General features: G+C 68.3%; 51 protein-coding genes and 6 pseudogenes. 29 read left to right on the top strand and 28 right to left on the bottom strand.

All coding sequences use genetic code 11. The features are described from left to right. Positions 1 to 973: 973 nt before the first annotated feature. Positions 974 to 1,376: pseudogene (locus ACGFNV_RS45525) on the bottom strand (transposase); the annotation flags it as partial. A gap of 156 nt (positions 1,377 to 1,532) precedes the next feature. On the opposite strand from ACGFNV_RS45525, the gene ACGFNV_RS45520 reads away from it, so the two are divergent. The 3 genes and pseudogenes from ACGFNV_RS45520 to ACGFNV_RS45510 form a co-directional block, all read left to right on the top strand. After that, complete coding sequence (locus tag ACGFNV_RS45520; protein WP_393631438.1) at positions 1,533 to 2,546, top strand: AraC family transcriptional regulator; 1,014 nt, start codon at positions 1,533 to 1,535, stop codon at positions 2,544 to 2,546. Positions 2,547 to 2,939: 393 nt separating this feature from the next. Then, positions 2,940 to 3,095: a hypothetical protein gene (locus tag ACGFNV_RS45515; protein ID WP_393631436.1), complete on the top strand. Its 156-nt coding sequence runs from the start codon at positions 2,940 to 2,942 to the stop codon at positions 3,093 to 3,095. A 6-nt stretch (positions 3,096 to 3,101) separates the two neighbouring features. Continuing rightward, positions 3,102 to 3,227: pseudogene (locus ACGFNV_RS45510) on the top strand (transposase); the annotation flags it as partial. Positions 3,228 to 3,980: 753 nt separating this feature from the next. Here the strand turns inward: ACGFNV_RS45510 and ACGFNV_RS45505 are convergent. Then, the gene (locus tag ACGFNV_RS45505; protein WP_393631434.1) at positions 3,981 to 4,649 is read right to left on the bottom strand and encodes a DUF402 domain-containing protein; all 669 of its coding nucleotides are present in this window, start codon (positions 4,647 to 4,649) and stop codon (positions 3,981 to 3,983) included. 95 nt (positions 4,650 to 4,744) lie between these two features. On the opposite strand from ACGFNV_RS45505, the gene ACGFNV_RS45500 reads away from it, so the two are divergent. The 5 genes from ACGFNV_RS45500 (at position 4,745) to ACGFNV_RS45480 (ending at position 9,249) form a co-directional block, all read left to right on the top strand. Continuing rightward, complete coding sequence (locus tag ACGFNV_RS45500; RefSeq protein ID WP_393631432.1) at positions 4,745 to 4,927, top strand: hypothetical protein; 183 nt, start codon at positions 4,745 to 4,747, stop codon at positions 4,925 to 4,927. Positions 4,928 to 4,963: 36 nt separating this feature from the next. Next, the gene (locus tag ACGFNV_RS45495) at positions 4,964 to 5,329 is read left to right on the top strand and encodes a hypothetical protein (RefSeq protein WP_393631430.1); all 366 of its coding nucleotides are present in this window, start codon (positions 4,964 to 4,966) and stop codon (positions 5,327 to 5,329) included. A gap of 127 nt (positions 5,330 to 5,456) precedes the next feature. After that, positions 5,457 to 6,620: a tyrosine-type recombinase/integrase gene (locus ACGFNV_RS45490; protein WP_393631429.1), complete on the top strand. Its 1,164-nt coding sequence runs from the start codon at positions 5,457 to 5,459 to the stop codon at positions 6,618 to 6,620. Then, positions 6,617 to 6,952 carry a helix-turn-helix domain-containing protein gene (locus ACGFNV_RS45485; protein WP_393631428.1) on the top strand — a complete coding sequence of 112 codons (336 nt, stop codon included), beginning with the start codon at positions 6,617 to 6,619 and terminating at the stop codon, positions 6,950 to 6,952. The genes ACGFNV_RS45490 and ACGFNV_RS45485 overlap by 4 nt, the downstream gene beginning before the upstream one ends. A 218-nt stretch (positions 6,953 to 7,170) precedes the next feature. Then, positions 7,171 to 9,249, top strand: a complete 2,079-nt coding sequence (locus tag ACGFNV_RS45480; RefSeq protein ID WP_393631426.1) for a hypothetical protein — start codon at positions 7,171 to 7,173, stop codon at positions 9,247 to 9,249. Between the two features lie 123 nt (positions 9,250 to 9,372). Here ACGFNV_RS45480 and ACGFNV_RS45475 read toward each other — a convergent pair whose 3' ends face one another. Then, positions 9,373 to 10,014 (bottom strand): nucleotidyltransferase domain-containing protein, encoded by a 642-nt coding sequence (locus ACGFNV_RS45475; RefSeq protein ID WP_393631424.1) that lies wholly within the window; start codon positions 10,012 to 10,014, stop codon positions 9,373 to 9,375. 47 nt (positions 10,015 to 10,061) lie between these two features. Between ACGFNV_RS45475 and ACGFNV_RS45470 the strand changes: the two are divergent. Together ACGFNV_RS45470 and ACGFNV_RS45465 are read left to right on the top strand one after the other, a co-directional pair. Further along, positions 10,062 to 10,349, top strand: a pseudogene (locus ACGFNV_RS45470) (hypothetical protein); the annotation flags it as partial. Positions 10,350 to 10,422: 73 nt separating this feature from the next. Further along, on the top strand, positions 10,423 to 10,680 hold the full coding sequence (locus ACGFNV_RS45465) for a hypothetical protein (RefSeq protein WP_393631440.1): 258 nt from the start codon (positions 10,423 to 10,425) through the stop codon (positions 10,678 to 10,680). A 31-nt stretch (positions 10,681 to 10,711) separates the two neighbouring features. On the opposite strand, the gene ACGFNV_RS45460 is transcribed toward ACGFNV_RS45465, so the two are convergent. The 4 genes from ACGFNV_RS45460 to ACGFNV_RS45445 all read right to left on the bottom strand — a co-directional run bounded on the left by ACGFNV_RS45460 (position 10,712) and on the right by ACGFNV_RS45445 (position 13,383). Beyond that, the gene (locus ACGFNV_RS45460) at positions 10,712 to 11,194 is read right to left on the bottom strand and encodes a RidA family protein (protein ID WP_393631423.1); all 483 of its coding nucleotides are present in this window, start codon (positions 11,192 to 11,194) and stop codon (positions 10,712 to 10,714) included. Positions 11,195 to 11,273: 79 nt separating this feature from the next. After that, entirely contained in the window at positions 11,274 to 12,254 is a 981-nt protein-coding gene (locus tag ACGFNV_RS45455; protein ID WP_393631421.1) for an NADPH:quinone reductase, read from the bottom strand. 162 nt (positions 12,255 to 12,416) lie between these two features. Then, positions 12,417 to 12,746 (bottom strand): branched-chain amino acid transporter permease, encoded by a 330-nt coding sequence (locus tag ACGFNV_RS45450; RefSeq protein ID WP_393631420.1) that lies wholly within the window; start codon positions 12,744 to 12,746, stop codon positions 12,417 to 12,419. Beyond that, complete coding sequence (locus ACGFNV_RS45445; RefSeq protein WP_393631418.1) at positions 12,739 to 13,383, bottom strand: AzlC family ABC transporter permease; 645 nt, start codon at positions 13,381 to 13,383, stop codon at positions 12,739 to 12,741. The genes ACGFNV_RS45450 and ACGFNV_RS45445 overlap by 8 nt, the downstream gene beginning before the upstream one ends. 167 nt (positions 13,384 to 13,550) lie before the next feature. Between ACGFNV_RS45445 and ACGFNV_RS45440 the strand changes: the two genes are divergently transcribed. Next, positions 13,551 to 14,009, top strand: a complete 459-nt coding sequence (locus ACGFNV_RS45440; RefSeq protein ID WP_393631417.1) for an Lrp/AsnC family transcriptional regulator — start codon at positions 13,551 to 13,553, stop codon at positions 14,007 to 14,009. Positions 14,010 to 14,383: 374 nt separating this feature from the next. On the opposite strand, the gene ACGFNV_RS45435 is transcribed toward ACGFNV_RS45440, so the two are convergent. Beyond that, positions 14,384 to 15,385, bottom strand: a complete 1,002-nt coding sequence (locus ACGFNV_RS45435) for an IS481 family transposase (RefSeq protein ID WP_393631416.1) — start codon at positions 15,383 to 15,385, stop codon at positions 14,384 to 14,386. Beyond that, a complete protein-coding gene (locus ACGFNV_RS45430; RefSeq protein WP_393631414.1) occupies positions 15,382 to 16,632 on the bottom strand; it encodes an MFS transporter in 1,251 nt (416 codons plus the stop codon). The genes ACGFNV_RS45435 and ACGFNV_RS45430 overlap by 4 nt, the downstream gene beginning before the upstream one ends. A gap of 70 nt (positions 16,633 to 16,702) precedes the next feature. On the opposite strand from ACGFNV_RS45430, the gene ACGFNV_RS45425 reads away from it, so the two are divergent. Further along, positions 16,703 to 17,128 (top strand): MerR family transcriptional regulator, encoded by a 426-nt coding sequence (locus tag ACGFNV_RS45425; RefSeq protein ID WP_393631413.1) that lies wholly within the window; start codon positions 16,703 to 16,705, stop codon positions 17,126 to 17,128. Positions 17,129 to 17,138: 10 nt separating this feature from the next. On the opposite strand, the gene ACGFNV_RS45420 is transcribed toward ACGFNV_RS45425, so the two are convergent. Then, the gene (locus ACGFNV_RS45420) at positions 17,139 to 17,825 is read right to left on the bottom strand and encodes a hypothetical protein (RefSeq protein WP_393631412.1); all 687 of its coding nucleotides are present in this window, start codon (positions 17,823 to 17,825) and stop codon (positions 17,139 to 17,141) included. Between the two features lie 232 nt (positions 17,826 to 18,057). On the opposite strand from ACGFNV_RS45420, the gene ACGFNV_RS45415 reads away from it, so the two are divergent. Further along, positions 18,058 to 18,933, top strand: a complete 876-nt coding sequence (locus ACGFNV_RS45415; RefSeq protein WP_393631410.1) for an IS5 family transposase — start codon at positions 18,058 to 18,060, stop codon at positions 18,931 to 18,933. Between the two features lie 21 nt (positions 18,934 to 18,954). On the opposite strand, the gene ACGFNV_RS45410 is transcribed toward ACGFNV_RS45415, so the two are convergent. Together ACGFNV_RS45410 and ACGFNV_RS45405 are read right to left on the bottom strand one after the other, a co-directional pair. Further along, complete coding sequence (locus ACGFNV_RS45410) at positions 18,955 to 19,413, bottom strand: SUKH-3 domain-containing protein (RefSeq protein ID WP_393631408.1); 459 nt, start codon at positions 19,411 to 19,413, stop codon at positions 18,955 to 18,957. Between the two features lie 744 nt (positions 19,414 to 20,157). Then, on the bottom strand, positions 20,158 to 20,811 hold the full coding sequence (locus ACGFNV_RS45405; RefSeq protein ID WP_393631406.1) for a hypothetical protein: 654 nt from the start codon (positions 20,809 to 20,811) through the stop codon (positions 20,158 to 20,160). A gap of 214 nt (positions 20,812 to 21,025) precedes the next feature. On the opposite strand from ACGFNV_RS45405, the gene ACGFNV_RS45400 reads away from it, so the two are divergent. Together ACGFNV_RS45400 and ACGFNV_RS45395 are read left to right on the top strand one after the other, a co-directional pair. Next, complete coding sequence (locus tag ACGFNV_RS45400) at positions 21,026 to 21,238, top strand: TetR/AcrR family transcriptional regulator C-terminal ligand-binding domain-containing protein (protein WP_393631405.1); 213 nt, start codon at positions 21,026 to 21,028, stop codon at positions 21,236 to 21,238. Positions 21,239 to 21,331: 93 nt separating this feature from the next. Beyond that, positions 21,332 to 22,660, top strand: a complete 1,329-nt coding sequence (locus tag ACGFNV_RS45395) for a hypothetical protein (protein WP_393631403.1) — start codon at positions 21,332 to 21,334, stop codon at positions 22,658 to 22,660. Here ACGFNV_RS45395 and ACGFNV_RS45390 read toward each other — a convergent pair. Then, entirely contained in the window at positions 22,637 to 23,146 is a 510-nt protein-coding gene (locus ACGFNV_RS45390) for a hypothetical protein (RefSeq protein WP_393631401.1), read from the bottom strand. The genes ACGFNV_RS45395 and ACGFNV_RS45390 overlap by 24 nt on opposite strands. A 925-nt stretch (positions 23,147 to 24,071) precedes the next feature. Between ACGFNV_RS45390 and ACGFNV_RS45385 the strand changes: the two genes are divergently transcribed. Continuing rightward, positions 24,072 to 26,336 (top strand): M4 family metallopeptidase, encoded by a 2,265-nt coding sequence (locus ACGFNV_RS45385; RefSeq protein ID WP_393631400.1) that lies wholly within the window; start codon positions 24,072 to 24,074, stop codon positions 26,334 to 26,336. 146 nt (positions 26,337 to 26,482) lie between these two features. Next, positions 26,483 to 26,617 (top strand): annotated as a pseudogene (locus ACGFNV_RS45380) (IS6 family transposase); the annotation flags it as partial. Between the two features lie 402 nt (positions 26,618 to 27,019). Here ACGFNV_RS45380 and ACGFNV_RS45375 read toward each other — a convergent pair. Both ACGFNV_RS45375 and ACGFNV_RS45370 read right to left on the bottom strand, forming a co-directional pair. Continuing rightward, positions 27,020 to 27,289: pseudogene (locus ACGFNV_RS45375) on the bottom strand (citramalate synthase); the annotation flags it as partial. A 1,070-nt stretch (positions 27,290 to 28,359) separates the two neighbouring features. Then, positions 28,360 to 29,001 (bottom strand): TetR/AcrR family transcriptional regulator, encoded by a 642-nt coding sequence (locus tag ACGFNV_RS45370; RefSeq protein ID WP_393631399.1) that lies wholly within the window; start codon positions 28,999 to 29,001, stop codon positions 28,360 to 28,362. A gap of 150 nt (positions 29,002 to 29,151) precedes the next feature. On the opposite strand from ACGFNV_RS45370, the gene ACGFNV_RS45365 reads away from it, so the two are divergent. The 5 genes from ACGFNV_RS45365 (at position 29,152) to ACGFNV_RS45345 (ending at position 34,251) form a co-directional block, all read left to right on the top strand. Next, positions 29,152 to 30,063, top strand: a complete 912-nt coding sequence (locus ACGFNV_RS45365; RefSeq protein ID WP_393631398.1) for an SDR family oxidoreductase — start codon at positions 29,152 to 29,154, stop codon at positions 30,061 to 30,063. A gap of 4 nt (positions 30,064 to 30,067) precedes the next feature. Further along, a complete protein-coding gene (locus tag ACGFNV_RS45360) occupies positions 30,068 to 31,204 on the top strand; it encodes a hypothetical protein (protein WP_393631396.1) in 1,137 nt (378 codons plus the stop codon). Next, positions 31,201 to 32,133 carry an alpha/beta fold hydrolase gene (locus tag ACGFNV_RS45355; RefSeq protein WP_393631395.1) on the top strand — a complete coding sequence of 311 codons (933 nt, stop codon included), beginning with the start codon at positions 31,201 to 31,203 and terminating at the stop codon, positions 32,131 to 32,133. Before ACGFNV_RS45360 ends, ACGFNV_RS45355 begins: the two co-directional genes overlap by 4 nt. A gap of 82 nt (positions 32,134 to 32,215) precedes the next feature. After that, on the top strand, positions 32,216 to 33,127 hold the full coding sequence (locus ACGFNV_RS45350) for a metal-dependent hydrolase (RefSeq protein ID WP_393631393.1): 912 nt from the start codon (positions 32,216 to 32,218) through the stop codon (positions 33,125 to 33,127). Positions 33,128 to 33,150: 23 nt separating this feature from the next. After that, a complete protein-coding gene (locus tag ACGFNV_RS45345; RefSeq protein WP_393631391.1) occupies positions 33,151 to 34,251 on the top strand; it encodes a PDR/VanB family oxidoreductase in 1,101 nt (366 codons plus the stop codon). A 410-nt stretch (positions 34,252 to 34,661) separates the two neighbouring features. On the opposite strand, the gene ACGFNV_RS45340 is transcribed toward ACGFNV_RS45345, so the two are convergent. Continuing rightward, a complete protein-coding gene (locus ACGFNV_RS45340; protein ID WP_393631390.1) occupies positions 34,662 to 35,684 on the bottom strand; it encodes an NADP-dependent oxidoreductase in 1,023 nt (340 codons plus the stop codon). A 182-nt stretch (positions 35,685 to 35,866) separates the two neighbouring features. Further along, positions 35,867 to 36,952, bottom strand: coding sequence for an alpha/beta fold hydrolase (locus tag ACGFNV_RS45335; RefSeq protein WP_393631388.1), 1,086 nt, complete (start codon positions 36,950 to 36,952; stop codon positions 35,867 to 35,869). A 221-nt stretch (positions 36,953 to 37,173) separates the two neighbouring features. Between ACGFNV_RS45335 and ACGFNV_RS45330 the strand changes: the two genes are divergently transcribed. Genes ACGFNV_RS45330 through ACGFNV_RS45320 form a run of 3 tightly spaced genes read left to right on the top strand, consistent with a single transcriptional unit; the run spans position 37,174 to position 39,134 of the window. Then, on the top strand, positions 37,174 to 37,644 hold the full coding sequence (locus tag ACGFNV_RS45330) for an Rrf2 family transcriptional regulator (protein ID WP_393631387.1): 471 nt from the start codon (positions 37,174 to 37,176) through the stop codon (positions 37,642 to 37,644). A gap of 44 nt (positions 37,645 to 37,688) precedes the next feature. Further along, the gene (locus ACGFNV_RS45325) at positions 37,689 to 38,156 is read left to right on the top strand and encodes a hypothetical protein (protein ID WP_393631386.1); all 468 of its coding nucleotides are present in this window, start codon (positions 37,689 to 37,691) and stop codon (positions 38,154 to 38,156) included. A 3-nt stretch (positions 38,157 to 38,159) separates the two neighbouring features. Further along, positions 38,160 to 39,134 carry a DUF4238 domain-containing protein gene (locus ACGFNV_RS45320; RefSeq protein ID WP_393631384.1) on the top strand — a complete coding sequence of 325 codons (975 nt, stop codon included), beginning with the start codon at positions 38,160 to 38,162 and terminating at the stop codon, positions 39,132 to 39,134. A 10-nt stretch (positions 39,135 to 39,144) separates the two neighbouring features. Here the strand turns inward: ACGFNV_RS45320 and ACGFNV_RS45315 are convergent, their stop codons facing one another. The 3 genes from ACGFNV_RS45315 to ACGFNV_RS45305 form a co-directional block, all read right to left on the bottom strand. Continuing rightward, positions 39,145 to 39,378 (bottom strand): DUF6207 family protein, encoded by a 234-nt coding sequence (locus ACGFNV_RS45315; protein ID WP_393631382.1) that lies wholly within the window; start codon positions 39,376 to 39,378, stop codon positions 39,145 to 39,147. Then, positions 39,371 to 39,748, bottom strand: coding sequence for a hypothetical protein (locus ACGFNV_RS45310; protein WP_393631381.1), 378 nt, complete (start codon positions 39,746 to 39,748; stop codon positions 39,371 to 39,373). The genes ACGFNV_RS45315 and ACGFNV_RS45310 overlap by 8 nt, the downstream gene beginning before the upstream one ends. A gap of 89 nt (positions 39,749 to 39,837) precedes the next feature. Continuing rightward, positions 39,838 to 40,467: a hypothetical protein gene (locus ACGFNV_RS45305; RefSeq protein WP_393631379.1), complete on the bottom strand. Its 630-nt coding sequence runs from the start codon at positions 40,465 to 40,467 to the stop codon at positions 39,838 to 39,840. A 123-nt stretch (positions 40,468 to 40,590) separates the two neighbouring features. On the opposite strand from ACGFNV_RS45305, the pseudogene ACGFNV_RS45300 reads away from it, so the two are divergent. Further along, positions 40,591 to 40,746: pseudogene (locus tag ACGFNV_RS45300) on the top strand (ATP-binding protein); the annotation flags it as partial. A gap of 8 nt (positions 40,747 to 40,754) precedes the next feature. Here ACGFNV_RS45300 and ACGFNV_RS45295 read toward each other — a convergent pair. The 3 genes from ACGFNV_RS45295 to ACGFNV_RS45285 form a co-directional block, all read right to left on the bottom strand. After that, complete coding sequence (locus ACGFNV_RS45295; protein ID WP_393631377.1) at positions 40,755 to 41,369, bottom strand: maleylpyruvate isomerase N-terminal domain-containing protein; 615 nt, start codon at positions 41,367 to 41,369, stop codon at positions 40,755 to 40,757. Between the two features lie 326 nt (positions 41,370 to 41,695). Next, entirely contained in the window at positions 41,696 to 42,499 is an 804-nt protein-coding gene (locus tag ACGFNV_RS45290; protein ID WP_393631375.1) for a hypothetical protein, read from the bottom strand. Positions 42,500 to 42,543: 44 nt separating this feature from the next. After that, entirely contained in the window at positions 42,544 to 44,142 is a 1,599-nt protein-coding gene (locus tag ACGFNV_RS45285; RefSeq protein WP_393631373.1) for an ISL3 family transposase, read from the bottom strand. A gap of 160 nt (positions 44,143 to 44,302) precedes the next feature. Here ACGFNV_RS45285 and ACGFNV_RS45280 point away from each other — a divergent pair, with 160 nt between their 5' ends. Further along, complete coding sequence (locus ACGFNV_RS45280) at positions 44,303 to 45,292, top strand: hypothetical protein (RefSeq protein WP_393631371.1); 990 nt, start codon at positions 44,303 to 44,305, stop codon at positions 45,290 to 45,292. Between the two features lie 917 nt (positions 45,293 to 46,209). On the opposite strand, the gene ACGFNV_RS45275 is transcribed toward ACGFNV_RS45280, so the two are convergent. Together ACGFNV_RS45275 and ACGFNV_RS45270 are read right to left on the bottom strand one after the other, a co-directional pair. Continuing rightward, on the bottom strand, positions 46,210 to 46,464 hold the full coding sequence (locus tag ACGFNV_RS45275; RefSeq protein ID WP_393631369.1) for a hypothetical protein: 255 nt from the start codon (positions 46,462 to 46,464) through the stop codon (positions 46,210 to 46,212). A gap of 29 nt (positions 46,465 to 46,493) precedes the next feature. Next, positions 46,494 to 47,453, bottom strand: a complete 960-nt coding sequence (locus ACGFNV_RS45270; RefSeq protein WP_393631368.1) for a hypothetical protein — start codon at positions 47,451 to 47,453, stop codon at positions 46,494 to 46,496. Between the two features lie 51 nt (positions 47,454 to 47,504). Between ACGFNV_RS45270 and ACGFNV_RS45265 the strand changes: the two genes are divergently transcribed. Continuing rightward, the gene (locus tag ACGFNV_RS45265) at positions 47,505 to 47,672 is read left to right on the top strand and encodes a hypothetical protein (RefSeq protein WP_393631366.1); all 168 of its coding nucleotides are present in this window, start codon (positions 47,505 to 47,507) and stop codon (positions 47,670 to 47,672) included. Positions 47,673 to 47,853: 181 nt separating this feature from the next. Here ACGFNV_RS45265 and ACGFNV_RS45260 read toward each other — a convergent pair whose 3' ends face one another. Next, entirely contained in the window at positions 47,854 to 49,491 is a 1,638-nt protein-coding gene (locus ACGFNV_RS45260; RefSeq protein WP_393631364.1) for a replication-relaxation family protein, read from the bottom strand. 760 nt (positions 49,492 to 50,251) lie between these two features. On the opposite strand from ACGFNV_RS45260, the gene ACGFNV_RS45255 reads away from it, so the two are divergent. Beyond that, positions 50,252 to 50,620 carry a hypothetical protein gene (locus tag ACGFNV_RS45255; protein ID WP_393631362.1) on the top strand — a complete coding sequence of 123 codons (369 nt, stop codon included), beginning with the start codon at positions 50,252 to 50,254 and terminating at the stop codon, positions 50,618 to 50,620. A gap of 356 nt (positions 50,621 to 50,976) precedes the next feature. Here ACGFNV_RS45255 and ACGFNV_RS45250 read toward each other — a convergent pair whose 3' ends face one another. After that, positions 50,977 to 51,180 (bottom strand): hypothetical protein, encoded by a 204-nt coding sequence (locus ACGFNV_RS45250; protein ID WP_393631361.1) that lies wholly within the window; start codon positions 51,178 to 51,180, stop codon positions 50,977 to 50,979. Between the two features lie 338 nt (positions 51,181 to 51,518). Continuing rightward, positions 51,519 to 52,089, bottom strand: a 571-nt coding sequence (locus ACGFNV_RS45245) for an IS6 family transposase (protein WP_393631359.1), incomplete at its 5' end; no start/stop codon positions are given.

Raw genomic sequence — 52,089 nt, 5'->3', positions numbered from 1 at the left:
ACAACTCCTGCAAGTCTGCCGTCCTGTCCGCCATGGCACCTCCCCGTTCCCTGCCTCACCAGCAGCGTAGGAAGAGGCGCTGGCCGCCAGAGGCGAGGTGAGAACCCACAGTGCCCGGGCAAATCGCAGTGGCTAAAACGCCGTCAAGCCCACCCATTGTCAGAGTTACATAGGTATTCCGTATCGCCCAGGGTCGTGCAGACCTTGAGCCAGACCGGGGTTTGCTCCGCAATGTTACCGGTTGCCCAAGGCGTACAATAGTTAGCAGCGTGACCGGCAGTACTGACCTTGCGAATGAGATTACCGGTGTCTCGATTGTACAGCCACGCCGTTATGGCATACCTATCGGCGTCCAGGTCGCAGGCTTTCAGCGCGTCACCGGGCAGACTCCCTTCCGGATCCGCTTTAAACCACCCGTACCCATGAGTGGAGCAAACTCCGCAATCCTTAATATGGACGGTAAGATCTGCACTTGCTAGCGCCGGAGTCGAGGCAAACACCACCATCCCCCCAGTCGCTGTCGCCGCCACTACTGCACGCTTCACGAAACGAGGCATCCGCATGAGCTTCCCCCTACATTGATCCAATTGACTCAGCGTCTTGGACATCGGCACACTCCCCATTCAGGAGCTGTTGGGGATCTTTCCTTCGCGAGATGCCCCTATCAAGGTGGCAGTCACGGTTGTGCACTCTGTGCCAACTCACTGTGGGCTCTGTGCCAACTGCGATCTGCCGGTTTCATGTCAGTGCACGACCTGCGCGTCTACCGCCCCATGTCAGCACCCCCACCCCAAAGCTCGGCGCAGCCGCTGCCGCCGATGCGTTCTTGTGCTCGGCCACGTTCTCACTCAAATGCTTCGTGGCTGCGGTGCGTGCCCACCGTACTGAGCTACGGGATGCACGCCTCACACGCATGCTCGGGAGGTTGGTGTTCTCCGCAGCTATTGGCTTCCACGAGCAGGCCGGGCCTGTCGTCACGGGACACGTCGGCGCCATAGACCTCGGCCAGGTGGGCCTGGACCTCGCCCGTGGTCAGGCCCTTCGCCGCCAGCGAGGATGACCATCTCGTCGACACCGGTCAGCCGCCTCTGCCGCGCAACGGACAGGGCTCCCGTGCCGTTGAGGGAGGTGTTCGACGTCTCAGCTCGCCAGGGGTCTTCTTGACGATCTTCGGCTCGAAGGTGCCAGCGCGGTCGCGGGGCACCGCTATCTCCACCGGACCGACGTCCGTGAGCCACGGTCTTGCCCCGTTTGCCGTTACGGGAGTTGCCGCCGTTCTTGGCCGCCGGATCGTGCTTGTCATAGCCGAGGTGGTCGGTGATCTCGCCTTCGAGGGCGGACTCCAGCAGTCGCTGGCGCACCCACCGCATGACCCCGGCGTCACTCGATCGGTGGCCACGTTGAAAGGGCTCACTGACATGGGACAGAAGGGCGGTCGCCTACGCGGCGAGAGGCGAGGCGGGGTCGGTCAGTGGGCGGCCGTATCGTGGTAGCGGTCAGGTGTCGTTCCGGAGCAATGAGGGGGAACTGGCATGATCGGGACGGTCTTCCGGAGCGACGACGTGCCCAGGGAGCATCGGTTTGAGTACTGGTGCGAGTTGATGCACCAGGCGATCGCCCCCAGCCGTATGAGCAGTCAGTTCGCCGACGATTTTTGGGCGCGGCAGAGGCTGTTGGAGCTGGGGCCGGTGCTGGTATGGCCGACGTCACACCTGCCGACGGGGTTCAGGCGTACCGAAAGGCTGGTGCGGCAGTCCGATCCGGAGATGTACCACCTGTCGCTGGTGCTCGGCGGCGGGCTGGGCTTCGAGCATGTAGGGCGGGCTGAGGCGTATGGCCCGAGCGATGTGTGGGTGAGCGACACATCGCGGCCATACGAAGTGCATGTGCCGGCTGATCTGGGCCGTCAGGTGCTCACCGGGGTGGGCGTGGACTTCCCCAAGGCGTTGTTGCCCTTGCCGCCCGCCCGTGTCCAACAGCTGCTGGGACGGCGGCTGTCGGGGCGCGAGGGGGTGGGGGCCCTGTTGACGGGGTTCCTCACCGGACTGGAGCAGCAGGCCGATGCCCTTCAGCCCTCCGATGCACCCCGCCTGGGCACGGTGGTGATCGACATGCTGTCCGCCTGGTTCGCGCAGGTGCTGGAGGCGGAGGATGCACTGACGCCGGAGACCCGCCGACGGGCTCTGACGACGCGTATCCGGGCATTCATCCGCCAGAACCTGCACGACCCAGCGCTGGCGCCGCCCGTGATAGCGGCCGCTCACTACATCTCAGTGAGCTACCTGCACCGGATCTTTCAAGAGGACACCCCCGGCGAGACGGTCGGGGCCTGGATCCGCACCCAGAGGCTCGAAGGTGCCCGCCGTGACCTGGCAGACCCCAACCTCAGCTCCACTCCCGTCCGCACCATCGGCATGCGCTGGGGCCTGGTCCGCGCCCCCGACTTCACGCGCGCCTTCCGGAGCGCGTACGGGGTGTCGCCTATGGAATACCGCGTACGGGTACAGGAGAGAACGCGCGGGGAGGGAACCGCCGAATCGCAGTGACGACGCGTCCGGAGGAGGGGCCCGTCGCGGCCCGAGGTGTCAGTGGAGCGAGTAACTCGCACTCCTGATCGGTGAGTTCATGACGGCGTATCACCCCACCATGAACCACCACACGATGATCTTTCAAGACGGACCATCTCCGATGGAGGCGATAACAAACGGGAGAGAACATGCCAGTCGTGCGAAAAGCCTCAGTGAGCTGAATCCGAGTACTGCCTCCACCAGCACAAACGGCAGCACCTGACGCGACGTCACTGACACCACCCACTGACATGAAAGCGGCGCATCGCACGTGGGAAGAGGGCCTGGGCCGCCGCCTGTTGTGAACAGCCACTCGCATGACAGCCAGACGATCCGACGCTGGTCGGAACACAACAGCCACTTGGTCACCTCATGGCAGCGGACCAGCCCGCGCCTGCAGCACACGGCCAGGTCATCACCAACCCGACGCGGCTGACGCACAACAGCTGCCACCAGCGCGCCCACTCACACCAGGCGCTGCGCGAGGTCGGCGCGAGGCCAGCGGACCAGGGCTGCGGCTCCGGCTGAGTACCGATCTCCCACGCCATGCCGGACCTGATCGCCGAGCGGAAGTGGCTGACGGTGTTCCTGCTGCCCGCCTACTCGCCCGACCTCAACCCCGTCGAGTGGGTATGGGCACACGTCAAGCGCAGCCTGGCCAAAACTGGAGGCCCGACGAGGACGGCACACGCAACGCGCTCATCCCACCGCGCTGGCTCACCTGACTTCACCAGCGAGCCCCTCAACGCTTGCGTTGTGCCCCGCCCCTCAGCACGCGTCGAGCCCCGGCAGCCAGTCCCGGCTGCTGGGGCTCAGCCATCAACGCGGTGTGACATCGCCGCCGGGCTGGGCAGGCCGGGCCCCAGCGGCCGTCCTCGTCACCGATCAGCTTGGCGATCCAGTGCCCGGCGGCGCGATCATCTGTCCTACGTGGTGTTGCAGGGCGCGGGCGGACCGCGTCCGCCCGACTTGATCAAACAACGGCGCAGCGCGCCGAAAGTCACTCCGAGGCTGCGGATTCAGACACAGGCACTCATGGGGATGCAGGACGTGTGGGTACGGGCGCAGAGCAGCGTCGCCGGCAGCCGGACAGTACGGGCGGACACCATCGTGCAAGTCAAGTGAGAGCGCCAGTCGTCCCAGTACCTCACGCTCGTCGTCAAGGGTGGTGACGAGGTCCACCACCAGGTGCGCCCCTATGGATCGAGCGCCGAGCCGCTGACGGAGGAGGACGGCACCGCGCTGGCTGACGGGCTGCTGTCCGCTATGGCCAAGACCGCGGCTGTCCCGGGCAGTCACCCTCCTGGTCCTTCACGGCACCGGACTGCAGTGGTGCCGTTCGGCGATGGACAGCACCGGTGAAGAACCCGCACCCTGAGGGCGCCGGGTCGGATTGTCCGGCCCCGCTGCCGGTCAGGCAGATGTTCCGCCCGCGCTGCCCTGCGTCGGGCGCGGCAGTCGGGGGGCGGGCCAGGTCGGGTTCCACCGCCAGGACATCCACGAGGCGGCGTCGGCGAACGGGCCGGAGTGCTCGGTGAGCATGGCGATGACCTGGTCGCGGGCGGCGTCCACGGCCTGGTGTTCGGTGTCGGTGACGATGCCGAGCCGCCGCACGTGCGCGTACTCGTCTTCGTCCTTCCACTCCCAGCTGGTCAGGTCGGGGTCGACGACCAGGTCCACGGTGAGGTCGAAGGTGTCGAACCCGTCCGTCGTACGGCGGGTGGGGTGCTCGAAGTTCACGTACCAGTTCCGCAGCCCGCCGCTGGTGTAGAAGGCGTTGACGCTGAACCATGCCGTCGGCGGCTTCCACAGCAGCAGCTCGGTCTCCTGCCACACGGCGTCCGCGAGCTCCCACACGCCAGTCGCCATCGCGTCGAACGCCTCCGTGCGCACCGATCGGTCGCCATCATCTCGGGCCTTGACGTACAGGGCCGGCCAGCGCGTCTCGGCTCCTGGCGGGCAGGCGGCCACCAGGGCCTCGCTGGTGTCGGCGACGACGCGCAGCGCGTGCTCGCTCCACACCCGGCCTGAGCCGTGTACGTCACGCCGTACGACCGTCTGTCCCGTCTCGAAGGTGCGCACCTGTTCCTCCTTCGCCGCGGGCCGGGTCTCGGCGCGCGCGGTCTCCAGCCCTGCGCCGAGGGTGCGGCCTGGGCAAGCCCCCGTTGAAGGAAGGCTTGCCCAGGATCGCCTACGGCTTGCCCGGGTCAGGCCCGCCGACGAAACAGGCTGCGGCGGGGCTTGCCCGGCTCCTGGCCGTCGTCCTCCGGCTCCGGCGGTGCGGCAGCCTGGAGACGGGCGGCTTCGACTGCGGCTTCCTCGCGGGCGACGTCGCCGAAGCCGTCCTCTGGCGTACCTGAGATATCGGGCCGCGTGGCGGCGGTAAGGGATGGGAGGTGACATGGACGCTGCCGGAGCCGATGCTGACCACCCCCGTGCCCGTGCCCGATCTGCGGCCTGGCTGTGCTGCGGAGCCGAAGTGGGACGGATTTCGGGCTCTCGTCTCCGTCGACTCGGGCCAGGTAGTGCTGCGCTCCAGGCGCGGCACCGAAATGGGGCCGTCGTTTCCGGAGCTCGTGGCCGGGGCCGTGCAGCTGCCGGACGCGACCGCGTTGGACGGCGAGCTGGTCGTATGGGACGCCGCGGGCCGCCTCGCGTTCGAGCGGCTGCAGAACCGACTTCAGCGGCGCGGCGCCGGGGCGGCCCGGGCAGCGGCCGAGTGGCCGGCCCACTTCGTAACTGGAGTACGCGCGGGTTCGTAGACGATCTCTGCGTGCGATCTCTTACATGTCGGCAGGTCCGAGACCCGTGTTCGACGTGTCCCTGGGTCGGTGGAGTTTCCGCAGAAACTCGTAGAATCTGCGAGCCTGGTTCGTAATCTGCGTGCTCGTGGATGAATTCCGAACCCGTCGCAGCGCGCTGGAACCGAAGCCAGCGGAGGAGCTCGGCGGCGCCGGGCTGGCCGAGGTCTTCCAGTTGCACCGTGGCCGCGGAGAGCGGGACGGCCTGTCGGAGCGTGACTACTTCTTCGACACCCTCGCCGAGTATCAGTGGGCACGCGACGCGGCGGGCCTGATGCCGGAAACGGTCGACAAGCTCGTGAAGCCTGTGATCGAGATCTGTGAGTACCTGGATCTGGCGCCGTGGCGCCTGCAGCCGCGAGACCTCGACCGCTACTTCGCCGGACCGGGCAAGCGGGCCCGCTCAACCGTTCGCACCAAGATCAACCTTATCGACGGGTACTTCGCGTTCCTTGAACAGCGGTACGCGGGGGAGATCAGCCGTCGTTTCGGTGTGGTCGTGGAGTCGCCGATCGATCCGTTCAACCGGCCGCGCCACCGGGGTGACTTCGGTCTGCGGGTGCCACCGTCGCAGCAGGCCATGCGGGAGTTCTTCGCTGCGTGGCGGCGTGCTCTGCCACAGGCCCGCAAGGAGGCGGTCGCATGCCGCGACTACGTCATGGCGAAGATCGCCTACTTGTCGGGCGTGCGAGCGGCCGAACTGTGCGGCGTGTGTATGCGCGATGTGCACTGGGAGTCGGGCCAGTGGGGCCGCTTCCTCGTTCATGGCAAGGGGGCCCGAGGGTCGGGGCCGCGGCAGCGCGAGGCGTTCTTGTTTGAGCAGGGGCGGGAGCTGCTGTGGTGGTACGTGGAGGAGGTGCGAGGGCTGTTCCGGGACGATCCTGAGCATCCGTCGGCGCCATTGTTTCCCTCCGAGCGCTTGCCCGTGGCGGTCGCGGCGCTGAACATGCCGGTCGCACCGAAGATGGTGCCCTCGACGTTCAGGCGAGCGCTGCGGACCGCTTCAGTGGCGTATCTGCCGGGCCCGGTAGAGGAGTTGTTCCCTCATCTTCTGCGTCACGCCTGCGCGACGCACAACTATGAGCGGGGGATGTCCCTGTGGGAGGTGCAGCGATTGCTGGGGCACTGGTGGAGTACGACCACGGTCCGGTACCTCCTGACCGCGCAGGGGGATCCGGAGCAGGCGGCGCGGCGGGCTTCGGCCGAGCGGGCGGGACAGCGTCTGGTGGCGGACACGGGGAGCCTTCGATGAAGTGGAATCTGCGCTGGGTGGCGGCGCGGCAGGACATCTGGCGGCCGACGGACTTGCTGGCAGCGTTTCGGCGGGTGGGCTTCAATCCGTCGTTGAGCAAGGTGTCCGCGTTGTGGGGCGGCACCCCAGTCACCGTGCGGCTGGAGGACCTGGATTTGATCTGCCAGGCGCTGGGATGCACCGTGGCCGATCTCCTGGAAGCCGAGCCGGCCGCGGCCGCGGCTGCTGAAGAAGGTGAGACCCGGGCGGTCGCAGGTGGCGAAAGGGCCCCTGGCCCGGTGCGGCCGGTGCCACGAGGCGACGGCCCGCGGCGCCTGCAGCCCCCGAACTGAGCCGCGCAATGGCGCGGATGAGGCAGTGCGAGGACTGCCTGGCGGTGGCTCCGGGCCAGCCCCGGCGCAGCTGGCGATGCAGAGGGTGCCAGCAGTGGGATCACCAGTACCCCCAGCGCGGGCTGTGCCCCCGGTGCCGGTACCAGCAGCACCTGGGCCAGGATGGGCTGTGCCGCGGGTGCCAGCTGACGGTACACACCGAACGGGCAGCAGGCACCGTGCCCGGCTTTCCGGCTCCGACGCAGCTTCGGCTGCTGATTCCTGGCGCGGCGGACGGAGCCTGGCGCCTTGGCAAGCCGCCCACGGCGCGGCCTGCTGAGCCCCGGCGCTGTGTGTTGCCTGCGACGACGCCGGGCCAGCAGGTCCTGTTCCCGGTGCTACGCCGACTCGGAGCGCCGGAACTACTCGACCTTGCCGAGAGGCACTGGCCAGAGGAGGAGGCGCTGAAGCAGTACACGCTGGTCCTGGCGCGCCAGCGCGGCCTGGGCCGGGCGTGGTGCAACCAGGTGCGCCGAAGGCTGCGGCTGGCCCTGGCCGTGCGGGATGCCGAGGGCGAAAGGAAGGTCTCGCGGGAAATCCTCGACCAGGGCCGCGGGATGCAGTTCGGCGCGGCTGCCGCACAGGAAGTCCTGGAGCAGGCGGGCCTGTGGCGGGGGCCGACACAGGTGAGCGACCAGATGCGTCCGCACCGGATCGGAGTGCCCGCCGGCACCGTGACAGGGTGCGCGCACTGCGGCAGCTGGGGCGTCACCACCCGCCTGTGCACCGCGTGCGCGAACTACCGCGCAAAACGGCCAGCGGGGCGGTGCACCCGCTGCCGACGCGACGGCCTCCCCCTGCATGTGAAGACGAGCCTGTGCCGGGGCTGTCTGGCATACGTGCGGAACGTGCCCCAGCCATCCGCTGCCTTCACTCAGCTCACCTTCGCCGGAGTGCTAGCCCACCAGGTGGTCGGCAAAGGAACACCGCCGTACGCGGCACCTGCCCAAGAGCACGACCACGTCGCCTCGCTGTCCGCTTGTGATCCGGTCATCCCTGGGCAGACCACCCTGCTGACAGCTCCGCGTGACTGGAGGGCCGTTCGCTCTGTGCCCCACCGCCTGCTGCCCCCGCTCAGCACCGAGGCACACGCACTGTTGGAACAGTTCTCTGCCTGCCTTCCCGTCACAGCTGGCCGAAAGCCGAACCACGTTTACTCCATCCAGATGCTGCACCGCCTCCTGGCCTACACCGGCGTGGAGGAGCCCGTCTCTGAGCGGGACGTGCGCGCGCTCGCGAGCCTGGAGCCGAACGCCTCTCTGCATCGGATCGTGTTCTTCCTGCATGAGCGCGGACTACTCGAACCCGACCACGACCGCAACCCGACCACCAGCCCATCACTGGCCCGCCTGGACGCCGCCCGCACAGACGCCGGGCACCGCCAGGCCATCGAAGCCAAGCTCCGACAACTCCCCGACGCCATGGCCGACCAGATGCGGACCTGGGTCGCCGTCCGCCGCGGGGAAGGGCGTCGCTCCCACCCGCCCGCCGACTACACACGTATCCGACGCGACCTCAACGTCGTTCTCCCCGTCCTGCTCCTCTGGAGCCAGAACGGGTTGGATCTCCGGGAGATCACAACCGCGCACGTGACCTCCGCCCTCGGCAACCGGCAGGGACACCAGGCACGTGGCCTCCACCACGTTCTGCTCAGCGTCTTCCGCGCCCTCAAACAGGAACGCACCGTCTTCACCAACCCGCTCGCCGGGCTCTCCCTCACCACCCCCGTGCGGCTTCCCGAACCATTGCCCAGCGACCGGCTACGTGGCCTGCTGGACCGAGTGGACAGCGCGATGGGGCGTCTGGCCGTCGGCTTGGTGGCTGTCCACGCCATCAAGGTCACCGATATCGCTCAACTGCGCATGAACGCGCCCGACCTTGCCCACGCAACCCTCACAGTCGACTTGCGCGGCCGGTTGCGCACGGTCTATCTCGACACGCTGACCCATCGCCTCCTGGACGAGTGGCTCAAGGAAAGGCATGACCAGTGGCCCGCATCCCCCAATCCGCACCTGCTGGTGACGACGCACTCGGCGCACCACCCCGCCCTTCCGCCCGTCAGCTACTGCGCGCTGCGCCGCGCGTTCGACCACACCGGAATCACCCCGCGCCAGATGTGGAGCGACCGTGTGCTGGAAGAGGCCCGACAAACGGCCGACCCGGTACACCTGGTGCACCTGTTCGGCATCCATCCCGGCACCGCCGTCCGCTACGTCCACACAGCCCACCCCGACAAGGCGCTGCCCCGGATCCGCTGAGCCGGAAGGCGTTGTGCAGCCCGTCTACAACCCACGCCCTGGCCGGCTTTCACATGGCCGGGTGGACGCAGACTGGCTTCCCCGGGGAGCCAGTGACAGTTGAGCGAGCGCACCAGTAGCCCGCTACAGATCCGCAATCCAGGGATGCCCCGGATGTACGCGCTCGAGTAGCTCGGCCAGGGTCTCACGCTGAACCGGGGACATGTGTGGGACGGTCGTGTCGAAGTCTGCTTGATCTTTTCGGCGGGCGTGCTTGGCTTTGAACAGCAGGACCAGTTCGGGCGCCAGATACGGGATGCCGTCTTGGGTGTGGTGGATGATGTTGCGATAGGGAAGCCGAATCCCCTCATCCCGTCGGCAGATCCAGGTGTCGCCGTCGTGCGGTTCGCGGAACACGTCGAGCAAGTAGTTGCCAGTGGCCGGATCGCGGAGCCATGTCTGATGTACGGCGGCCAGCACCTCCGGTCTGGCGTCCTCCCAGATCCGGCCGCCGCCTGCCGCGTCGAAGACGTATCCGGAAAAGCGGTGGCGGACCTCAGGAAAGCTCGCAGCCGGAATCGCGATCTCGATGTCCCCATGCGCGCGCGTCTGTCTGCCGCGGAACAGGTCCAGCGCCCAGCCCGCGGCCACGTACCAGGGCATGCCGATCCCGGCCAACTGCTGCGCGACCTCACTAGGGGTCCAGCAGGAAGACCACCTGGCGTGGAGGGCTTCGATCTCGTCGGGTGACAGTTCGATGCCGCCGCTGGGCAGTTGCTCGCTCACCGCAGGAATCTATCAGTGGTCTCGAAGGAAGCCCCAAGCCACGATCGATGAAGCAGGCCAGCGGTACCTGGAGCCGTAGACGGCGCATGACCCTAACCCGTGCGCGTTACCGCCGAGAAGACCGACCAACACGCGAGTTCCCCCTTCCGCGGGACCGAGATTCTGCGAACCTGCGCGCTTCCGCGTTCGATCTGCTGCGGCTGTCCGGGACGGACACGACCGGGTGGCCGTATCGGCGGCGCAGGGCCGCGCTGGAGTCCGTTTTCGCCGCCCGCCAGCTGTCGGCGCCGTGGGCGCTGTGTCCGTCGACCACCGAGGCCGACGTCGTGCGCGAGTGGCTGACGTGGGCGTCGGTCGGGATGGAGGGGGTGGTCTTCAAAAAGGCTCAATGCCGCCTACCGCCCGTCAGTGAGGGGCTGGCAGAAATACCAGGTCCTCGAGACGAGCGAGGCGATCGTCGGCGCGATCACCGGTTCCCTGGCCGTTCCCCGCACGCTGCTGCTCGGCAGGTACGACGACGAAGGCCGCCTTCAGTACGTCGGCCGCACCACCACCCTCGCCCGGGCGGCAGGTGCGTCGGTCGCCGGTCTGCTCGCTCCGGGGCGACGCGGTCATCCGTGGACAGGCTGGTCGTTCTCGGCGTTCCCTGTTGGATCGACGTGTTGAAGCGGATCGAGCAGGGATGGATACGTGCCAGTTAAGCGGCCGCGATGGTGAGCAGTAGCTGAATCTCAACCGGGGCATTGAGGGGAAGGCTGGGGACGCCGACCGCAGTCCGCGGGATTGCCTCGTCGGGTCCGAACGCAGCTGTCAGGACATCGCTGGCTCCGTTGGCAACGATGTGGTGCTCCGCGAAGGAGGGGGCGCAGGCGACGAAGACGTTGAGGTTCGCGACGGATACGCCTTCGAGTGTTCCCAGTACCTGACGTGCGGCACCGAGTGCGTTGAGGGCGGCGCGAGCGGCCAGCTTCTGGCCCTCCTTCACCGTCACGTCGTCACCGAGCTTGCCGGTCGCCGCCAGGACCTCGTCGACAAAGGGAATCTGGCCGGAGAGGTACAGCTTGTCGCCGATCACTTTGCCGGGCGTGTAGCTGGCTCGGGGCGTCGGCGGGACCGGGATGGTGTGGCCCAGCGCGTTGAGTCGCGACTCGACGGTGGAGGCGTTGCGGGGGTCTTCCATGGAACTCACCTTTCGGTAGCAGCATGAGCTGAGTTGTGCCGTCAGCGGGGCGTGGGGCGCGGGCGGGGCGAGGCCGGCGTCATTCGGGGATCAGTACGAGCTTTCCTCGGGTCCCCTGTTCCAGGACTTGGCGGTGGGCTGCGGCGGCCTCGCGCAGGGGCAGCGTGTCGCCGACGACTGGGACCAGGGCGCCTTCGCGCAGGCGTGCCGCCACCCCGGTGAGGGCGTCGGTCGTTTCTGCGGGGGTGGCGTTCCACAGGGCGAGGCCGAGGATCGTGGCCTCTTTCACCATGGCGAGTCTCGGGCTGAAGTCCAGGCTGCCTCGGCTGCCGACGATCACCACGCGGCCTGCGGTGGCCAGGGCGGTCAGGTCCTTTTCCAGGTTCAGGTGCGCTGCCATCTCGATGATCACCGAGGGGCCTTGGCCGTCGGTGATGCGCGTCAGTTCGTCCAGGTATCCGGCCGATCCGTGGTCGAGGACATGTGCGGCCCCGGCGGCGCGGACCAGGTCGGCTCCGGCCGGGGTGCTCGCGCTGCCGATGACGACGGCTCCGGCGGCGTGGGCGAGTTGGGTGGCGTGAAGGCCGACGCCGCCGCTCGCGCCGTGGATGAAGACGGTGTCGCCCGGCTGCAGTCGGGCTCGCTGGAACAGTGCGCGCCAGGCCGTCACGCAGGGGACGCCGACCGCCGCGCCTTGTGCGAAGGACAGGCTGGGCGGCAGGGGGTGAACCGCGGTGGCGTCGGCGTCGGTCAGTTCGGCGTAGGTGCCGGTGCACCCGGGCGTGCCCAGAGCTGCCACGAACACCCGGTCGCCGGGCTTGACCGTGTCCACACCGGCGCCGACCTGGTCAACGACGCCCGCACCGTCGAATCCCGGTGTGTAGGGCAGTTCCGGCCGGAAGAACTCGTATGTCCCGGATCGGATGTATGTGTCGGCGGGGTTGACGCCGGCGGCGTGCATCCGCACCCGGACCTGGCCAGCTTGAGGCTGTGGTGCGGGCAGTTCGGTGTAGGCGAGGACGTTCTCCGAGCCGAACTCGGACGCTTGGATTCCGTACATGAACAAGCTCTTCCTGTTTGGTCATGGGCGCAGTGGGGCACCGGCCATGCTGGATCGCCGGGAGGCGTGCCGCTGGTGCATGGTCACCTTCAGGGACCGGGCCTGTTGTCTGCGACACGGAAGGCGACATCCCCAGGGCTTGGCATCCACGTTGGGCGGTCCTCAGCGGGTGAAGACGGTGCTGGTCAGGAGCACGTGGACGGCTGTGCCGCCGAGGATGCTCAGCAGGGCGTTGCGGCGCCACAGGTGCAGGCCGACGGTGGTGCTCAGGGCGGCCAGGGGAGCGAGGGTGCTCGCGTGGGTGAGGGGGAGGTCGCGGAGGCAGTAGGCCAGGAGGATCAGCATGACGCCGGCAGGCATGCGGGTGCTGAGGTATTGGACGGTCGCGCTGTTGCGCAGCGGGGTGAGCGCGGCGAAGGGGAGGGCACGCAGGGCCCAGGTGACTGCGGCGGAGACCAGGACGGCGGCGACGGCGTAGCGGGTGTCAGGCATGGCTCGGCTTCCTGCCGGTCATGCGATGGCGGGCCAGAAGGGCGGCGGTGAACAGCGTGAAGGCGGCCAGGAGCATCTCGTCCGGGAAGAGGAGGCGCGCGGCCAGGGCGCTGAGCACTGCCAGCACGGGAACGGGCAGGTCGCCGCGCAGGTCCCGGACGGCGTCCAGAGCGAGGACGGCGAACAGGGCGGTCAGGGCGAAGTCCAGGCCGGTGACGCTCTCGGGGATGAGGGAGCCGAGCAGCGCTCCGACGGTCGCGTTACCCGCCCAGTACAGGTGCAGGAAGAACTGGAGCCACAGAATGCGCCGGCCGGACCAGGAACGGGCCTGATCCGTGGTGGTCAGCGCGTACGCCTCGTCGGTCATGGCGAAGGCGCCGTACGTCTTGCCCAGACGGCCGTTCACCCGGTCCAGGGGGAAGGACAACGCGTAAAAGACGTGCCGAACGTTGACCATGAACGCGGACAGGGCGATGGACGCCAGTGGGGTGACGGCGGTGACCAGTCCGATGAGCAGGAACTCAAACGACCCACCGTAGATGAGCGCCGCCGACAGACCCGCCCACCACCAGTCCAGGCCCGCCTGTGACGCGAGCGCCCCCAGGGCGAGTCCGAGCGGGACGAACGCCAGGCCCACCCCGAGGGACTCCTTGAACGCCGCACGTGCCTCACAGGCCGGCCCGGGTGGCGATTCGGGCGCGGGCTGAGATCCGCCAGCGACAACGGCAGGGCTTATATGCATGGAGCAATGATATTTGGCATCATGCCTCACATGGTTGCCGATTCACGCTCTATGATCACTGTGTGAGCACTGAAGTACGCCTCGATGGGCTTGATCGAGAAATTTTGTTTCACCTGAGTCGGGACGGGCGGCTGACCAACGTCGAGCTGGCCAAGCGGGTCGGCCTGACCCCACCGCCGTGCCTGCGCCGGGTCAAGCGACTGGAAGAGGCGGGCGTGATCACCGGGTACCGGGCCGTCGTCGATCCCCAGGCGCTGGGCCGTGGTCTGGAGGTCCTCATCGACGTGGAGCTCAACGCCAAGGACCGCCAGGCCGTCGAGCAGTTCGAAGACGCGGTGGCCTCCTATGAGGAGGTTGTCGAGTTCCGCCGCATGTTCGGCCGCCCCGACTACTTCATCCGCGTCGCCGTCGCCGATCATGCCGCCTACGAAGCCTTCCTCATGGACAAACTCAAGGGCCTGCCCGTCGGCATCCGCCTCGAATCCCGCCTGACCATGAAGCAGATCAAGCCCCGCCGGTGAGCGCACCCCGGCTGTCACGGGTCGATCACCCGGGCCCGCAAAGCCTTGTCAGCTCAACACGCTGAACTTGGCAGAGAAAGCGCAGGGTGGGGAACGCAGCGCACCCTGGAAGCCGTCCTGGTGCAGCCGGAGGTCGTGATGGAAGTCGACATCGACGTCGCCTGCGACAGCGCCGGACGGTGGCGGCACCCGGCCCGCCCTCACCGCATCCGCGCCGACGTCACGTCCAGGAGGTGCCTCTGTTTGGTGAGGATGGCACCTCGTCATGAGTTTCTTTGTGGTGGCTTCGGGAGATCGGCTGGCTGCCTGTCACCTGACCTGCTCGAGTGTGGTCAGTAGAAGTCGGCAGTTGGTGACGGCCTCGTAGCGGCTGCCTAGGTGTAGGAGGCCATGACGTTGCTGACGCCTTCGCGTAGCCGCGATGCTGGCGGATGCCCGTTCGCTGTGCTGTGGGGGCGGTGGTAGTTGTAGTGGATGTTCCAGACCGCGAGGGCTTCTCGGCGTTGGTTTTCGGATGTCCAGGTGCGGGCGTAGAGGAACTCCTCGGAGAGGATCCGGTTGTAGCGCTCTACTTTCCCGTTATGCCGGGGCGTGTATGGAGTGATCCGTTGATGCCGCGCCCCCAGGACAGCCCGGGCGAACGCGTCGGCTCGGTAACAGGCACCGTTGTCTGTGACGATCCGCTCGATGTGGGTGATGCCGTGGGCGGCGAACCAGGCTCGTGCTCGGTGCATGAACGCGATCGCGGTAGCGGCTTTCTCGTCCAGGAGGGCTTCGGTGTAGGCGAGGCGGGAGTAGCCGTCGATCGCGGAATCGAGGTAGACGTAGCCGCCGCCCTTGGTCTTCCTCTTCGAGCGCTCGGCGTCTTTAGCCTTGGCGCTTCCGCGTCCATGGACGCGCCAGCCACCGCCGTCGGGAACCCTGCCGACCTTCTTCACATCAACGTGCACCATGTGGCCAGGCCGCCGGGCGACGATCTTCTGTGGTTCACGGTTGGTGTCGCCGCTCGGGTCGATGAACTTGCGCCTGTTGAGTCCAAGGTCGGCCAGGTGGCGGCTGATCGTACGTCGGGAGACTTGGGTCTCATCTGCTGCGAGTTCGTGGGCGATGCGGGCCGCTGACCACTTGTCGGTACGCCGCATCTTCTCGATTCTCGCGACCATGTCGGGCGCGGTCGCAGTCGGTTGGCGATGTGGCGTCGAGCTTCTGTCGTGTAGCCCAAGCTCGCCGTGGTGGCGGTAGCGATTGACCCACTTCGATGCGGTCGCCCTGGAGATGCCCATCTCTGCGGCGACGTGCGCGATGGGCCGAGTGCGGCAACGTTTGACCAGACGCCGGCGTCCTTCAACACTCAGGGGTGCGTTGGCGTGGGTCATGGCGTGGCCTGAGCGTTGCGGAATGCGTGGTGTCGGGCCCCGGCGACGATGAGCAGGCTGACTGCCCCGAGGGCGGCGGCTGACACGGCGACCACGGTGACGCCCGCGTTTTGCAGCAGGAGACCGCCGATGATGCCACCAAGGGCCATCGCGGCGTTCCAGAGGGTGACGAGGACGGCTTGCGCGGTGTCAGCGGCAGCGCTGCTGCGCCGCATTCCGGCTTGTCCGGCTGCGGTTTGCAGCAAGGTCGGGGCACCGCCCCACCCCAGGCCCCAAAGAACAGCGGCGACCCAGACGATCGCATGCGTTGTGGTGACAGCAAGAGCTGCGGTGGCGAGAGTGAACAGCACCGCGCCGGTGACCATCAGAGTCCGTAGCCGGCGGTCGACATGGCGTCCGACGTACCAAATACTCACCAGGCATGCGACACCGAAAGCAAGGAGAACCGCGTCGGTCGCCGACCCGAGCCCGGCGTGCCGTAGGTAGGGAGCGACGTAGGCATAGATGATCGTGTGCCCGAGAACGAACGTCGTGACCGTGACCATGATCGGCGCGACACCAGGCACCGCCAGGGTCTGCCGCAGGGGCGACTTCGCTGATTCCGGTGCGGGGTCCGAACGGTTGGTGCCAGCCTGTTCGACGGCGGGTTGCCCCACGCCGGGGACGGACACGCTGATCCAGCCGATGACGGCAAGAGTGACCAGGGAGACAGCGCCGAACGCCGCCCGCCATCCCACCTGTTCACCGATCAGCGTGCCGGCCGGAACTCCCAAGGACAACGCCACGGGGATCCCGGTCATCGCCACCGCGATGGCGCGCCCCTCCATGCCGGCAGGTGCGATACGACGGGCATAGCCGGCGAGGATCGCCCACGCCAGGCCCGCGGCCACGCCGGCGAGGAACCGGCCCGCAAGCAGGACGATGTATCCCGGTGCAGCCGCAGTCAGCGTGTTGGCCACCAGGAAGACGACCATGGCGCCGAGCAGCAGTGGTTTCCGCGGAACAGATGCTGTCGCCGTGGCGAGCGGGATCGCGGTCAACGCCGTACCGGCCGCATAGACGGTGACGGCCTGGCCGGTAGCACCTGAACTGGTGCCCAGCGAGGCCGACATCTCGGGCAGCACACCGGCAGGCAGAGTCTCCGTCAAGCTCGTGATGAAGACGGCAGTCCCCAGTGCCAACAGCGCCGACCATGGCAGGCCGACCCGTCGCCTACGAGACTGTGTGTCAGAAGACGTGGTGGTCATGGACCGAATCTTGAAACCTTCACATAGATGTGATGGTCAAGTCGAGGTGCGCCGAGTACCTTCGGCGGGTGTGAGGATCGGTGAATTGTCGCGACTGACGGGTGCGTCCCGTCGGCTACTTCGCTACTACGAGGAGCAGGGGCTGATTGTCCCGGACCGGGGCGCGAACGGGTATCGGGAGTATGACGACCGCTACGTGGACCGGGTCAACCAAATCCGTGGCCTGCTGGACGCGGGGCTCCCCACTCGCATCATCAAGCAGATCCTTCCGTGCCTGGACAAACCTCGATCGATCCACTTTCCCGATGCAACACCGGAGATGCTGGCCTTGCTCGCCGCCGAGCGGGACCGGCTCACCGAGCGGATCGAGGTACTCATCCGCAACCGTGATGCGATGAGCGAGTACCTGACTGAAGTCTCACAATGCCGAGCGCTGGCGCCTGGCAGCTCTCACGGAACACCGAACTCCCCGTCGGTGGTGTCAGCAACGTCATGACCCGCAACACCTAGTCGGTCGCCGGGTCCAGGGAAATGGGGGCGTCCTTGTGGGAAGGCACCTCATACACCACCGATACGACGCAGCGGTACTCCGGCGCCGTATCGACGTAACGCACGATGTACTGCACCAAACCGTCCCGGGGACGGGAACTCCGTCCCCGGGCCACGGCCTGCCGGCCCGCGGCGAGCCGGGCCGGCTTGCGGCCCCGCAGCCATGCCTCGCGGTCGGGTCCGTCGGTCACGGCGAGCCCGAGCCCGACGGGGAAGCGGCTGACCGCGTACACGACGAGATCCTCTCGCCCGGCAGTGGCGAAGTGCAGTCGACGGCCGGCCGGGGAGGACGCACTGCAGCCATGGAGCCGACCGCAGTGCGGAAAGGGGCCGTCGTCCATGACGACGGCCCCTGGGTCGGCGTCCAGCAGTTGCCCGAGGAGCAGCCGCAGCCCCGCGCGGACCGTGAGGAGGCGCTCTCCTTCCGGGCCCGCCGCCCCCGCGGTGAGGCGGGCCCGTTCGTCGGGGGCGAGCCCTTCGCGCAGGGCTCGACGCTCCTCGGGTGGCAGCGTGGACATCACGAACGTGCGCAGTGCGACGTAGTCGAAGCCTCCGTCGCACTGCGCGGGGCCGAGATCGAGCGGTGGCGCGGGCAGCGGAGTCCGCCGCGCACCCCAGCCGCCGTCGGGATTTGTCGCGGGCACGATGGGAAATGTCGCAGACGCGGGAGAGGGATCCGGTTCCAAGGGGTTCATCAGGTCTGTCACTCCCTCTGTCGGCGCCGCGTCCAGGCTAATTACTGAGCTTCCGCGCGTGATGTCGTCAACCGAGAACCGCCTGCGAGCTGGGTCAGCTCCGGTCGCCCAGCGGCACCAGGTGAGAGATCACTAGGCCGTGTGTCGAAAGTGGATCTCGGGCTGTGAATGATCACGGTCCATGGGTCGGGGAGATCTCACGGACGAGCAGTGGGCTGTGCTGGAGCCGTTGTTGCCGAAGGGGATGAAGGCGGGGCGACCGCCTGTCTGGCCTCGGCGGCAGCTGATCGACGGCATACGGTTTCGGGTCCGGACCGGTGTTCCATGGCGGGACGTTCCCGTCGAATACGGGCCGTGGGGCCGGGTCTACGACCTCTTCCGTCGGTGGCAGCGGGACGGCATCTGGCACCGCATACTGACTCGGCTCCAGACCTTGGCCGACGCGAAAGGCGCGATCGTCTGGGACCTGAGCGTCGACTCCACGGTGTGCCGTGCCCATCAGCATGCGGCCGGGGCCCGCAAGCAGGGCCACCTGCAGAAGCAGCCACCGGGCGGCATCTTCACCGAGCCCTGTGATCATGGGCTGGGGCGGTCGCGCGGCGGGTTCACCACCAAGCTGCACCTGGCCGTCGAGCAAGGTCAGAAACCCATGGCGATCGTGGTCACGGCAGGACTGCGCGGGGACTCGCCGCAGTTCGAACCCGTACTGGCAAAGGTCCGCGTGCCCCGCATCGGGCCGGGTCGGCCACGCGTCCGTCCCGGTCGGGTGCGGGCGGACAAGGCGTACGCCTCCCGCAGAAACCGCGCCTACCTGCGCCGACGCGGGATCCGATGCACCATCCCGGACAAAGCTGACCAGGCGCGCAACCGCCGGAAGCTCGGTTCCCGCGGCGGCCGGCCGCCGCACTTCGACCCGGTCGACTACCGCCAGCGCCACGCAGTCGAGTGCGGGATCAACCGCCTCAAGAGGCACCGCGCCGTCGCAACGCGCTACGACAAACTGGCGGTCCGCTACGAGGCGGCCGTCCTCATCGCAGCTATCAACGAGTGGCTGTGATCAGCACCAGTGGTGCGGCGACTAGAAGAACGTCATGTCCCAGTCGCCCGAGATCAGGGCCCGCACGGCTTCCTCGAACCCGTGCCCGACTCGCTGAACTCCTGCGTCACCGCCCAAGACGATGTCACCGTTCTCCGCGAGGAGAACCATCTCCTCGGTCGAGAGGGCGATGCCCACCGGCTGGGCGGACATGCCGAGGCGCTTCTCGAAGTACCGCACGTTCGGCGCGAACGCCTCTGTGGCCTCCCCGACCGAGATCGTCAGCGAGGTCTCGTCCCCGGTGACATGGGACGGCCAGAAGACCGTCGTCTCGCCGTACTTCCCGAGGAACGCCACGAGCTTGTCGGTGGCGTCGAAACCCGCATCCTGGTAGGCCAGGCGGGCTGCCTCGACATCCACGTGACCACACTCGACGCGCAAGGCACCGGCGAATGCCCTGCTAAGGGACTCCTCCCTAGCTCTGCGGTGCTCGAAACTCATCCGTTGTGCCCCTCTCTGAGCATGTCGGGCACCCACGCCTCACCTTGTACATACGGGGAAGACAGACGGGCGGTCAACCGCGTTCGCGCTCTTCGGAACCAACGGCTCCAGCACGGCCCGCTGCTCGTCCGTGAGATCTCCCTACCCTCCGAACCGCGATCACCCACAGTGCAAGATCCGCTTTCGATACACGGCCTAGTCGGAGCGTTGTCGGTTGCGGCCGTCGCGGGTGCAGCCTGTAATAGGCTGACGAGGACAGCTGTCGAGGCGACGGCAGCGATCTGTACGTCGGCCATTTCGGCTTTCTCACCATCGGTTCCTTCCTTCCGATTTGAACAGAAGAAGGCCGCCACAGCTGCTCCCCCGGAAACGGAGGAGACGGTTGCGGCGGATGACGCAGTGCTTGAACTGGTCATGACATCACTCGCGCCTGCGATGCGCCGGGCACTGCTGGGCACACGCGAGTGTGAGGAATGCCGGCTGCTCGAGCGGTATGGGCGAAGAACGGCAGCGACTCATGATGCCGGCGGGCGTGCCGCGGTGGGGCCACGCCGTATCCGGTCTGGGCGGCTGCGCGCTCCCGACTGGGAACGCCCCTTTCTAGGTGCGCGAGGTGGGGTCATGGCACAGCGAGCCGACTGCCGCAGCGCCAACGCTGCGGCAGGCAGCCGACCTGGGGGAAGGTTTCATCGCCATTGGGGAGCCATGGGCCAACGGCGAGGGCAGGGCGTACTGCTCAGATTCTCAGCCGTGGATGAGGGGCGAGCCATCCAGCTCCTGGGTGATGGGGCCTTTGCCGTCGCCTACGAGGTCGTAGACGACGGTGGCGTCCGACGACCAATACAACTCACCGTCATAGGTCACGGGCGGTGCGACGCAGATGTTCGCCGTATCGTCCCGCCACCACGCAGCGTGATCGTTGACGATCTCGGTCAAGTCGCACGTCTTGCTGGTCACGACGTGGTCTTCGGAGGTACGCGTAAGGCGTTCCTCGATCCGCGTCGTGATCTTGAAGCTGGTGAACGGCACCTGGTCGTCGATGACCTGCCAATAGACCACCGACTTGCCGGTCATGTTCCCGCTCCACGCGCCGACGTTCTCCACCCAGAACGTCGTGCGCGGCTTCTGGTCCGGGTAGACAACGGTGAACTCAGACTTGCCCGTCGTGGCGGCAGCTGGACTGGCCAGCCACATGCCTAACGCGAGGGCGGAAGAGGCCAGGCCGACAGCGATCATGGTCTTGCGTATCAGTGTTCTTTCTCCTTGAAGTAGGTGGAGTAAGAGGTCGAGCTTGTCCAGCCGCGACGAGAGCCGCAGCAACGCATGCTGCCGACGGCGTTCGACGGTGCAAGGCGAGGACAGTAAAGCGACGGCCGCGCACGACAGCACGGCGGCCACGCCGTATCCCGCATGAGCAGCTCGGCTCCTCACATGGGGAGCGCGGAGCCTGAAAGTGCGGGCAAGGTGCAGCAGGCCGGTGCGCTTGGAACCATCGCGGACGCGAGGCCAGCCTCCCCTGCGTGGCGGGTTAGGGCAGCCCCACCCCCGCCGCCAGGGACTTTCCAGGCCTGTATGTGAAGCTGCCGCAGCCTCGTGCTGGCAACACGCCTGCGTGCGCAGCGGCCAGTGCGACGTGCACTGCCCGGTCTGCGGTCGCCTCGTCGACCGGCTCGCCAATGAACACGCCACCCAGTTCGCCGAAGTCAAGCATGCCCTCTTCGACGACCGGTTCCGGCGGGCGGAACCCGTTGTCACCCGAGCCATTGAGCGCGGCGAACTACCTGCGGACACCGACCCTGCCGAACTCCTGGGCACCGGCGTGTAGCAGGCGCCGGCGATAACCCCGTCAGTGGGCCCCCATGGTGGGTATGGTCATCAGGCTGACGCAGCGTCATTCCACGAGCTTTCAGGGAAACTTGTGGACGACTTACCGCCGTCACCCGCCCAGATGCCGCACTGTCTGCTGGCCGACCCCACGTTCGTGAGGGCCCTGCGCGAGCGCGACTTCACCACGGTGTTCGCCATGGCGCACGACGAGGGGATCTCCTACAACCGGATCGCGGAGGCGTGCGCGCTCAAGTCCGAGCGAGTCAGCCAGATCGCCCGGGGCACCGCAGCTGTCACCGCGCTGGCAACTGTCGAGCGAATCTCCGGCGGTCTGCGCATTCCCGGTGCCCTCCTGGGGCTCGCTGCGCAACCCTGGGAGAACACCGCCGCCCTCGGCACGGAGTCCGCCCATGGAGATGACCCGATGAAGCGTCGCAACATGCTGCGTGGCGCGCTCGCCGCCGGCCTCACCGCCCCGGCACTCGCCGCCCTCACCGCCGCCCGGACCGACGTCGACCAGACCCTCTCCCCCGACACGCCCCAGGACCTGGCCGACCTCGAGGCCGCAGCCGAGAGCTACGGGTACGGCTACCACGGCCAAGCCCCCACCCGCGTCCTGGCCGATCTGGTCTCGGACTTCGCCGGTCTGCGCCCGCTGCTCACCATCCCGCAGCCCGCACCGGTCCGGGCCAGGTTGTGCCGGACGGCCGGGCAGATGGCCGGGATGACCGCGATCGTCTTTCACGACCTGGGCAGCCGGAAGGAGTCCCGCGCGTGGTTCGCCACCGCCGCCCGGGCCGCCGCCGAATCCGGCGACCAGCAGCTGCATGCCTGGGTCCTCGCCCGGGAGGCGATGGTGCCGCTCAACTACGGCGCTCCGAGGGCAGCGGCCAGCCTCGCCGAACAGGCCCGCCGCATCGCCGGTACCCGGCCGACCGCTGCGGCGACGCTGGCGGCCGCGGTCGCCGCCCGCGCCTACGCCCTCAACCACCAGAGCGAGCAGGCCGGCCAGGCTCTCGCCGACGCCGACGCCCTCATGGAACGGCTCCCCGAGGGCGAGCGGTCGGACACCTGGCTGACGTACGGCGAGCAGAAACACCACGTCCACCTCAGCCACGCCTTCACCACGCTCGCAGACACCCGCCGCGCGAACGAGAGTCAGCAGCGCGCCCTGGAACTGTCCGCGCCGACCAGCACCATGACCCGCACCCTGCTGACCATCGACGCCGCCGCCTGCTCCCATCACGACGGCGACACCGAGCAGGCGTGCCGCCATGCGGTCGACGCCCTGACCGGACTACCCGGCGACTACCGCACCGGCCTGGTCCGCCGCCGCGCCCTGGACCTGTACGAGGCGATCCCCGCCCAGCACCACCGCGAGCGCGCCGTACGGGAACTACGCGACGTCGTAGCCGGCTGACCGCGACCGCTCCCACAGCGGGCGGGCACGCCCGGTCCCCTCGCAGTGGAAGCACTGGCCGCCCCCTGGTGTGCTGCGGGCACCGAGAGTGCCAATGGAGTCCCGCAGGAGCTGGGTGAGGCCTGCGACGTGGCCGGTGTGCAGCGCCAGTTCCTGCCGCTTGCCGACCATGACCTCCAGCACGACGTGGGGCACGAGAGCGAAGTCGCCGATCCGACTGCCCCCGGCGAGGCCGCGCGTCACCGTATCGATCAGGTCGTGAAGGTGGCCCATCGTCTCTTTCCCGGACAGTCCCACCCGCGCCGCGAGGACGAGATCGTCCGGCTCCGCGATCGACAGCAGCGCCGGCGGCCGCTCGAACGGCACGCTGTGGCCGACCGGCTCGGGGTGGGCTGCGTGGAGACGGGCCATCGCATACCACAGGTCTCCCGGGTAGCCATAGTTCGCCGGCGTCGCTTCCTTCTCCTGCTGCTTGCTGAGCCTCATGGCTGCCTTCCGGTTGATGGCATCGGAGCACCTGAGTACGCCGTGGCCAGGGCGCAGTGCGCGCCGTGGCCCTCGTCATCCCGCCGGGCGGCGCGGCGACTTTGGGAGCCGTCCCGCCGGGCGGGCGGTCACCGGCGGCCCAGCGTCTGTCGCCTCCTCGATGGCGATGGCGATGGCGGCTCGGTCGGCGCTCGCAGTGGCGCCCGGGCGGGTGATTTTCCCTCGCGTACGCGGGCGCAGTTCTAGCGGTGCGCGTCCAATTTGATCATTTTCAAGGGACATTCACATCTTTTCACGTGTTATGTCCATTCCTTGTTCGGCGAGCGGTTAGAGCGGTCGCCACGTCCCGGAGAGTCGTACTGAACGGCCGAGATCTCCACCTTCGTGCGCTGCGGACGGGCAAGGTCGGCGAGGCGCCGAGCCGGGCGTACGGCCACCGCGCCCCGTTCCAGGGACGAGCAGCAACCGTCAAGACATCGAAGAACCAGGGGTTTTCTCGATCCCTTCACTTCACCTTCTTACAGCTATGCGCGGCGCGGCACACCAGCCGCCTCGACAGTCGGGGTGACTCCTGGACCGGACAGCCGACCGACCGAGCAATGAGACGCCGCAATCATCACAGGTGAAAGCGGTGTTGCCACCGCGTGAACTGCCTTGTTGCGCATGGCCCGTGACCGTGCGTCAGTCAGCCAACGGTCGCCAGCTTTCGGACAACAGTTCCCGCATCGATGACATCGTCTTCACTTGTTGAAACGATCTGCGCGTTGCCCGGGCATTGCACCTTCGCCCACCGGAGCTTCCTGCTCCGGGTCTGCCCTACCGGCCGTCACCGAGCGGCCGACCCAAAGGAGCTGCTGGAGTGACGAACAGCCCGCGCGTTGTCAGGGGCACATCACCCGCCGAATCCCGTACCACCCGCCGTGGAGTGGTCCCGCGCAGACGCGTGGCGGCGGCCGCTCTCCTCTTATCGGCGCTCCCCGCGACGGTCACCACCGCGACCGCGGCCGACCAGGGTCGGGCTCCGCGGCAGATCGCGGCGGACCCCCGCCCCGGCGCTGACACCGTCGAACTCTCCCCCGCTCAGCGGGACCGGATGCTCAGCGCCGCAGCCGACGAGAGCACCACCACCGCCCGCCGGTTGAAGCTCGGCGACCGGGAGAAGCTGGTACCGAGGGACGTCGTCAAGGACGCCGACGGCACGGTGCACACGCGGTACGAGCGGACCTTCGCCGGACTGCCCGTTCGTGGCGGCGACCTGGTGGTCCACGAGCGGGGCGAGTCCCTGACCGCCACCAAGGCATCGCCGAGGGCCGTGTCCGTGCCGACGACCAAGGCCACCCTCCCGGCCGCGACAGCCAAGAGGTCCGCTCTGGCCATCGGAAAGGCGGAGGGGACCGAGAGGGCCACCTCGGCCGGGGCACCACGCCTCGTCGTCTGGGCGGAGGCCGGAAAGACCACCCTGGCCTGGGAATCCGTCGTCACCGGCGTACAGGACGACGGGACGCCGAGCCGCCGGCAGGTCGTGACCGACGCCGCGACCGGCAAGCAGTTGGAGAGCGTCGAGCAGATTCACACTGGCGAGGGCGAGAGCCGGTACAGCGGACGCGTACAGATCGGCTCGGTCCACAACGGCAACACCTACGAACTCACCGATCCGCAGCGCGGTGGGCACAGGACGTACGACATCGCCGCGAACGGCGCGCAGAGCCTGCTGTCCGACGACGACGATCACTGGGGCGACGGGACGCCGGCCGACCGCCAAACGGCGGCCGTGGACGCCGCCTACGGCGCGCAGCGGACCTGGGACTTCTACAAGGACCGGTTCGGCCGCAACGGCATAGCCGACGACGGCGTCGGCGCCCGCTCCAGGGTCCACTACGGCAGCGGCTACGCCAACGCCTTCTGGGACGACCTCTGCTTCTGCATGACCTACGGTGACGGACTGGACAACGCCAGGCCCGTCACCTCCATGGACATCGCCGCCCACGAGATGACCCACGGCGTCACCCACGCCACCGCGGACCTGTACTACGCCGGGGAGTCCGGGGGCCTGAACGAGGCGACCAGCGACATCATGGCCGCGGCCGTGGAGTTCTTCGCAGACAACCCGAAGGACACGCCGGACTACCGGATGGCCGAGCTGATCGACCTGCGCGGCACCGGCAAGCCGATCCGCTACATGGACCACCCTTCCAAGGACGCCTCCTCGAAGGGCACCTCCCAGGACTACTGGACCCCCGAGACGAAGAAGCTGGACCCGCACTTCAGTTCGGGCGTGGCGAATCACTTCTTCTACCTGCTCGCCGAGGGCAGCGGCAAGAAGACCATCCACGGCATCGACTACGACAGCCCCACCTACGACGGCAAGCCGCTCGCCGGCATCGGCCTGCACAACGCGACCGCCATCTGGTATCGAGCGCTGACCGTCTACATGACCAGCCGCACCGACTACGCGGGAGCCCGCACCGCCACCCTGCGGGCCGCGGCCGATCTGTTCGGCATGGACAACGATGTCTACACGGCCGTCGGCAACGCCTGGGCGGCCGTCAACGTGGGCCCGTCGTACGTCAACAACATCGCCGCGTCGGTGCCGCCCGCCCAGAAGTCGGCGGTCGGCCAGCCGACCGGCCTGAGGATCGACGCGGTGTCCACCCGCCCGGGTGCCCTCACCTACGCCGCCACCGGTCTGCCCGGCGGACTGTCGATCGACACCGCCACCGGTGCGGTCAGCGGCACGCCGACCACGGCCGGTGACTTCACCACGGTCATCACCATCACGAACTCCGCGGCGCAGACCCGTGCCCTGTCCTTCCGCTGGACCGTGCTGGCCTCCGGCGGCGCCTTCTTCACCAACCCGGCCCGGGTCGACATCCCGAACTGGGCGGTCGTCGAGTCTCCCATCACCGTCACCGGCCGGGAAGGAAACGCCCCCCGCGATCTGAAGGTCGGCGTCGATCTCGTCCACGACTTCATCGGCGGCCAGGTCATCGAACTGGTCGCGCAGGACGGCACGGTGATCCCGGTGAAGAACTTCGTCTGGGACACCGGCACGGAACTGCACGAGACGTACACCGTCGACGCCTCCGCGGTCCCCGCCGACGGCACATGGAAGCTGCGCGTCCACGACAACACCCCCGGTATCTTCACCGTCGACCCCGGATACCTCGACGGCTGGAGCCTGAGCTTCTGACCCTCTCCTCTCGGCACTGCAGCCGCCCGTCGCACCCGGACCACCGGGGCGACGGGCGGCCCGGCCGGCACTGTCACGTTGGCTGACCGGTGGAATGATCTCCGGGTCGATCAGGCTGGGAGGGGTCGTCCGCGGGGAGTGCGTCGCTGTTGCACAAGGGTCACCGGTACCCGGTCGAGGTCATCTCCCAATGTGTGTGGCTGTACTTCCGCTTCCCGCTGTCGTTCCGCGAACTCATGCTCGAGCGTGGGATCGTCGTCTCCTACGAGACGATCTGGGATGTACGGCATCACACAACCGGGCTTCGTGGTTCCCGGGAGGGCGTTGTCGCAACGGACCGGCGTAGTCGGCAGGGTGAGCGGGTTGCTCGGGGTCGCTCCCGGCTTCGTGAAGTTCCACGAGGCCGTTGCCTGCCCCTCGCCGACATCTCCCTTTGGATAGGTCCTAATGGTCGTGTCCAGGAAGAACTGGCCCACCGCCTCCTTGCTCTGGCTCATTACCTGAGACGGGAAGGTGCTCTTGGTCACCTTGCACTTGCCCGCGCACTTCACGCTTCCCACGGCGCCGGCGGAAACGGCGGACGAGCAGCGCACGGCAACGCCGGAGGCGACGGCGGCCAGGGCGGCGAATGGGACCCGAACGTCGGCAACGCCAAGGGCGAGAAGTGGATGAGGGGTGTCATGGGGATCCTCTGCAGCGCTGATGCCGGCGCGGCGGGTGGCGCCGAAGGCGACCAGCTGCGCGTGTTCCAGGTCGAGTTCGTGGCGGGCGTGGGCGAAGAACTCGGTGTCCCGGGGGTTGGCCCCGGGCCAGCCGCCTTCGATGAAGCCGACGCCGAAGTCGTCCAGGTACCGAGCGATGGTGAGTTTGTCCGCGACGGTCAGATTGATGCCCTCGCGCTGCGCGCCGTCGCGCAGTGTGGTGTCGAAGACGTGGAAGGTCTCGTGAACCATGTCCGGGTGTTCCTGTCTGCCGGGCCTGTGGGCCAAGGGGACTTGATCGAGTCGCTGGTGGCGCAAACAAAAAGACCCCTCGCGGAGCGCGAGAGGTCTGCGTGCGGGCAGTGGGTTGCCTGAGAGGGGTCTCCTCCCGGTCACCTCGCTGCCGGCACGCTGCCGCTAATAATGAGCTGGCACAGCATGAGAGGGATTCTCACCCGCCGGCGTCACCGCAGGAAGAGGAGTCTCAACATCTGGGAAGCACCTGGTCAGGTCGGTGAGGGGAGCGGAATCCTTCAGCGGCATCAGCCCACAAGGCAGCGTGAACGCGCGATGTGGACGACCGGACACCACGAAGTCGGCCGTGGCGTGCCGCCATCGAGGCGGGCATCGCAACTGGTGGGGGTGCTGATTGAGGGATGGGATTCCAGGACTCGGTGTTGGCCTGACCCGAGGTCACCTGCCCGAGCACGAGCAGCTTGGCACCTTCCCGAAGGGAGCGCCCTTCTCGCTACAGGAGTCGAACCGACCGTGCCCGAGGCTCCCGCTGGTTGAGGGACTGTCCGCCCAGATGACCTTTCCCTCGCGGCTGTGCCGCGTGCCCCAGTTCGCAGCAAGCTGGGCGACCAGCAGCAGGCCGCGTTCGCCCTCATCGAAGATGCGGGCACGGCGTGGTGGTGGCATCTCGGTGAGTACCGCGTCGAGAGTCCACCGACTAGGTTCTTTCGTACCGTCCCATCTACTTGCATTCGTTCAAAATGCTGCACGCGGAGGGGCTACTGACTGGTGGCCGCAGAACCGCCTCCGCGCCTGCGGAGGTTCCAGTAACCCGGAGAAGCGGGTCCGGAGGTCTCCAGGTCAGCCTGGCTGGCGCCGAGGGCAAGCTCCGCCATCTCGATCGGGGCCACGAGCAGCAAAACGGCCGTGGACCTTGGCATCCCCACCACGCAATCGGTGAACCCACGAGGACGGGTCTCGTCAGCCTCCCTGATTGATACAGGCCGCCGAGTGTGCTTGGCCGGTGAGCAGAGGGCGTGGGCTGCCGTCCGGTGCAGAAGCTCCTGAAGGAATCCGGGCCTGTGTGATCAGGGCTGATCGCTAATGGCTCGGTAGGCCGCGATGTACAGGGTGTGGCACAGGTCGATCAGTTCTTCGACGGTGGCGTTCTGGTGGCCGAGCGTCCAGTCCACGAGGAGTTCGTTGACTCCGCCGACCAGACTCATCGCGGTCATGGTGAGTCGGCTGGAGGACGCTTCCGGGCCAGGGAGCGGTCCGACGACGCCTGCGACCATTGCGGCGAATTCGTGCAGGACCTCACGGCGCCGTACTTCGAGGCGGGGGCTGGCGCCCACGACCTCGATGAGCACCAGGCGGGCCGTGCGGGCGTCGCCTGCCAGTGCGCGGATGAACACCTCGAGGCCGGCGCGCAGCTGGGCGTCGACATTGGGGGCGGCAGCGGCCGCGGCCTGCGCGGTTTCGACGGTGATAGTGGCGACCAGCTCGTTGTAGACCCCGGCGAGAAGGTCTTCGCGGTCGCGGAACGACTCGTAGAAGTAGCGCTCGGTCAGTCCAGCGTGCGAGCACACCTGCTTGACGGAGACCGAGGCGTATCCGGCCGTGCCGAACAGGTCGAGGCCCGCCTGGATGAGGCGGGTGCGGCGCTCCTGCTGTCGTTGCGCCGCGTCGCGTCCGCCGTAGCGCCGCCCGGCGGTCTGTGTGCCGGTCATTTTTCCCCTTCGCAGAGGTGTTGACACCGGTGTGCTCCGAACTGACACTCTAGCTTGTCAGTTCATCTGACATGGCATCGTGTCAGACACGCGTGGGCCGCTTGCCGCTCGGCGTTCCGCTCATGCTCAGGGCAGGAAAGGGGCTCGACCGTGGCAGCACCGCCCGAAGACCCGCACACGTCCAGCCGAAGAGACCGCGACAGGCTTCCCCGCGCACAACCGCTGACCGGCAAAGTGATCGCGGTCACCGGGGCGGGCCGCGGAATCGGGCGCGCCGTCGCAGCCAGGCTCGCCGCTGCCGGAGCCGAGGTGGCGATCGGCGATCTCGACGTGGAGCTTGCCATCGAGACGGCCGACGCCATCGGCACGCATTGCGGTGGCCGGCTGCTCGGGCTGTCTCTCGACGTCACCGACACACCTTCCTTCGAAGACTTCCTGCGCACCGTCGAGACCCGGCTCGGGCCGATCGACGTACTGATCAACAACGCCGGAATCATGTGGGTGGGCCCCTTCGAGGAGGAACCGGAGGAAGCCGCCCTGCGCCAGTTCGACGTCAACGTCCACGGCGTACTGCGCGGGATGAAACTCGTGATCCCGCAGATGCGGAAGCGCGGCCGCGGCCACGTCGTGAACATCGCCTCCGCCGCCAGCAAGGTCGCCCCGGCCGGTGAGGCGACCTACGCGGCGACGAAGCACGCCGTCCACGGCTACAGCACCGCCGTCCGCGCCGAACTGCGCGGCACCGGCGTGCAGGTGTCCCTGGTGATGCCCGGCGTCGTGGACACCGAGCTGGCCGTGGGCACCGCGTCCGGCCGCACCCCGCGCCTGACCACAGACCAGGTGGCCGACGCGGTGCTCGATGTCGTGCTGCGGCCGCGGTTCGAGGTCTTCGTTCCCCGCCAGGTGGCCGCCCTTACCCGGTTGGCCGCGCTGCTGCCGGGCCGTGCCCGCGACGCCCTGCATCACTTCCTTGTCCCCGACCAGCTCGCCGCCCTGTCGGACCGGTCGGTCCGTGCGGCCTACGAGCAGCGCACCCGGACCGCCCGCCATCCCGAAAGTTGAGCCCGTGACCACCACGCCCAAGTCGGCGCCCAGCGCGGAGAAGGCCCAGGACGCCGCCGCTCCGCGTCCCATCCCCGAATTCGAAGGGGTCCACGACGTATGGCCCCGCGGTGACCGGCTGCGCGCCGTGCGCAGCGCCGCGGCCGCCTACCGTGAGCGGTTCGTCCAGCAGGGCCGCATCCACGCCGTCCGCAGTTTCGACATCGCCGCCGCCCCGTACCCGACCCGGTTCGGCTTCCACGGCGCCGCGCTCGCCGTCAACCCGTTCGTGAGCATCGTCAACCGGATGCTCGTCGTGCAGTTCGACGGCTTCGACGGTGAGCTGAAAACACTGGTGTGGGAGCCGACCGTCGCCGCCGGATCGGCTCAAGCGCCGTTCTACGCCCAGCTCAAGCGGCTAGCGGGGGACTTTCTCACCGAGCACGTCTTCACCCGCTACTACCAGGACCCGGACACAGTCCTGCCCTCCTGCGGTCTGCGGCCCGAGGACGTGGACTTCGTCAGTTTCGACCACCTGCACGTCCAGGACGTGCGCATGATCATGGGAAGCAGCAGCACCATTCCCGGCGAACGGGCGCCCCGCGAAGCGCTGTTCCCACGCGCCAGGTTGCTGGTGCACTGCAGGGAACTGGGCACTTTCGAATCGACGCATCCGATGCAGTGGGCCTGGTACGTCGACGGAGGCATGGACGGGGTACCGCCCGAGCGCGTCACCGCCTTCGACGGGGATGTGGAACTCGGTGTCGGCGTCAGTCTGCTGTGGACCCCCGGCCATACGGACGGCAACCACTCCCTGGTGCTGAACACCCCCGACGGGGTGTGGGTCTCCTCCGAGAACGGCATCTCGGCCGACAACTGGCAGCCCGAGCTCTCCCGCATCCCCGGGGTGCGCCGCCACGCCGCGTTCTACGGCCGGGAGGTGGTGCCCAACGCCAACACCCTGGAGGACTCTCTCGACCAGTACGACTCCATGGTCAAGGAGAAGACCCTCGCCGACCCCAGCCGACGCGATCCACGCTGGTTGCAGATCCTGCCCTCCTCGGAACTGGCGACCTTCAAGCGGCACTGGCCGGTGCAGCCCGGCTTCTTCCACGGCGGTCTGAACTACGGCGAGTTGACCGCAGCCAGTGGTGGCCGGTGACCGGCCCGGCCGCCCGCCGAATCGTCGTGGACGGCGCCTACGGCGTGGAGTTGGCCGCCTACCAATGGGGAGCGTCCACGGCCCCTGCGGTGGTGCTGGTGCACGGCTATCCGGACACCAGCGCCGTGTGGCACCCCGTCGCCGAGCGCTTGGCCGACCGCTTCCACGTCACCGCCTTCGACGTGCGGGGAGCCGGAGCCTCCCACCGGCCCAGGGGCCTGCGCGCCTACCAGATGTCCCGCCTGGAAGCCGACCTGGAGGCGGTTCTCGACGCGGTGAGCCCCGGCCGCCCGGTGCACCTGGTCGGACACGACTGGGGATCGATCCACACCTGGGAGTCGGTCACCGGCACCCGCCTGGCCGGGCGAATCGCCTCGTTCACCTCCATCTCCGGACCCTGCCTGGACCACGTCGGCCACCTGATCCGGGCCCGTGTGCGGCCGCGGCATCCGGATCTGCCGAAGATGCTCCGGCAGGGCGCACGGTCCTGGTACGTCGCCTTCTTCCACCTTCCGCTGCTGCCCGCCCTGAGCTGGAGAGCACTGGGACACCGCTGGCGCGCCTTCCTCACCGGCTCCCAGGGCATGCCCTGGCACACCCTCTACCCCGCGCGGACGCTGGCCCGCGACGCCGTGTCCGGCACCGCGCTCTACCGTGCCAACATGCTGCCCCGCCTGCTGCGCCCCCGCGACCGGCCGACCACCGTCCCCATCCAACTCATCATCCCCACGCGCGACTTCTGCGTCACCCCGGTGCTCTCGTACGGAGTGGAGCACTGGACGCGCCAGATACAACGGCGCCCGATCGACGCCGGGCACTGGGTACAGCTCAGCCACCCCGAGGAGGTCGCCTCCCGGATCGCGGAATTCGCCCACCGCGTCGAAGACGGCTCCGGCCTCAGCCCGGACCACACCGCGAACCCGATCTGACGGACCAACAGGCCGGCAGTACTGGACGACTGCCTGACCGCCCTTTCCCACACTTCGATCGCTGACGCAGGAGGAACCTGTCATGTTCCGAGCCGCACGTGCCCACCGGGAGAGTCCGTCCGAGCCCGTCGACCACCACGACCTGGTGCTGCAACCCCGGGACGTCACCTTCGACTGGAGCACCACCCCGCTGCACTGGCTGCCGGGTGAGCCCTTCGCCACCCACACCATCGATGTGCTCCACCTCATGCTCCCCGAACTCGAACGCTGGTTCGTGCGCACCTTCGAGCAGGCACTGCCACTGATCACCGATGACCGGCTGCGCGAGGACGTACGCGGCTTCATCGGCCAGGAGGCGATGCACGCCGAGGCGCACCAGGAGGTCCTGGAGCACCTGTTCACCAAGGGTCTTGACCCGGCTCCGTACACCCTGCAGTCCGAATGGATCTTCCGAAGGGTGCTCGGGGACCGGCCGGAGCTGACGCCGGCCGCCGCACACGCGCACCTCCTCCAACGGCTCGCCCTCATAGCGGCCTTCGAGCACTTCACCGCGTACATGGGTCACTGGATTCTCAGCAACGAACGCCTGGACCAGGCCGGTGCGGACCCCGCCATGCTCGATCTGTTCCGCTGGCACGGCGCCGAGGAGGTCGAACACCGCTCGGTCGCGTTCGACCTGCTGGTGCACCTCGATCCCCGATACCGGCGCCGAGTGATCGGCATGCTCGTTACCGCTCCGGTGCTGACCCGTCTGTGGATCCGCGGAGTCCGCTTCCTGATGAGCGCCGACCCCGAACTCGACGATCGGGTCAAGGTCCGCTTCCGCGACTACCTGGCCGCGACACGCAAGGACCTGTTGCCTCCGCCGGGCGAGTTCACCCGCTCGGTGCTGCGCTACTTCCGCCCCGGGTACCACCCGACCCAGGAGGGCTCGACCCAGCAGGCGGTCGCCTACCTGGCGGCGTCCCCTGCCGCCCGAGCCGCGGCCCGATGAGCCGGCGACCAGTGAGGCATCCCGTGGACATCAGCGCACCCGTCACCCGGCCGCCGGACCTGTACGGCAGACCGCGCGGCGACTCCTTCATGCAGAAGCTGGCGGCTTTCAGCGACTACGCGGTCACGCGCCTCGCGCGGCGCGGCTCTCCTCTTGGGCGCCCGCCGGCCACCGAGATGCCCGCGATCCGGGAACTGGTCGTCGCCACCAGGCACCAAGAGGCCGAGGATGTCATCTCCCTGCGGCTGGAAGCACCCGACGGGGCAATACTCCCGCCCTGGCAGCCCGGCGCCCACATCGAACTGCGCCTGACCTCCGGCCGCAAGCGGCAGTACTCGCTGTGCGGCGACCCGGCCGACCGGTACCACTACCGCATCGCGGTGCGCCGCATCGCCGACGGCGGAGGTGGTTCGGCCGAGGTGCACGACACCCTCAAAGACGGTGTGCGGGTCGCCGTCACCGCGCCCCGGAACGCCTTCCCCTTCGCCGCCGAAGCGTTCGTCCTGCTCATCGCGGGCGGCATCGGAATCACCCCGATCCTGCCGATAGCCCGGGAAGCCGCCCGACGCGGGCTGGACTGGAGGCTCGTGCACACCGGCCGCAGCCGCGCCTCGATGCCCTTCGCGGCAGAGCTGGCCAAACTCGCGGCCGCAGCACCTGGCCGGGTCTTCGTCCGTCCTGACGACGAGTCCGGCGTGCCCGAAGCAGCCGATCTGTTGGGCTTGAGCCCAGCGGCGGGTGCGGTGTACTGCTGCGGGCCCGCGCCCATGATCGACGGAGTTCGGCGCGCGTTCGGTGGTAGTCGCGCGTCAGCCCTGCACTTCGAGCGTTTCGCCCCGCCTCCGATCACGGACGGCCGTCCCTTCGAACTTCAGCTGGGCGACACCGGACGGGTTCTGCCGGTGCCGTACGACCGCTCCGCCCTGGATGTACTCCACGAGGCCCTGCCGGACATGCCGTTCTCCTGCCGTCAGGGTTTTTGCGGCACCTGCCGGGTACGGGTGGCGCGCGGACATGTCGATCACCGTGACCGTCGGCTCACGGCCACCGAACGTGCGGCGGGCGCCATGCTGCCCTGCGTCTCGCGTGCGCCAGAAGGAGAGCGGTTGGTGCTGGAGGTATGAGCGACGGCGAGCGCAGGTACTGCGCGGCCGTCGCCGCGAGGAACCTCAGCGGCAGCGTTGATACCCGCCCCTTGGCGCGCCCCACCGCCTGGTCGATGAGACCCAGCAACGGCGCGGCGGCCAGCCGCTTTTCGTGGCCATCACGGTTCCGGTCGCCGCCCACGCGGTACAGGGGTGGAAGGTGCAGGGACGTATCTGTCCGGTCTCACTGAGGAGAGGCAGCCTGATGTCTGACCTGCGGTGCCTCATCTTGAGCGAGACACTGTTGGACATTCCGTCTCGGTCAAGATGAGGCATCTGGCTTTGTGTCAGTGACTGCCCAGGTCGCGGGAGCAGTAATGGCCACGTTCCTGACGTGAGCTGTAGTGGATCACCGCGTTCGGCAGCCTCGGCCTTCAGGTGAGTGGGACTCAGTCGTGTTGGCCGAGATTGGTGCGCACGATCATTTTGCCGATGTTCTGTCCGCGCATCATGTCGAGGAATGCGTCGGCGGCGTGGTCGATTCCGTCGACGACTGTCTCGTCGTACGCGATGCGGCCGTTGCCCAGCCCTTCGGTCATGAGCCGGCGGAACTCGGGGGCGAGGGCGAGGTGGTCCGCGACGGTGAACGGTTCGAGCGTGAGCGACCGTGCGGCTACGTTCGCGAGATGGCGCGGGCGGCGCGCCGGTCCGGACGTGTTGTATTCGGAGATCGCACCGCACAGGGCGGCACGGCCGCCGTCGTTGAGGGCGGCCAGGGCGGCGTCGAGGTGGTCGCCGCCGACGTTGTCGAAGTAGACGTCGATGCCGTCGGGGGCGGCTTCGGCCAACTGCGCGGCGACCGGAGCGTCCTTGTAGTTGAACGCCGCGTCGAAGCCGTACTTCCCGGTGAGAAGGGCGACCTTCTCGGCCGAACCGGCGCTGCCGATGACCCGGCCCGCGCCCAGGATGCGGGCGAGCTGGCCGGCGGTGGAGCCGACCGCGCCCGCCGCACCTGACACGAAGACCGTGTCGCCGGGGCGCATGCGCGCCACGGCGGTCAGGCCCGCGTAGGCGGTGAGGCCGACCAGACCGAACATGCCGAGGTGGAGCGAGAGGGGTACGCCCGGAGCCTCCGGCACGATGCGGAAGCCCTCGGCGTGCTCCTGTGCCACGTCGCGCCAGCCGTACTCGTGCAGGACCCAGGTGCCCACGGGCAGGTCCTCGGAGGCGGAGGCGATGACGCGGCCGACCGCGCTGCCCGTCATCGTCTCGCCGAGGGGGAACGCCCAGCCCGGAACGTCGCTCATCCGCATGCGCATGTACGGGTCGACGGAGACGAATTCATTGACGACGCGGACGTGTCCCGGCTTGAGGGGGCCGTAATCGACCTGGACGGTGCGGAAGTCCCGGGGCGTCGGCCACCCGTCGGGGCGCGAGACGAGCTGGATCTGGGTGCTGGTGATCTCTGACAAGGGTCCTCCCGGTGTCGGGTTGTTGGTGGGGGTGTTCAGGGGGGGGTGAGGGCCACGTCCGGGTTGCCGTGGTCAGTCGGCTCGGTCGTGACCGGGTGCAGGCCGCGGCCGCTCCTCGTTGGTGCAGGCCGCGACCCGTGCTCGGGGCCGTTCGGAAGTGCGCGGCAGAGCCGGGGCCTGTCCTACAGTCCGGCGAGGAATTCCAGCAGGGCCTTGTTGAGCTCCTGCGGCTTCTCGTCCGGAAGCCAGTGGCCGGCGTCGGCGATGACGATCGGCTCGCGCGCCTGCGGGGCGACCTCCGGGAAACGCTGCATCGCGGTGCGTCCCCACAGGGTGGCGATGTCGCGGCCGCCGCCGACGAACAGCGCCGGCACCTCCAGCGGCCTGCCCTCGTAGGGCGCCAGCAGCTCCCAGTTGAGGTCGAGGCAGTGGTAGTAGTTGAGCGGGCCGGTGAAACCGGTGCGCTCGAACTCGGCGACGTAGAAGTCGATGTCCTCCTGCGTGAGCCAGTCGGGCAGGTCGTCGGGCATCGGCGTCATGCCGTCGCGCATCCCCACCCCCGGCGGCATGCACACGGCTTCGCGCAGCATCGCGGCCAGGGCCTGGTCGGAGAGCTGGGTGAAGTCGACAGCGGCCGCCTCGGGCGGCTGGGGCGCCGAGGCCGAGAAGCTGTAGAGCGCGCCCGTGAGCCAGGCGGCCGGATCGGAGTGGAACTCGCGGTCGGCAACGCCCGGCGAGGTGAAGTACTCCTGGTACCAGAGCCGCCCGGGTCCGGCGATCTCGCGCTCGACCTCCGAGGGGCGGCGCTCGCCGAACGGGTTGCCCGGCAGCGCCATCTGCCCGCGCCCACCGAAGGGCACGCTTACCCCCACTACGGCGCGGAAGACGTCGGGCCGCGTCCACGCCGCCGACCAGGCCACGGCCGAGCCCCAGTCGTGGCCGACGATCACGGCCTGCGACTCGCCGAGTGCGTGCACGACGCCCACGCAGTCCGCGACCAGCTCGGTGATGCGGTAGTCGTGGACCGCCGTGGGCTTGGATGTGCGCCCGTAGCCGCGCATGTCGATGGCGACGGCGCGGTAGCCCGCGTCCGCCAGCGCGCGCAGCTGGTGACGCCACGAGTACCAGGACTCGGGGAAGCCGTGGGCGAGCAGTACCAGCGGCCCCTGCCCGGCCTCGACCGCGTGCACGCGGATCCCGTTGGCGGACAGCGTGCGCTGCTTGAACCGCTCGTCGTCCAGGGCACTGAATGTGGACGTTTTGCTCATGGCGTTCTCTTTCCTGGCGCCGGACGTCGCGCCCGGTACCGGCATGGGCGAGGTGGAGGTGCTCCGCTACGGCGGCCCGGCGCGTCCGCGAGGAAGCGGAGCCGGGAACCACGAGCTAAACTGTAACCATGATAGTTACAGTGTAGTCAAGTCGGTTACACTTTGAGGCGGGGCGGAAAGACATACAGCGCCCAGTGACGACCGACGGAAGGAAACCGCAGGTGAGCGCGAACAGCCGCATGAGTCTGGCGGTGCACGTCCTGACCTGGCTGGCCTACGACCGGCGCGGCACCGACGCGGAGATCGGGACGTCGCAGCAGATCGCGACCAGCGTCAATACCAACCCCGTTGTCATCCGACGCTGCCTCGGCCAGCTGCGGGACGCGGGACTGGTCACCGTCAGCCATGGCAGGAACGGCGGGTGGGACCTGGCCCGGGCCGCCGCCTCGATCACCCTGCTGGACGTCTACCAGGCGATCCCCGACGAACCCGTCTTCGGACTGCACTCCTCGGAACCGAACCCGGAGTGCTGCGTCGGCTGCAACATTCAGCCCGTCCTCACCCACGTCTACGACCGTGCGACCGAAGCTCTGCGCAAGTCCCTGGCACAGACCTCCGTCGCCGACGTACTGCGCGACACGCTCGCGCTGTTTCCCTCCGATGCCATCCCGCGCGTGGCTCTTCGGAACTAGGTGACGGCATGAGCGCGCCGCAGGTCGGTGCCCGCTGACTCACCGTGGAGCGCCGCCATGTCCTCCTGGACGTGCTCGCCGACGCCGGTCCGTCGATCGTGCCGGTGTGGTCGACCACCGACCTGAACGAGGGCCTGCTCTGGTACGCGGCACTCGAAGGAACAGGCGTAGAGGGGATCGTGGCGAAGCCACTGCGAGGGGTCTACAAGGCGGGCCGGATCTGGGCAAAGATCAGGCACGCGGACACAGTCGACGCGGCCGTGGTCGGGTTCCCCGGCAGCACCCGGCACCCGAAGGCGCTCGCCGTACGGCTGCCCGACGGACGGGTGGCGCTGTCCCAACGGCTGACCACAGCGCTGTCTTCGATCGTGGCCCCGCGCCTGGTCCCCCAGGCCGGGCGGGCGTTCACGAAGGCCGGCGACTCCTACACGCCCGCCGTCGGCGACGTGGTGGTGGAGGTCGTGGCGGGCACGACCCGGCACGCCGTCGTCACCGTGGTCCGGCTGCGCTGACCGGTGACATGTGGCAGCTGGGAAACTCTGAGCGGGCGGCGAGAGAGACTTGGCAGAATTCGGCGGGTGGGAACAGCACAGCCGACATCGCGGCAGCACCTCATATCCCAGGTACTGCTCAAAGAGTTCACGATGCCCGAGCCGAAGGGCGGCAGCCGGCAACTGCTCCCGTTCGACCTGCACAACCCGCAACGCGTGCACAAGCGGATGCCCACCAGCCGATGCGGCTGGGAGGAGAACTTCGTCGCCGTCGACTCCCCATCCGTTGAAGCCCTGTGGGGTGATGTGGAGAGACGCGTGCCCGCGGCGCTCGCCGCCGTGCACGCCGGAACTCCGTTCGCCGACCCGCGTCATGTGGCCGTGCTGCGCGACCTGATCGCGCTCCACTACATCCGGTCGCTCCACTACCGCGATGCGCACACCGGCGCGGTCGAGCGGGCCCGCACTCGGCTGGCCGCCAAGGTGATCACCCAGTACCCGGAGCAGCTGCGCCTCGAGGCACTGCGCGAGACGGGCCTATATCTGTCCGGCCCGGCTGCCCTGGGCGCCTTCACCCAACGCCTCATCGAACGGTCCACAGAGAGCGACAAACTCTTCCGCACCCGCATTGAGGACGACTTCCACAAAATGCGGGACCTGGCGTCGACGCGACGGCTGGAGGTGATCACGCCCGAGACCGGCCAGTTCCTCATCGGCGACAACCCGGCCCTGACCCTGTGCGCGAAGGGAGACCGCACCATCTACGGCATGCCGTTCGAGGACGCCCAGACCCTCCTACTTCCCATCAGCCCACGGCACATGCTGTCCCTGGGCACCGAGGACGTCAGGCTCACCGTCCCCCAGTCCTTCGTCGACCGCCTCAACGCCGTGCAGGTCCACACCGCCCACCGCTACGTCTACATGCACCCCGAGAGCGACCTGGGACCGTTCGTGGAACGCGCCGCACAGCGACGACCGGCCGGGGACCGCACCACGTGACAGGCGATCGTCATCGCTGTACCTCTGTGAAGACCTTCGGCGGCACGTGGGCCGAAGCATCCGAGCCGACCGGCTGCCTCAAGTCCAGGTAGCAGCGCAACCGTACACCGGGCTCGCCCGCGTCGCGGGTCGTGTGCTCCGCTGTCGCCGTCGCCCACCGGTCGGCGAGCAGCTGCTGGAAGGCCAGGGCGGTGGCGTCGTCGGCGGCCGCGACGTCGACGACGACCAGGCCCGGCTCACTCACGTGCACCTCGTTGATCGGATTCATGTACGGCACTAAGCCCGGGCGCCCGGGGAGAGTTCCGCCGCTGCGGTGTCTTCACCCGACCGAGCGGCAGGCCGTCAGGGGCTGTCGCCGCCCCAGTCCCAGCGGCCGGGTCGCCGGGGCGCGGGTCGTACAGGGCTCGCCCACCGGGGCCGAACTGACCGAGCTCCGTGGCGAGGGAGACACCGTCGTCGATCTCCTCCGGCCTCCAGCCGGTGATGTCGAGCAGCAGTCCGTCCAGCGGTCCGCCGACCAGTTCGGCGTAGCTGCGTCCCGGCTTCGGGCCCGGGTGGTCGTGGTCGGTGCCGTAGATCCGGCCGCGCAGCAGCTGCTCATCGTCGCTGTCCATGTCGTCCAGCCTCGCAGCCGCCACCGACAACGACGGCTTGCCCAGGCGGTCCTGGGCAAGCCCTCGCGCTGCCGGGTGGCTTGCCCGGGTCAGCTGCGCCAGCGTCCGAGCCAGCCGCCGGCCTTCGAGGCCTGCGCCGCCGCCTCCTCCTGGCGCTCCTGCTCCTGGCGCTCGCGTTCGGCCTGTTTGGCCTGCCGCTCCGCCTCGAGCGCCCTTGCCTTGCAGTCGTCGCACAGGTGCGGGTGACTGTCCCCGCGGCCCCAGTCGACCGCGATGCTGGCCTTCCACCGGTCGTCGGTGAACTTGCTCCCGCAGTCCGCGCACGCCGGACGCTGAGCCTCACGTTCGGCTGCTTCCTGCGCGAGACGGCGTCGCGCCTCTTCGGCGCGGCGTGCGAGGGCAGCGTCCCGGCGGGGGTTGCCGATCGCGTCCCAGAGGTTCTGCCGGTCCTCGCGGCCGAAGCGCCAGAACGCGGGCCCGGCCGGGCCGTGCTCGCGCAGCAGCTCCAGCGTGGTCGCCACGATCGGCATCTTCCCCTTGTAGAGGTGGAAGCCGTCGGCCGCTTGGCCCTGCCAGTGCTCGCGGGTGAGGGCAGCGACCTTCTTCATCTGGCTCAGGGCGGGCCGCTTGCCGACCTGGTTGAAGACGAGCAGGACCGGCGGGTGCGTCGCGTCGCCCCTCTGAGGCTCGGGGCGGAGGTCGACTTCGGCGACGTGCACGTCATGCTCGCAGGCAAGATGACCAAGGTCTATCTGTTCTCGATGCGGCTGTCCTACTCCTGCAAGGCAGTGCACCGGGTCTTCGCCTCCTGCGGCCAGGAGGCGTTCTTCGAGGGGCACATGCAAGCCTTCCGGGGGACGAAGACGTTCACCGATCCGCGACTCTGCGCGGCCATCGTCGACCGCCTGACCTTCAACGGCGCCATCATCCAGACCGGCACCGAGTCCTACCGCCTCGCCCACACCAAAGCCCAGGCCGAACAGGCCGAAGCGAGCTGACGCAACGTTCAGAACACGTTGATCGCAGCCGGTGCCCGCTCCGCGCGAGTCAAGGCGCGCAGCACCGCCACTTGGCCATGACGCCGGACGGCAAGCCCGGTCAACAGCGCAACCACGGGATCGAGGGCAGAGCCTGGAAGCTCCGGAGCACCGAGGCCCACACTGACCGCCAGGTCATCCATATGCACAGCGAGCTCGACCATCCGGGTCACGAGGAAATCGTCCAGGCTCAGCGCCCACCCTGTCTGCGGCATGAACACCACCCAGTCGCCATGCACCTCCTCAAGGCCGGTTCGCTGCTGGTCGAGCACGGCATGGACCCGCTCGACCAGCCGCCGCACGCCTTCGGACGAGATGTCTTCACCCTTCGCTCGAATCCCGGCGCTGATCTCGTCGTCGAGCGGCGCGTCGATCCACCCGGCCCGCGCATAGTGTTCCGACACAGGGATGGGTTCCTGCTCAGAGGCAGGCCCCTCCAGCGCCGGATCCACGCTGAAGATCTGATACGCGAGGTGGCCGGCCAGACCACCGACAGTCCACTGCGCCAACGCGCTGGACTTCTCCCACGAGGCCGCCACTTCCGGTGCGTCCAGCAACGCTACGGCCTGCGCGGCGGTCTCCAAGTAAGCGTTCCTCAGACTCACAAGCCCCCCAAGATCCGTCCGGATCCCAACATTACGCAGTACCGCCGAGGGGGGAGGCCCGATGCCGCTCGACCGTCCACGCAGCGCACTCACATCGAGAGGACACAACGGCTCAAATACCTCGCATTGCGATACGCGAGCGTGCTGAGTGACATCAAAAGGCACTGACATTGATCAAGCCGACACCTCCCTGGGTGACTCCCGAAGTCACCAACAAACGACTCCCGAAGAAAGGCTCTGGTCCACTTGGTGTGGCGAGGCCACGCGGGGTAATCAATGGGCGATTGAGGGGCATGGCCCTTGTGTCAGAACGGCGGGTCGTCGCTGTGGCCGCCACCTGTCCAGTTGCCGTCCCAGGAAGCGCGGGCGGCTTTGAGGCGGGCGTAATGCTCGTGCGCCGTGGTGTCGGACGCGTTCTTCAATTCGCGCGTGTCGTGGCCCCACACTCTCAGCGCGTCCAGGGCGCGGTCTCGGTGGCGCCGGTCAGTGCTGGTAGCCAGTAGGCGTCGGGCGTGGTCGGCCAGATTGGCTTGGTGTTGGGCAAGGAGGGGGTGCTCGATGAGAGGAATAGCAGTGACCAGGGCGGAGTGGCGGACGGCGGCGTCGTTATGGCCGAGCAGGGGATGAACAGCGGAGAAGATCTCCGGGCGTGCGTCCCGAAACGCCCGCATCGCCTCGTAATCGTCCAGGAAACCCCTGTCGAAGACGCGTTCGCCGGTGGCGACGCACTCGTCGTCGGCGTCATAGGCGGTGTCGCCGAGCCAATCGAGCAACTGCACAAGAGTTGGGTGGTGCTGTGTGCCCTCGTCGGTGCTGTCGTCGCCCGCCGTGATGGCCGGATGGTTGAGAATGGACGCGACGAAGAGCGCCACGGGCACGGTGGCTTCGTAGATGCTGTTCTGGTGGGTCACGGGCCCCAGCGCAGCCTGTAGAGCGGACTCCCTGATGACCGGGTCGGGGTCGGTGAGGAGTGTCAGCGCCGCTGGCAGTTCTTCGCCGGTCCCGCAGGCTGTGGCGAGCGCCCCCCAGTTCGTGCTGTCCAACAGTGCGTGCAAGGACGGGAGGGCGACAGGGGGAGGCTGCTCGTTCTGGCTGCTGCTGTGGCTCACGGACTGAGGCTATTGCGTTGACGAGCCAGAGTTGAGCGCAGGGGTCACGTGTAAAGCAGGACGCGTTTGCGGAGAAGTTCGAATCCTGCGCGGTCGAACATCTGACGCTTGAGCATCTTGATCCGGTTGACATGGCCTTCCACCACTCCGGAGTTCCAGGGCAGCGTGAGGCCCGCGGTGACGGCGTCGAGGTCGCGTTCGAGGTGCTGGGCGAAGTGTCGAAGACTGGGCAGGTCGGTAGTGGCGGCGGCCGCTTCGATCCAGGTCGGCAACTGATGGCCGCGAAGGTGAGCGATCATCTGGCCGAAGGAGCGCACGTGCTCGGAGAGTGCTGTCAGTTCAGGGCAGTTGGCCAGTACGGCCTTGAGCTGGGTCCGGTCGCTTTCGGGCAGGGCGTCGGGGTGGGTGAGAAGCCAACGCGTGACGGCACGGGCCGATGGCGGGCGAGGGCCGGCCGGTTGGGGCTTGCTGCGAAGGTTGTTGCTGACGTAGGCGCGGACGCCTCCGTAACCGCGGGGATAGCCCTGTTCCTTGATCTCCTCCCATAGTTTCCAGGCATTGGTGCAGCCTTCCTGCCAGCGCTGATCGAGGTAAGGCTTGTAGGCATCGAGCCTTGTCGGACGGTTTTGCCACTGCCCAGTGAACATCTCCTCCGGGGTGGCGGCGCGCGAGAAGCGCAGGATCGTGTTGAGCGTCATGCCGAGTTGCCGGGCGACGGACCGCTTGCTGTGTCCAGCGGCGAGCAGAGCGTGGATGGTGGCGTGCTTGGCGCGGGTGCGTTCGGCGAATCGGTGTCCTGTGGGCCAGGGCGACGACGCGTCCGGTTCCGCCTCCTCCTGGGGCTCCTCCGGCTGTTCCGGCGTGGGGCGCAGGCAGTCGCGGTGCCGGTGGACGCACTTCTCGACGGCTTCGCCCAGGTTGTGCCAAAGGTGCCACCGGTCGGCCACTTGCAGGGCCTGCGGGGCACCGCGGGTGGCGCCGTCAGCGAAGAAGGTGGCGCGGTCGCGGCAGACGATCTCGATGCCGGGTCGCTCGGCGAGCCAGGCCGCGAGAGTGTCGGCCTCCCGGTCGGGCAGGAGATCGATCGGACGACGGGTTTCGACGTCGACAAGCACAGTTCCGTAGATCTGGCCCTTACGCTGGGCGTACTCGTCCACTCCGACCACTCGCGGCGTGACACATGGCGGGTCCGGGAGCGAGGCGATCAGCCGCAGCAAGGTATTGCGGCTGGCGGGCGCCCCGAAGACGTCTGTCATGCGGGCCCCAGCCCGGCCTGCGAGCGCGAGGCCGACCGATATGAGCGTTGATCGCAGCCGTTCCGTCCGCCGGGCGAACCGGCGGGTCAGTCCCGGCACCTGCTCGACGAACGTCCTGCGCGGACAAGAGCTCTCCGCGCAGAGGAACCGGCGCACCCTCAAAGAGACCACCACGGACTTGCCCGCCGTCGGCAGATCACGGGGAAACCGCAGATAGGAACCATGTATTCGCCCTGACAGGCTCCCGCAGCCCGGGCAGGCCACCTGCCGGGCAGTGCTCGCTGCCGCCACCCGGACGACCATGCCGGCCGTCTCGACCGACTCCACCAACACGTTCTCCAACGAGGAGAACAGCAACTCTTCGAGTTGCGGCCGTACTTCGTTCACCGGGGCAGCACTGTCGACCACACCGCACACCGGGCAGGCGACTTTCGGGCTATCTCAGCCACCGTCACGATGAGATCGACAGTCACGCTGCGTACGCGGCCACACCAAGTGGACCAGAGCTCGAAGAAACCGGCACAGCCACGAGCAGGCCGACGACATCGTGGCGAAGCTGGAGGCCGGGGCGGTGGCCGGCGCCCACACCTGGAACTCCGAGAGCAGCGCCCCGCACGGATCCGAGCAGCGCTTCGAGGACGGCTGGCACGCCGGAGTCCGCGACGTCGCCAGCTACCTGCTGCGCATCGCCGACACCACCGCCACCACGAGGCGGGGGCTCGCCGCGTCCAGCGTCATGTTGGTCACCCACCTTCAGCAGCCCGCCTCCCCCGCCCCGCAGGAGACTCCGGTGGAGGAACCGGCCCCGGCGCTGGACGCGAAGGACGTCCTGGCGGCCGCGGAACGCTTCCCGTGGGCCGTGGCCGCACCAGGCGAGCGTCACTGGCCGGACGGCGGTGACTTCCTGGACGTCGCTCTGAGCGCGGTGCGCCCCGAGGAACGCGAGGGGTACATCGAGCGCCTGGAGACGTTCGTGGAGCAGCACCACGCCCGCCTGGAGGAGATGCTGCGCACGCACGGGCCGGGCAGCAAGCCCGCCTCGCACGGCCGGTACGCGCTGATCGGACAGCCCGAGACCCTGGTCATCGTGGAGCGGATGGAGAGCGCCCCGTTCCTCCTGCGCGGCCAGTGGGAGAAGGAACTGGAGACGGTCTTCCTGGACGACCTCGAGTTCGTGTGGGACCGCGCATCCGCCTCAGCCGGTGAGCAGCAGGAACGAGCAGCGGGGCCGGGCAGGATGATCCTGTCCGGCCCCGCTGTCGTCGGTCAGCCGAAGTCGAACGTCTCCTGGGAGAAGTCGGCCGGCGCCGGGGCGGGCGTGGGCGCCGGTGGGCCATCCGGGCCGGCGGCCTTCCAGCGTTCGGCCAGCTCGTCCTTCCAGCCCTTCGGCGGGGGCCACGGCACGCCCCAAGCGGCGAGCTGGTCTCGCTTCCAACCGCCGGCGGGCGTGCGAGCGGCTTCGATCTCTTCGGGTGAGGGGAGGTACGTCATAGATGGTGAGCGCTCCGTGTTCAAGAGTTGTCCCGCAATGCGGTGACGGAAGACCGACAGGTCAGATGCCTTGCTCAGAGGGAGCCACCCCTCGGGCATGGGAGAGCTCGCAAGCACGGGAGGTTGAGCGCCGACGGGCGCGTAGTACATCTCGGCACGTTCTTCCCACACGGTCGACTTCAAGGCGACCTGCTCGTCGAACACTTCCTGTCGAAGTTTCAGCATCCCGGCCTCGTTCAGTGCCCGGACAAAATTAAGGAGTTCGATTGTGCCGACCATCGCCCAGGCCACCAGGGGCACAGCGGCGCGAAACCGATCGCGCAGTCCGAAGGTGTCGCCTTCCTTGCGTCGCTCTGGATCGTGATGCACCACGTCTCCGTAGATCCAGGCCATGGCCAGCCCATGCGCATCGAGGTCACGCTCTTCGCCCGTGGACGTGTCAGCGACCATGACCCAATAGCCGGATTCGTCGCGCGTGGAGGGGCTTACCCGTGTCCGCCACTCAGCGCGTGCGGCCCGTATCCACGCCGCATCTTGTGGCGCTGCTCGACAGGTGTAGCCCAGAGCCGAGAGCGCCTTCATGTGAAAACAGTCCTCCTGCTCCAGCAGAATTGGCCTGATACGCGCTGCCGCAGATTCGACCACTTCCTCGGGCGGGAGCTCGTACGAGATCCGGACCTCGCCGCGGTCGACACGGACGTTGATGCTCATGCGGGTCAGCTCGACAAGGGCGTCCCAGTCGGCGGCCAGCGAATGCTCCTCCACCCTGCGGGCCCTCAACACGAAAGCTTCCAGCAAGCGCTGGTGCTTCTCGTCAAGAGTTTCCGTCTGCCCGCGGCTCACGCTTCCCCCCTCGCATCGATCGCTTCCAGCATGACGTGCCTTCTCCGTCGTAGCCATCCAATACGCCGGGCTGGTCCTTGCCAGAAGGAGAAGCGCGGCTGGTCGGGAGGCGTGCCCATCTCAGCGGCGCAGGCGCGAGAGCCAGCCGGTGGCCTTCTGCTCCGGCACGGCCGGCTCCTGCTCCTGCTCCTGGCGCGTCGCGTTCGGCCAGGCTTCCTCCCAGTCGGTCCCATGTCGCTGGTCGCAGTCCCCGCACAGGGTCGGACGGGCCTTTCGGAGGGAGGCGTCCCAGCCAGTGCACTCCACCGCCTGCCATCGCTCGTACGTGAACGCTGCCTTGCACTCGGTGCAGCGAGGACGGCGGGCGTAGCGCATGAGGGCATGCTGTATGGATCTCCAGGGCCTCAGCTCTTGCCGGCCCCGCTCAAGAACAACTCTTCGAACCGCTGATACTCGCGGCGCAGGCTGCCCTTCCCTGTGTAGGCGGCGTGCGTTGCAAGGAAGAGACGCGGTCCCGCCCAAGCACCGTTCGACCACAACTGGATCAACCATGCCGGAGCTGTGCCGATGTCCTGGGACAGTTCAACCCACACCGCCGTGTCCGCAGCATGCTCGCCGTGAGCCATCGACGAGCCGCTCGTCCAGGCGTACCCCTCGATGCCGATACGGCGCTCAAGGTTCTCGCTGAGCCAGTCAATCGAAAGGGGTGTGATCTCGGAGGTGCGACGGCCCCTCTTCACAGGCCAGCCCCGGTCCTTGGCGTAAGCCAAGATGTCGCTGATGTCCTTCGCAGGATCGCGGTTGGTCCCGTGCGCGTCATCCACGTCGCCGTCGTTCTCAACGAGCTGGTCGGCATCGGTATCGCCGCCGAGCATTTTCCTGAGACGGATACCTGCCGAGAGTCGTGCGAGGCGACGCGTCAGGGCACGTTGCAGGCGCTCGTCAGTGCTGATGGTCGGGTCGATTACCGCTGTAGCCCACAGACACGCCTCGAAGACACCACGCGCGACCGAGACCGCGCCCATCAGCGATTTCTCTGCACGAAGCAGGACGGCGAAACCCCGAAGCTGATCGGCGGCGCTGAGGATGTTGACCGCTGATTCATACCGGAGAACCGTTGCGGCTGGTTCGGCGCGGTCACCGAGCATGACGTCCGGGACCTGCATGTCCTCTCGCGCCGGGCTCTTACGCTCCGATTTCCAAGGCTTGAGGCCCAGTTGCGTGAAACCGTCGGCTATTTCGTCGACCGCTGCCGCAAGCGCGTCGCGACGCGCATGTGCCTCCTGTCTGCCTTGGCGCAACTGGACGAGGATATCCATCGCCCACGCCTCGCTGTCCTTGCTCGTATCGCCTTCGCTTGTCACACGCCACACCCTGCCAGATGGCTCTGACCAGGAAGTAGCGCTTTCCGTCCCGTGCTCCTTCGCGGCGACCGCTACAGGGTGGTGGCCTCCTGGTTCAGCTACGACCACCACGGCGACTTCGATGACGGCCTGCACATCTTCCTCGAACCGGTCACTGAGGAAGACGACCGGCTCCGGCACCTCGCCCCCGACTACTTCCGGCAAGAGCCCGACGCCTGAGCACCGCAACCACAAGGCGCCCCTCCACCCGGCCCGGGGAGGGGCGCCTTATTAACGCCTCACGAAATCCTGGTCCGGCTGCGGGCCCGGGTGGTCGTGCTCGGCGCCGTAGCAGCTACTCGTCCTTACAGTCCATCCGTTCGGCCTGGCGGCTGCCGTCGGCAGCCTGCTCCGGTCTCGGTCACCTGCGCAAGCGTGAGAGCCAGGTTCCGCCGGCCTTCTGCTCGGGCACGGCCTGGTTCTGCTCCTGGTCGCGCTCCCCCTGCCGGTGACTCACACCCCAGGTCTGCTCCAAGTCGGACTCGAACGGCTGGTCGCAGTCCCCGCACAGAGACGGGCGCTTCGCTGGGGAATGGCTCCAGCCGACGCGCTTGGTCGCCTTCCATCGTTCGTCGGTGAACGCGGCACCGCAGCCGGTGCAGACGGGGCGCTGGGGGTTGTTCCAGAAGTCGTCCGGTCCTGCCTCGTCGCGTACCGGCTTCTGGCGCTCCTGGGTGTCAGCCGCTGGGATGACGGCGGCGCTGGCCTTCTGCTTGCAGCTGTCGCACAGGTGCGGGTGGGAGTCCTTCGGGGTGCCCCAGTCCGTCGCCTTTGCCGCCTCCCAGCGTTCGTCGGTGAACTTCGCCCCGCAGCCGGTGCAGACGGGACGACGGGCTTCGCGCTCGGCTGCCTGCTTCGCCGCCTGCTCCTGGGCCGCCCGCCGAACCTGTGCCTGGTACTCCTCCTGTCGGACCCTGGCCTCTTCTCGGGCGCGGGCATCGGCCGCCTCGCGGCTGGGATTGCCGATCGCTTCCCACAGGTGCTGCTTGTGGTCACGGCCGAAGCGGAGGAACACGGCGCCAGTCGGACCGTGCTCGCGCAACTGGTTCAGGCCGGTCGCGATGATCGGAATCCTCCCGTCGTAGGCGTGGAAGCCCGTATGCCGCTGCCCCTGCCACAGGTGACGGGTCAGCTCTTGCAGGCGCGGGATGGTGCGGTTGGGGTTGCGCTCGCCGATGCGGTTGAACACCAGCAGGACGGGCGGGTGCGTCTTGTCGCCGGACCAGGTTTCCGGCGCGCGCCAGCGGGTGCGCCACATCGGGCGCTCTTTGCCGTCGGTGTCCTTCACCTTCCGCTTGAAGAACCGGGCGTACTTCTCCAGCTTGTCGGCGAGTTCCTCCGCGGTCTCGTGGCAGTTGTCGACCTCGATGAACAGCAGCGGCACACCGTCCTGCGGAGCGGTGAGCACGATGTCGGCCTGGGCGCCGCCCTTGCCGGGCGCGTTCCACGTGCCGGTGGCGGGCAGCGACACCTCGGTCCAGTACGAGGCGATGGTGCCGATGCCGTCCGGTGCGTCGACGGCGGCCTGGGCGGCGGCCTGGACGTGCGGCGGGTCGACGATGAGCCTGGCCATGTTCGGCTTCGGGCGCAGCATCGCGATCACCGTCTCGTTGACGGCCATCGGGTGGGAGGCCCCGCTGGAGCCCGCGCCGCGCGCGGTGGAGCCCATCTCCGTCACCGGGCGCCGCAGCTCGTAGGAGGCGGCTTGCAGGCCCTTGGTGGTCAGGTTCCGCAGGGAGTCGCCCGTCTCGGTGGAGCCGCCGTTCTCGGACAGGCCGTGCTTGCGCATGTCGGAGAGCGCGGCGGTGTGCGAGGCGGTGCGGGCCTGCTTCTGCTTCGACGGGGTCTCCTTGTCGGCGTGCCGGAAGGTCAGGTGCGGGGCACCGATCCGCTGGATCTGATCAGCCGTGGCCACCTTCAGTGCCCCGAGCACGCGCAGCACGTCGCCGCGGTAGTTGTTCGTCGATCCCGCCGGGTTGTTCTTCCTCTTCCCCGCCATCAGCTCTGCTCCCTCGTTGCTCGCGACCGGCCGCCGGCCAACCGCCGCCGCTGCTGCCGCTGGCCCCGCCCGGCCTGGGAGGGCGTCCGGGCCCCCCGGAACCCGATGCTCTCCTCCACTACGGACAACAAGAGGGGAGAAGAGGGTTGTGACGGCGCAGTTTTCGCGCCGATTGCGGCCCTGACAAGGGGTTTTCCTCCGGCCTGGGGTGCCGGGCACCAAAGGGGGTTCCCAAGGGGCCTTCGAAGGGGGCAACCAGGGAGCCCCCTTGGGCTTGCCCGCCAGGGACCGGCCTTCCGGGGTGATCGGCCCGAGCGGTGCCACTGCCGGGCCCTCGGGTAGGTGGTCGTCATCGTCTCGTCTCCTTCGCTGCCCTGGCCGGGGCGGTCGTTGCGAAGGAGCAGCGTGCGGGTGACCCCCTTGTCCGCGGTCTGACCGTGGCCGGTAGCAGATGTGGTCAAGGAGAAACACGGTCGCGGGCGGGGCGGTAGCAGAGGTGGACAAGGGGTCATGGTCGGGCTCGTGGTCGGGCCGACCACCCTGGACAAGGGGGCCCGGTTTGGCCCTTGCGGCCCCGATTCGCCGGTTTCGGCTCGCGGGGAGAGTTCTCTGGCCTCTGTCCACAGGCTGGCGGGCCGACCCTGCTGGGACGTCGCCGTGATCGGCACGGCGCCCGTACGTCAGGAGCTGCCCATGTCCCCGATCGTTCCCTCGCTGCCCCCCGCACCTGGTCCAGCTCGGCTTCGACTACGTCCTGGCGGTGGAGGCCGGAGACGACGCCACCGCGGCGCGGCTCGCGCCCGAGGTGGAGCAGCTGCCGGGATTGCTGCCGGGCATCGCGGAGCTGGTCGTCTTCCCCGTGACCGCACTGTCCGACGACTCCGACCCCTGCGCCGACTCCTTCGTCCTGGACAAGGTCGGCGTCATCTACCTGATGGCGATCCGCGAGTGGGCCACGCACGCCCCCGCGACTGCCGCGCCGGGGATCGCCCGCACCATCGCGCACTTCGTCGGCCAGGTCCTCGCCGACGCCCCCACGGACGCCGTCCAGGCTCTGCAGGCGCTGCGCGATGAACAGGTGGCGCGGGCCCGTGCGGTGGTGGAGAACGTGGTAGCTCTGCACCGCTGACCGCACCACCGCACCGGGTGGGTGCGCACCGGTGCGGTGAGCGCACCGATCCGGTGCGGTGGAGGCGCACCGAGCCCATCCGGTGCGCCTCCACTCGGTGCGGTGGTGCGCGCACCGGTGCGGTCGGTGCGCGGGAGTGGTGCGCACCGGGTGGAGGCGGTGCGGTGGAGTGGGCCCGGGTGGAGGCGGTGCGTTTCTCCTTGATGTCGTCCACTCCACTCGGTGGGCTCCACTCGGTGGAGTGGATGCCGAGCACGGTGTCGTCCACTCCCAGGCGGTGGACTCCACTCGGTGGAGTGGAGCCCACCGCATCGTCGGTGCGCACCACCGCACCGGGTGCGCGCCATCGGGTCCACTCAGTGGCCGGCATCCCGGCCGCGGTGCGGTCCGGGTTGCTGTGGGCGGTGCGCCTGCTGGTCGTCCTCGCGCACCGGGTGCGGCATCTCGGCGTCGTCGCGGCGCGCGTAGCGGTTCATCGTGGTGTGGGCCCGGTCGGCCGCCTCGGTGAACGCGTCCTGGAGATGACGCAGGCGTTCGGCGGTGAGATCGAGGGCTTCCACGTCCGTGCGGGATTCCCGCAGGGCCCGCAGCGCCTTCAGGCAACGGGCTGCGCTCGCCCACCAGTTAGGCCATCTGGTTGGCCACACAGCACGCCCCTAAGGTGTGCTCATGCTGCATGGACCTAAGGGCTGGTACGCGATCTACGAGGAACCCGCACCATTTGGGTGAAAAGTGCGAATGGTGGAGGCGTGGCATCCGGAAACTGGTGACGCGCTCGTAGTGGGTAAGCGGGGCCTGACCCCGGCCGCCGACCTCCCTGGGTGGCGTTGTCACGTTGTTGGCTGTGACTGCCTGACGGCGCGTCGGGGCAGGGTGGGCTTGGGAGGGGGGCCTGTGCTCAGGCCGCGGTGGCAAGGCCGGCGACGCCGGTGATCTGCTCCCAGATGGCGAAGCGGACGGTCATCTCGGCGCGGTAGTCGTGGGCGGGCATCAGATGGCGGCGGGGCCGGAAGTGGGGCGAGATACCGCTGAACGCGGACAGGAACCGCTGGGCCCCGCCCACGGAGCGGAAGCCCTTCATCGCCCGTTCACGCTGCCGGGTCGACTGGTGGCTGTTCTCCGCCCGGTTGTTCAGGTACTTCGACTGGCGGTGCTCGGCGCAGGGCATGACCTCGCGATGAGCCGCGCCGTACGAGCGGAGCTTGTCGGTGACGACCACCCGCGGCACCGCACCCGTCCTCTTCAGCAGCCTGCGGAAGAAACGCCTGGCCGCAGCCTTGTCCCGCCGGTTCTGCACCAGGATGTCCAGGACATTGCCGTCCTGGTCGACGGCCCGCCACAGGTACTTCTGTTTCCCGTTGATCTTGATGAAGATGAACCGCTCCGGGACCCGTGGAGGCTCTATGCGTTGACTCCAGCCGCCGGTCGGGGCTGGTGTTGAGCGTAGTAGTTGGTCTCGAACTCGTGGG

Source organism: Streptomyces sp. NPDC048751, assembly GCF_043198595.1.
GTDB lineage: Bacteria > Actinomycetota > Actinomycetes > Streptomycetales > Streptomycetaceae > Streptomyces.
Note: the sequence above shows the minus strand (reverse complement) of the source record. Positions and strands in the feature narration are given on the sequence as shown.

Bases quoted from the DNA above. Each gene is read 5' to 3' on its own strand.
- ACGFNV_RS45350 (WP_393631393.1), top strand. From the start codon at position 32,216: ATGTTCCGAGCCGCACGTGCCCACCGGGAGAGTCCGTCCGAGCCCGTC.
- ACGFNV_RS45335 (WP_393631388.1), bottom strand. From the start codon at position 36,952: ATGAGCAAAACGTCCACATTCAGTGCCCTGGACGACGAGCGGTTCAAG.
- ACGFNV_RS45515 (WP_393631436.1), top strand. From the start codon at position 2,940: ATGGCAGCGGACCAGCCCGCGCCTGCAGCACACGGCCAGGTCATCACC.
- ACGFNV_RS45520 (WP_393631438.1), top strand. From the start codon at position 1,533: ATGATCGGGACGGTCTTCCGGAGCGACGACGTGCCCAGGGAGCATCGG.
- ACGFNV_RS45275 (WP_393631369.1), bottom strand. From the start codon at position 46,464: ATGCGCTACGCCCGCCGTCCTCGCTGCACCGAGTGCAAGGCAGCGTTC.
- ACGFNV_RS45450 (WP_393631420.1), bottom strand. From the start codon at position 12,746: ATGCCTGACACCCGCTACGCCGTCGCCGCCGTCCTGGTCTCCGCCGCA.
- ACGFNV_RS45415 (WP_393631410.1), top strand. From the start codon at position 18,058: ATGGGTCGGGGAGATCTCACGGACGAGCAGTGGGCTGTGCTGGAGCCG.
- ACGFNV_RS45460 (WP_393631423.1), bottom strand. From the start codon at position 11,194: ATGGAAGACCCCCGCAACGCCTCCACCGTCGAGTCGCGACTCAACGCG.
- ACGFNV_RS45310 (WP_393631381.1), bottom strand. From the start codon at position 39,748: ATGGACAGCGACGATGAGCAGCTGCTGCGCGGCCGGATCTACGGCACC.
- ACGFNV_RS45430 (WP_393631414.1), bottom strand. From the start codon at position 16,632: ATGACCACCACGTCTTCTGACACACAGTCTCGTAGGCGACGGGTCGGC.
- ACGFNV_RS45260 (WP_393631364.1), bottom strand. From the start codon at position 49,491: ATGGCGGGGAAGAGGAAGAACAACCCGGCGGGATCGACGAACAACTAC.
- ACGFNV_RS45455 (WP_393631421.1), bottom strand. From the start codon at position 12,254: ATGTACGGAATCCAAGCGTCCGAGTTCGGCTCGGAGAACGTCCTCGCC.
- ACGFNV_RS45435 (WP_393631416.1), bottom strand. From the start codon at position 15,385: ATGACCCACGCCAACGCACCCCTGAGTGTTGAAGGACGCCGGCGTCTG.
- ACGFNV_RS45390 (WP_393631401.1), bottom strand. From the start codon at position 23,146: ATGAGGCTCAGCAAGCAGCAGGAGAAGGAAGCGACGCCGGCGAACTAT.
- ACGFNV_RS45410 (WP_393631408.1), bottom strand. From the start codon at position 19,413: ATGAGTTTCGAGCACCGCAGAGCTAGGGAGGAGTCCCTTAGCAGGGCA.
- ACGFNV_RS45485 (WP_393631428.1), top strand. From the start codon at position 6,617: ATGAAGTGGAATCTGCGCTGGGTGGCGGCGCGGCAGGACATCTGGCGG.
- ACGFNV_RS45370 (WP_393631399.1), bottom strand. From the start codon at position 29,001: ATGACCGGCACACAGACCGCCGGGCGGCGCTACGGCGGACGCGACGCG.